We start from the raw sequence: 57,513 nt of genomic DNA, 5'->3' as shown, positions 1-57,513 counted from the left end.
AGGGTACTCAACGGCGTATGGAAGTAATCGGCCAGCGTGACCCCTTTCAGTTCACGGGTCAGCTCGGCCAGGCACAGGTGCCGGGCCTGTGCCAGCCGTGCGCGGCCCACGTCGGTGAGCAGGTCGGCGATACGGGGGTCAGCCTGGATCAGCCCGTTGATCAGATAGGTCAGGTAGGCAGTACCCCCGGCGCCGAGTTGTTGGGTCGAGCCCGGTCCCAGGCCGCGGGTGGTCAGGTTGACCCAGGCCGGGGTGCCGGTGCCCACCGCGCCGCGGAAGTCCAGCGCCGGCCCGCCGAGCTCGGTGGCCACGCTGGCCGCATATACCGCCGCGCCCGCGCCCTGCGAATACCCCACCGAGACCCAACGTGGCGCCAGGTGGCGGGTCACCGGCAACGCGGCATTGAGCTGCTGGCTCGCCTTGACCATGTCCACGATGTTGTGGGCCACGCTGGGGCCGTGCAGGTAGGCATGTTCGCCTGGCGAGCCCAGCCCCTGGAAATCCGAGGCGACGATCGCATAGCCCTGCTGGAGGAACAGGTCCAGGTAAGCGGCGTCGCGCGCCGGTTGGGTCGGACCACTTGCCGAGGGCGCGCATCGGTCGCCCGTGCCCTGGGTGCCGTGCGCCCAGGACACCACCGGCCAGCCGCCGGCCGGGGCCGGGCCCGACGGGAGCATCACCAGCCCGGTCGCCAGCGCAGGACGCTGGTGCAGGTCGGTGGTTGCGTAGGTGAGCTTGTAGGTCTGGTCGGCATGCCCGGGCAGCCAGTCGGCCTGGAAGCGGTCGCTGGAGATCAGCTGGCCGGCGTCCTGGGCCAGGGAGGCGAGCGGGGACAGGGCCAGCACGGCGCAGAACAGGGTGCTGGCGCGGCGTCGGTGACGTTGAAGCTGGGTCATGGAAGCTCCCAGCAGGCCGGGATGGCCTGCTTCGAGCGCGGCAGTCTGCGTGGGGAGCCCGCCTCGACGCTGGGATGGCGGTCGCAACTCACCCTGTATCAGCCGATTCCTAGGCAGGGCGCGACCGCTCGACCCACAACGCAAAAGGGCCCCTTGCGGGGCCCTTTGGGGATTACGACGGCACACCTACTTGCGGTTCATCGTCGCATTGCGCTGACCGGTGCTGGCGGACTTCTCGCCGGCGAAGGGGTTCAGCTTGCGCACCATCCACGGATACTTCGGCCAGTTGCCCTGCAGCCAGGGGTGGTCGGGCTGGTTCAGCTCCAGCACGCGGCGGGCGTCGTCGGCCAGGGTCTTGTTGCCCAAGCGGGTGTAGGCCTCGCCCAGGGTGGCCACGGCGTCGTACTGGAAGGCGCTCTGCGGGTAGGTTTCCAGCAGGTAGTTGGCGCGGCCCGCGGCCGACACCCAGGCCTGGCGGCGCAGGTAGTACAGGGCGTTGTCCAGCTCGTGCTGGGCGAACACGTCGCGCAGCTCGAGCATGCGCTGGCGCGCGTCGGCGGCGTAACGGCTGTTCGGGTAGCGATCGACGACGATGTTGAAGTCGGCGTAGGCCTGGTGCGGGGTGGACAGATCGCGGCGGCTCGGGTCCAGCGACCACACGCGACGCAGGAACACCGTATTGCGGTTGCCGTTGGACAGGCCGCGCAGGTAGTACATGTAGGCGATGTTGCGGTGGGTCGGGTAGGTCCGGATGAAGCGGTCGATGCTGGACACCGCGTCATCGTGCTTGCCGGCCTTGTACTGCGCGTAGGCGGTTTCGATCATCGCCTGCTCGGTGTACGGGCCATACGGGTACTGGGCGATCAGGCGGCGGAAGTTGGCTTCGGCCCCGCTCCAGTTGCCGCCTTCCATCAGGCGGTGGCTCTTCTCGTAGATCTGTTCGACCGGCAGGCCTTCGTCCGGATTGTCCCCCTTGGTGCCGCGGTGGCAGCCAGTGGCGACGAGGGCCAGGACCAGCAGCAGGGCGGCGGTGCGGACGGGCGCGGACAGCAAAGAAGAGCGTCGGATCATGGGGTCAGGGCGGGACGCGGCTGGAATACGAAGGGTCGATGATAGCCTAGTGGCCTGTCCTGCGACTGAAAGTGGTCGCCCGGACCCCAAATTTGTCTCCCAGCGGTGCTTTCCCCATGTCCGATAACGCTTCCGAATCCGAATCCCCCCGCCAGGCCGTGGTGCCCGACACCGCCGCAGGGCGGCGCTTCGACGCCGTCCTGGCCGAGCTGTTCCCCGAATTCTCCCGGTCCAAGCTGACCGAGTGGATCAAGTCCGGCGACGTCCTGCTGGACGGCCAGGCCGTGCGCGGGCGCGACCCGGTGCGGGGCGGCGAGGTGGCCAGCCTGCATGTCGTGCTTGACACCCAGACTCACGCCGAGCCGGAAGACATCCCGCTGGAGGTGCTGTACGAGGACGAGCACGTGTTCGTCATCAACAAGCCGGTCGGGCTGGTGGTCCACCCCGGCGCGGGCAACCCCACCGGTACGCTGGTCAACGCCCTGCTGTTCCGCGACCCGTCGCTGTCGGTGCTGCCGCGCGCGGGCATCGTGCACCGCCTGGACAAGGACACCAGCGGGGTGATGGTGATCGCCCGCACGATCCAGGCGCAGACCGCGCTGGTCGAGCAGCTGTCGGCGCGCGAAGTGCACCGCCAGTACCTGGCCATCGTGGTGGGCGCGCTGGTGTCCGGCGGCACCGCCGATGCGGCCATCGACCGACATCCGCGCGACCGCGTGCGCATGGCCGTGCGTGAAGACGGCAAGGACGCGATCACCCATTACCGCCTGCGCGAGCGCTTCCGTGCGCACACCGCGCTGGAATGCCGCCTGGAAACCGGCCGCACCCACCAGATCCGCGTGCACATGGCGCACCTGCGCCACCCGATCATCGGCGACCAGCTGTACGGTGGCGCGCTCAAGCTGCCCAAGGGTGCCAGCGACGAACTGGTTGCACAGCTGCGCGGCTTCAAGCGCCAGGCGCTGCACGCCGAAACGCTGGAGTTCGTGCACCCCATCACCGGTGAGACCATCACCAACAGCGCGCCGCCGCCGGCGGACATGCTGGCCCTGATGCAGGCGCTGCGCGAAGACAGCAAGCGCTTCGCCGAGCTGGAACGCGGGCGTCGCTGATGTCGGCGCCGGTACCGCTGCTGGTGGCCGACTGGCCTGCGCCCCCCGGGGTGCAGGCCGGTACCACCCTGCGCTACGGCGCGGGTGGGTCGGTGCCGCCGTTCGACCAGTTCAACATGGGCAACCGCTACGCCGCCGAGGGTGACGACCCGGCCCAGGTGCAGCGCAACCGTGACCTGCTGCAGGCCGGGTTGGCACTGCCCTCGGCGCCGCACTGGCTGCGCCAGGTGCACGGCACCACGGTGCTGCGGTTCGACGCTGCGCCCACCGCGCAGGGCGTGGAGACCGAGCCGACCGCCGATGCGGCGGTGACCTCGGTGCCGGGCGTGGTGTTGGCCATTCTCACTGCCGACTGCCTGCCGGTGGTGCTGGCCGCCCGCGATGGCAGCGAGATCGGCGCGGCCCATGCCGGCTGGCGCGGGCTGGCCGACGGCATGCTGGAGGCCACCGTGGCCGCCATGCGCACCCCCGCGGCCCAGCTGCAGGCGTGGCTGGGGCCGGCCGCCGGCCCGGTCCATTACGAGGTGGGCGAGGACGTGTTCGCGGCCTTCGTCGAACGCGACGCAGGCGCCGAAGCGGCGTTCGCGGCCACCCGCCCGGGGCATTGGAAGGTGGACCTGTACGCGCTGGCCCGGCGCCGCCTGCACAGTGTCGGAATTGACCTGGCGCAGATCAGCGGCGGCCAGCTGTGCAGCATCGATGACCCGCAACGGTTCTACTCGCACCGCCGTGACCGCCGAACCGGGCGCATGGCGACCCTGGTCTGGATGGCGCGCTGAGCCCATGGACCGCATCCCCGCCAACGCTGACCGTGGTGCTGATCACGCGGTGATCGTATTCGATGGGGTCTGCGCGCTGTGCAGCCGCTGGGTGCGGTTCCTGCTGCGCTTCGACCGGCAGGGGCGCTATCGGTTCGCAGCGATGCAGGGCAGCCACGGCCGCGCACTGCTGCAGCAGCACGGATTGGACCCGGACGATCCGCTGTCGTTCCTGTTGCTGGAGAACGGCCAGGCATGGACGGACACCGACGCGATCCTGCGGGTGCTGGCCGGGCTTGGCGGTGCCTGGCGGCTGACGGCCGTGGCGCGCCTGGTGCCTTCGGCCTGGCGCGACCGCGCCTACCGCGCGGTCGCGCGAAACCGCTACCGGTGGTTCGGGCGGCACGACCGCTGTTACCTGCCGGCGCCCGGACAGGCCGGGCGATTTCTCGACTGAGCCAGCGTCACCGGTCCTGCCAGGCCACGACGTCGTCGGTCACTGCATCACGCTCGGGCGCACGCACTGTGTAGGTGATCCGTCGATTGCGTGCGCGCCCGGCCTCGTCGCGGTTGTCGGCGATCGGGTACTGCTGGCCGTGGCCGGTGGCGACCAGCCTCGAGGCAGGTACACCACGTTCCCGCAGGGCCTGCACCACTGTCGCGGCACGCTGCTGGCTGAGCAGCAGGTTCGCGTCGGCACCACCGTTGCTGTCGGTGTGCGCTTCCACATCGATGCGCGTGTCCGGCAGCAGCGTCAGTGCGGCCGCCACGGCGTCTACCGTGTCGGCACTGTCGCCGGTCAGCACCGCCGAGCCCGGGCGGAATTTCAAGGTGGTCTGGTTCAGTGCCTCGACGACCTTCGTGGCCTCGGCCTGCACGGGCAGGGCAGCCAGCGCAGCCAGCCCCGGGCCCCATAGCCCGGTGGTCTGCAGGTCGGCGAAGTGGCGGCGGAGCAGCCGCGATACTTCCAGGCGCTGCTCGGCCTCCATCGCCGACGTATCCACCCGCAACGCATCGCCGTTGAAGTCCAGCAGCAGTCCGTCGCCCTCCAGCTGCGCAATGCGGGCAGTCAGCCGGTCGAGCCAGCGTGGGGGGCGGGTGGCAGGATCCAGCGCGATCCCGCCGCGCACGTTGTCGCGCCCATGCAGGGCGGTGAGCGCATTCCAGGCCTGGCGGCGGGCCGCTTCGCTGGGCAGGCGGCCCTGCACCACGATGCGGTCGCCGTACTGGTGCAGTGACAGCCGCGCATCGCGTTGTTCGGTGATCACGGGGGCCACCCAGTGTGGCCCGCGGATGTTCAGGTGCAGCCAGGTGGTGAAGCAGATCAGCGCGACGCCCGCCAGCACCCACAACATGCCGCGCAGGGCCAGGCCGTGAACCGTTCGTGCTGACGCGACCGGGATGCCCCGCGGACGGCGCAGTCCTGCCGACTGGAAGGGAGCGACGCGCACAGGGCGGGCCGCGCTGGCCAGCGCGACCAGGCCGGGCAGCAGCTCACAGGCAATCACGCGAAACGTGCCGGGTGGAAAGCCGGTACGGCGCGCCATCGTGACCAGTGCATGCGGGCCGATGGCCCGCTCCAGTTCGCTGGCCAGCACCGGGCGTGAGGGTTCGGCCGGTCGCTGCCAACTGCGGAACTGGGCACCCAGCCCCGCCTGCTCGAACTGTTGCGCCAGGCCGTCCAGGCCCAGCGGGTGCGACGCGATCCAGCCGGCCAGTACATTCACCACGCTGCGGGCGCGGTAGCCGAGCTCCAGTCGTGCGGCGGCATCATCGATGAAACGGTCAAGCGCTGACATGCAATCCATCCCCTTGAATGAACCGTGCACGCGACGGTGCACGAACCGGCCCATGCGATATGGATGGGCTCTTGGGGGCGTCACTTTCGTCAGGAACCGTCAATGCGAAATGAAATTTCGCCGGTGCTTTCGCTTGTGCGCGCTGTAGTGGGGTCGCGATAAATGAGGTCTATTGCTGCAACGCCTTGTGCAGCCGACGATTACGCGTTGAGGCGCGTTGATTGCGACACCCGGCGGGGCGATGGCCACGCGCCGGGCGATGCGTTTCATCTGCAACCAATTCGTGCGGAAAGCGTCACCGGCCGCGCGGCGCATCCCTCCACGCGCGCTGCTGCACGATCACCCCTCCAACGCCTGCAGGTAGGTCTGCCGCCAATGGTTGATGTCGTAGGTGCGCAGGTGCTCCATCATGGCCTGCCAACGCTCGGTGCGTTTGCGCAGGGGCATGGTGGCGGCGGTGGCGATCGCATCGGCCACGCCGTCCAGGTCATGCGGATTGACCAGCAGCGCCTGCTTGAGTTCGTCGGCGGCGCCGGCCAGCAGCGACAGTACCAGCACGCCGGGGTTCTCCGGGTCCTGCGAGGCCACGTATTCCTTGGCGACCAGGTTCATGCCATCGCGCAGCGGGGTGACCAGGCCCACGGACGCTGCCCGGTAGAAACCGGTCAGGGTGGCGTGGGTGAAGTTCTGGTTGACGTAGCGCAACGGGGTCCAGTCCGGCGCGGCATGGCCACCGTTGATGTGCCCGGCGATCTGTTCCAGCTGGCCGCGCAACTGGCGGTACTCGGTGACATCGCCGCGCGACACCGGTGCGATCTGCAGGTAGGTGAGGCTGCCGCGCTGGTCGGGGTGGCGCTCCAGGTAGCGCTCGAAACCCTGGAAGCGCTCCGGCAGGCCCTTGGAATAGTCAAGCCGGTCCACGCCGATGGCCAGCTGGCGGTCGCGCAGGCTGTTGCGCAGGTCGCGCACCGCCGGCTTGTTGGCACCGGCCTTGGCCTGGCGCTCGATGTGCGCGGTATCGATGCCGATCGGGAAGGCGGCGGCACGGAAGCGTCGGCCACCGGGCGCTTCCAGTTCGCCATCGGCCAGCACCCGGCCGCCACCGAACAGGCGCACGTAGGACTGGAAACGGTCGGTGTCGCGCTGGGTCTGGAAGCCCACCAGGTCGTAGGCGTACAGGCTGGAAAACAGCCGCAGGTGGTCGGGCATGGCCTGAAGCAGGTCGGCCGAGGGCATCGGCACGTGCAGGAAGAACCCGATGCGGCAGCCGATACCACGCTCGCGCAGCAGCGAAGCCAGCGGAATCAGGTGGTAGTCGTGGATCCACACGATGTCGTCTTCGCGCAGCAGCGGCGCCAGCTTCTCGGCGAACAGCGCATTGACCCGGCGGTAGGTTTCGCGGGTGGCGCGGTCGTAGTCCACCAGGTCCAGGCGGAAGTGCAGCAGCGGCCACAGCGTGCGGTTGGCGAAGCCGTTGTAGTAGCCGTCGACGTCGCGCTTGTTGAGGTCCATGGTGACGTAGCGGATGTCGCCGTCCACCTGCTCATGCATCTCGCCGCTGGTGTCGCGCACGGACTTGCCGCTCCAGCCGAACCACACCCCGCCGCGTTCCTTGAGCGCGGCCAGCAGGCCGACCGCCAGGCCACCGGCGCGGGATTCACCGGGGACCGCGACCCGGTTGGACACCACGACCAGCCGGCTCATGATGCTTCCTGCCAGCTGCGCGACAGCCGCATCGCCGCGGTGATCAGGCCCACGTGCGAATAGGTCTGCGGGAAGTTGCCCCACGCTTCGCCGCTGTCGAAGGCCAGGTCTTCGGAGAGCAGGCCCAGGTGGTTGCGGCGCTCAAGCAGGGTCTCGAACATGTCGCGCGCTTCGTCCATGCGGCCGATCGCGGCCAGCGCGTCGATGTACCAGAAGGTGCAGATGGTGAAGCTGGTTTCGGGCTCGCCGAAGTCATCGGGCGCGACGTAGCGGTACAGCGCATTGCCATGCTTGAGGTCGCGGCCGATCGCCTCGACGGTGGCGATGAAGCGTGCATCGTGCGCTTCGATGAAGCCGATGTCGGCCAGCAACAGCAGGGAGGCATCCAGGCGGTGGCCACCGAAGGTATCGGTGAAACGGCCCAGCTCATCGCTCCATGCTTCTTTCAGGATGCGCGCGTGGATGGTGTTGGCGCGGTCGCGCCAGTAGTCGGCGCGGTCGTCCAGCTTGAGCCGGATGGCGATCTTGCACAGGCGGTCGCACGCGGCCCAGCACATGGCGCTGGTGTAGGTGTGCACTTCGGTGCGGCCGCGGAATTCCCACAGCCCCGCATCGGGCACGTCGTGCAGGGCGAAGGCCTGCTCGCCCAGCGGTTCCAGCCGCGCGAAGGTGTGCGCGTCGCCCGGGTCCTGCAGGCGCTGGTCGAAGAACAGCTGGGTGGACGCCAGTACCACGCTGCCGTACACGTCGTGCTGGCGCTGTACCCAGGCCAGGTTGCCGCGCCGCACCGGGCCCATGCCACGGTAGCCGTCCAGCGAGGCCACTTCGGTCTCCTCCAGCTTGGCCTCGAAACCGATGCCATACAGCGGCTGCAGGCTGCCATCGGCGGTAGCCAGGTTGAAGATGTAGCCCAGGAACTGTTCCATGGTGCGGGTTGCACCCAGGCGGTTGAGCGTGCGCACCACGAAGGCGGCATCGCGCAGCCAGCAGTAGCGGTAATCCCAGTTGCGGATGCTGCCCGGCGCTTCGGGAATGGAGGTGGTCATCGCGGCGATGATCGCGCCGCTGTCTTCGTACTGGCACAGCTTCAGGGTGATCGCGCTGCGGATCACCGCGTCCTGCCATTCCAGCGGAATGGACAGATAGCGTACCCATTCGCGCCAGTAGTCGCGGGTGCGCTGGAAGGACTCCTGCACATAGCCGCTGAGCGAGCGGTTCAACGACTCGTCCACGCCCAGCACCAGGTTGACCGGGTGGCTGAGCACGAAGGGCAGGCCGTCGCGCACGAAGCGCAGCGGCACGTCGGTGGTCAGCCGCAGCACGTGGTCGGGCAGCTCCCAGCGGATGTGATTGCTGCCCCACGTGGAGGCCGGCACGCGCGCGCCCCAGTCGGCGAGCGGGCGGGCACGCACGATGATGCGCGGATTGCCGGCCAGCGGACGCACCTGGCGGATCAGGCTGACCGGGCGGTAGAAGCGGTCGTTCTGGCGCCAGCGCGGCGCGAAATCGATGATTTCCAGCGCGCCGCCGTGCTTGTCGTGCAGCACGGTGCGCAGGATCGCGGTGTTGGTCAGGTAGCTCTGCTCGGTGCGGACCAGGTCTTCGAGCTCGATCGCGAAATCGCCGCCCTCGTTCTGGTTGGGGCTGAGCAGGGCGCAGAAGGTCGGGTCGCCATCGAACGTGGGCAGGCAACTCCAGACCACGCGCGCCTGCTGGTCGATCAGGGCGCCGAAGCTGCCATTGCCGACCACGCCAAGATTCAGATCAGGTTGTTTCATGGGCACTGCAATCTCGCTCAAGGCAGGCCGCTGCACGCAAAGCCAGCGGCACGTTGGGTGGGGCGCCCACGCGCGATGTGGCGCGGGCGGGAAGGAGTCAGTAGGCGTTTTCCTGCAGCCAGGCGTGCACGCTGCGGATGTGCGGCAGCGCGAACACGGCCGCGCTGGGGCTGCGAGCGCCCACCAGGACGCTCCAGCCATGCTGCGCATTGGCCGCGTCGAAGCCGAATTCGTCGGTGAGGTCGTCGCCCAGGAATACCGGCAGGCGGCCACGGAACGGGGGGTGCTGCATCAGCTGCTGCAGGGCGCGGCCCTTGTCGCTGCCTTCCGGCACAAACTCCACGACGTGGTCGCCCGGCTGCAGGCGGTAGGCGGCATTGCCGCGGATATGCCGCTCGGCGAACGCCCGCACGTCGCTGGCGGCGTGCGGCGCACCGCGCCAGTGCAGGGCCAGGCTGCGGCCCTTGTCTTCGACCAGCACACCGGGATGGCCGTGCGCGAAACGCATGGCCTGCTGGTGCACGGCGTGCAGCCATTCACTGGTGTCGGTGTTTTCGATGGGGCTGTCGAGACGGCCATCGGCACTGCGCAGCTCGTGGCCGTGCAGGCCGGCGGCGGGCAGATGCAGCGGCGCGAACAGATCGTCGAGCTGACCAAGCGGTCGCCCGCTGATCAGCGCAACCGCGCCTTCCAGGCGATCACTGATGCGACCGATCGCATCACGCACTTCCGGCAGCAGCGTGACCGCTTCGGGATCGCGTTCAAATTCAATCAGGGTGCCATCCACGTCGAGGAACAACGCGCAGGCATCGTCCAGCAACGGCGGCGGCGGACGTGGGGGGAAGTCGTTGGCCATGGTCGCCAACATGCCAGCGTGGGTGTGATTGCCAGGTCATGGCATCACGCCGCGCGTCCCTGGCCGGTAAAGCCGACCGTTGGTCGGCTCTACCATTCAGACGCGTCATGTCCATGTACCGCAGCCGGGATCCGCGCCGCCGACCAACGGTCGGCGCTACGTGTTCCGCATTCACCGCCCGTTCCGCGATCGACCGCCCGGCGCAACCGTTGGTCGATCGACGCACCCGGTAGAGCTGACCGTTGGTCAGCTGCACGATCCCGGTAGAGCCGACCGTTGGTCAGCTGCACGATCCCGGTAGAGCCGACCGTTGGTCGGCTGCACACCCATCAGAACGTATACCGCACACGCCCGTAGTAATACGCCCCGTTGCTGCCCACCGGCGACAACACGTCATACGGCAGGTTTCCGTAGTAGTAGATGTCGTCGTTGGACAGGTCCGAGTAGTTGTCGGTCAGGTTCTGCCCACCCACCGCCACGCTCCACTGCGGGGTGATCTTGAACTCCACTTCGGCATCCAGCTGCCACTCGGCGCCGTAGGTCTGGCGCGGAATGAAGCCGTCGCCGAAGTTGAACACGCGGGTGACGCTGCCGTAGCGGTTCACCCGGCTGCTCAGCGACCAGCGGTCGTTGCTCCAGCTGGCCGCCACCGAGCCGCGGGTGCGCGGGGTGGCATCGGTGAGGGTGTTGGTTTCCTCCACGCCGAACAGCACGTAGTCCGGGTCCAGCGCGAGCAGGCTGGACGGCGTGGCCAGCACGTTCTTCAGCGTGGTCTTGGTGTACGCATAGGTGCCGGTCAGCACCAGCTCACCGTTGCCCAGCGACTGGCGCCAGTTGCTCACCAGCTCGGCACCGCGGGTACGGGTGTCGGCGGCGTTGACGAAGAAGCTGGCGCTCTGCAGGCCGGCCACGCCGAACTGCTGCTGCACGTAGTCGGTGAGCGCATCGCCGGTGATGCTTTCCGACAGCGCGATGCGGTCGTCGATGTCGATCTGGAAGAAGTCCAGCGAGACATCGAAGTGGTCGCCGATGCGACTGGTGAAGCCCAGACTCGTGTTGACCGACTTCTCCGGCTTCAGGTCGGTGGCGCCCAGGCCGCGCGCGATCGGGTTGTTCACCGACAGCACCCGGCCCTGCACCAGCTGCCCGGCCGCGTTGTAGCCGGTGGAGGTGGACTCGTAGCCGATCTGTGCCAGCGACGGGGCGCGGAAATTGTTGGAGATCGCACCGCGCAGCGCGAACGCCGGGGCGAACTCGTAACGCAGGCCGAGCTTGCCGGTGAGCTCGCCACCGAAGTCGTCGCTGTGCTCGTAACGCGCGGCCAGGTCGCTGGAGAAGTGCTCGCCGAACTGGCTGGAGAGGCTGACGTAGGCGCTGGCCACGTCGCGCGACAGCGTAGTGGCGTCCTGCGGGGTCAGGCCGCCGCCGGCCTGCGAGCCGGTCGGGCGGTCGGTGAACGGGCCGGCGGCATAGCTGCTCGGGTCGCCCGGGCGGGTCTGGTAGTGGTCGCGCCGTGCTTCCACACCCAGGCCAAGGCTGTGGGTGATGTTCTCGCCTTGGCTGAACACCCGGCCGAGGTCGAGGTTGGCCACGGTCAGTTCGTTGCGGTAATCGCCGGTCTTGAAGCGGGTCGGGCTGGTCGGGCCCAGCGAGGCATTGAGCGAGTTGCGCAGGCGGTAGGTGAAGCTGTTGGTGCCATAGTCCAGGCTGGCGTCGTAGTTCCACTCGCCCCATTGGCCCTTCGCACCGGCCACGGCCTGCACGTCGCGGTTTTCACCTTCGGAAATCGGCCGGTAGCCGTTCGGGTAGACCTGCGCCCAGTTGGCGTCGCTGTCGGGGTAGCGGAAGTAGTTGGCGCCTTCGCTGTCGCGCTGGTTGAAGGTGCTGAAGAAGTAGAACTTGGAGGTCTCACCGAACGGCAGTTCGCTGTTGATCCACGCGTTCAGATCCTTGGTCTTGCCGTCGCCCAGCACGTAGTTGCGCTTGCCCTGCAGGGCAAGGTTGGTGTCGCTCTGGTCCCACGGCGGGATCTGGTCGAAGCCGGCGCGGTTGGTGCCTTCGTGGTTCTTCAGCTCCAGGCCCACGCGCAGGAAGCCGCCCTCATCGCCCAGCCGGGTGCCGACCTTGGCACTGGCGTAGCTGGTCTGGCCGTCGGTGATGGTGCGGTCGATCGGCTTGAGGTCGGTGTGGTTGGCACCGAAGCTGGCCTCGAATGCGCCGCCTTCCGGAGCGTCGTCGAGGATCACGTTGATCACCCCGGCCACTGCATCGGAGCCGTACAGCGCGCCGGCGCCGTCGCGCAGCACTTCGATGCGCTTGATCGCGCTGATCGGGATGGCGTTGAAGTCCACCGGCGTGGTGCCCTTGCCGATCTTGCTGTCGGTGTTGACCAGCGCGCTGCTGTGGCGGCGCTTGCCGTTCACCAGCACCAGCACCTGGTCCGGCGACAGGCCCCGCAGCTGGGCGGCGCGGATGTGGTCGGCGCCGCCGGAGTTGGACTGGCGCGGGAAGTTGAACGACGGCAGCAGCGCCTGCAGCGCGCTGCCCAGCTCGCCGTTGACCACACCGGCCTTGCGGATGTCTTCGGCAGTCAGCACGTCCACCGGCGAGGTGGATTCGAGTACGGTGCGGTCCACTGCACGGGTGCCGGTGACGATCACAGTGTCCAGGGTGGTGGCCGAGCCGGGCGCGTCCTGCGCAGTTGCATCCTGGGCGAGCAGGGGGGAAGAGAGGACCAGCGCAATGGCAAGGCCAAGGCGCGACGCGGACGGACGGGACATGCGGACTCCAGCGGGACGACGAGGGGGAGGGGAGGGGAAGGTGCTGGCGGTGCCGAAAAATGACCGGCACTACCAATCCATCCGGATGAAGCGATATATTATCTTGGCGTGATGGCTCATGTGATGCAAGTCCCATCGCGAGCCGGCATCAGCTGATAGCCGCTGGTGATCTGCCAGGGAACCGGATGTCCCGCACCCTTGTCCCCCTCTGCACGTCTGCTTTCCTGGAGTGATGTCGATGAAGTCCCATGCCCTTCTGTTTGCCCTGGTGCTGGCCGCCAGCGGCTGCGCCACCGCCGCGCCTGCCGCCAAGCCGGTGCCGCCGGCCCCCGCCACGGCCACCGCAACCCTGCAGGGCGATGCCGCCCGCCCCGATGCCGCCGCTGGCTGGGTGCGCAGCGAGTTGTACTTCGGCGTGGGCGAGGAGAGCGGTGCTTCCGAGCGCAAGCAGACCGATGCCATCACCGAGGCGCAGTGGCGCGCGTTCCTGGACAAGCAGGTCACCCCGCGCTTCCCGGACGGCCTGACCGTGTTCGATGCCTACGGCCAGTGGCTGTTCCGCGGCGCGGCCGAGCCCAACCGCCTGCGCACCAAGGTGCTGGTGGTGCTGCACGAGAACACCCCGCAGCGCCGTGCCGACATCGAGGCGATCCGCCTGGCGTGGAAGCAGGCCACCGGCCATCAGTCGGTGCTGTGGGCGCAGCAGGCGGTTGAAGTATCGTTCTGATCCCGGGCGCCAGCGTGGCGCGGCAGGATGCAGCAATGAACACGATCAAGGGCGGGCGACATGCGGTGCTGGGCGCCGCGCTGCTGTGGATGGGCGTGACGGCGGCCGGGGCGGCCGCCGATGACCCGGTGCTGCGCATGGAGTTGGGGCAGGGACAGGTGGCGACCGCGCGGGTGGAAGCGCAGGGCACCCTGGCGCTGCTGCTGCCGTCGGGCCGCCAGCAGCGGCTGGACGGCGTGGCCGATGCCGATGGCGGTGTGCGGCTGAGCCAGCTGGACGTCGATTTCGATGGCCGTCCCGAGCTGGTGGCGCGCGCCTCGGTCGGGCAGGTCAACGAAGCGGTGGCGGTCTACCGGTTCGACACCCGGCAGGCGCGGTTCGTGCCACTGGCACTGCCTGCCAGTTCGCACGAGCAATGCGGCGGCCTGATGGGCCTGGATGTGGACACCGCCAACCGCACCCTGAGCAGCAGTTGCCGCAGCGGCGCGATGTGGTACGTGGACCTGTACCGCTACCACGACGGGCGGCTGTATCTGTACCGCGCCGAGCGCACCTTGATGCTGGGCGACGCGCTGGAGGCGACGATCTTCGTCAAGCAGACCGCCGAGAGTGGCCCGATGGCGGTCTGGAGCACGTTTGATCCTGCCGGCAAGGTGCTGGAAACGGCCATCTCCGACGGGCTGGTGGCGCCGCGCAATGACGGGCCGCTGCTCGCCTTCAGCGGCCAGGTGGTGCCGGCACGGCTGCCGTTGTATGCCCGGCCCGGCGACACCGCCACCCGGCGCTATCTGGTGCGCGATGACCGGGTGGAACTGCTGGATGAAAAGGACGGCTGGGTGAAGGTGCGCTACGCCAACCCGACCCGGGGCGACATTCTCGGCTGGGTCAACGCCACCCCCTGAGCGTTGCTCAGTCCCCCTCGCACTGGATGTGCAGCCCGTGGCGCTGCGCCTGGTCGAACAGCAGGATCAGGCGCAGGCCGACCTCGGCCAGCGGCCCTTCCGCGCCATCGGGCTCGTCCAGCAGCCGGCCGATCACTTCCTGCACCAGCGCGGCGGCCTGCCCGGGCGAGATCCGCGGCGCGCCGTAGAATTCATTCACCAGCCGCGCGAGCTGCGGGTAGCGGCTGCCGTCGGGGCTGAGAATGGCCTCTTCGTGGGTGTCGATCCACGCATGCCGCATGCGCGGGCCCGCGTCGTCCAGATACAGGTCAAATGCCATGCATGCCTCCCGGGCTCAACGGTGCTGCCAGCTCACCGGCTGGCCGTGGCGCTGGCCGGTGGCCAGCAACAGCAGGAGCCGCAGGCCGCTGCGGCGGATGATCGGATCGGTGGGATCCTGCAGGGCCAGGCAGGCCAGCAGTTCGTCCATTGCCGTCGGCAGCTCGCCGGGCGCGATTCCACCGCGCGGCATACGCAGCAGTTGCGCCAGCCACGGATGCGCCGCCGGGTCGATGCCATGCAGCCACTGCTGCTCATGGAAGGACAGGAACTGCTGCGCGGTGGCACAGCGCAGAACGATCTGCATGGGCCTGAAGGCCAGTGAACGGGCCGGCCAATGTATAGGCATTTCACGCCCCGTGCCTACAGGGAGATCACCTGCGGCTGGCTAGGCTGGGGTCCCCCGTCCAAGGCTGTTCCCCCATGAGCAAGCGCGTTGCCGAGATCGTGGTTGAAACTCTCCAGGCTGCCGGTGTCCGCCATTGTTACGGCATCGTCGGCGATACCCTCAACTACGTCACCGATGCCATCCACCACAGCGATATCGAGTGGGTGCACATGCGCCATGAGGAAGTGGCCGCGTTCGCCGCCGGCGCCGAATCGTTGATCAGCGGGCAGCTCACCGCCTGCGCCGGTTCGTGCGGGCCGGGTGGGCTGCACTTCATCAACGGCGTGTTCGAAACCAACCGCAACCGCGCGCCGATGGTGCTGATCGCCAGCCAGGTGGTAACCGCCGAGCTGGGCATGGAGTTTCCGCAGGAGGTCGATTTCAAGGCGGTGTATGCCAGCTGCAGCGTGTTCTGCGAGCAGGTGCACAGCCCCGAACAGGCGCGCCGCGTGGTGGCGCTGGCCTGCCAGGCAGCCATCAGCCGGCGCGGCGTGGCGGTGGTGATCCTGCCGGCCGACATCAGCGAAGCGGTGGTCAAGCACGATGTGCCGTTCTCGGTGCACTACACCCAGCCGGTGCTGCGTCCCAGCGACGAGGAACTGCAGCGCATTGCCGCGCTGATCGGCGAGGGCAAGCGCGTGGGCATCTACGCCGGGGCCGGCTGCGAGCATGCGCACGACGCGCTGGTGGCGCTGGGCGAGCGGCTGCAGGCGCCGATCGCGCACACCTCGCGGGCCAAGGATTTCGTCGAGCATGACAACCCGTACAACATGGGCATGACCGGCATCTTCGGGATCGAATCGGGCTACCACACGCTGATGGCCTGCGACACGCTGCTGCTGCTCGGCGCCGATTTCGCGTGGGGCCAGTACTACCCGGACAAGGCCACGCTGATCCAGGTGGATCGCGATGGCAGCCACCTCGGTCGGCGCCATCCGGTGACGCTGGGCGTGGTGGGCGACATCGGCCCGACGCTGGAGGCCCTGCTGCCGATGCTGCCGCCGCGACAGGACCGCAGCTTCCTGGACGAGTGCATCGAACACCGCGACAAGGCACTGGCCACGCGCGAGAAGGAAGAGCAGCCGGGCGAGGGCGAACTGATCCATCCGCAGCACCTCACCGCGTTGATCAACCGCCACGCCGCCGACGATGCGTTGTTCACCGCCGACGGTGGCTCGCCGATGGTGTGGATTCTGCGCCACATCCGCACCAACGGCCGCCGCCGCACCCTGACCAGCCTGCTGCATGGCACGATGGCCAATGCGATGCCGCAGGCGCTGGGCCTGCAGAAGGCGTACCCGGGCCGGCAGGTGATTTCGCTGTCGGGCGATGGCGGCATTGCGATGCTGCTGGGTGACCTGCTTACCGCCGTGCAGGAAAACCTGCCGATCAAGGTGGTGGTCTACAACAACAGCTCGCTGAACTTCGTGGAGCTGGAGCAGAAGGTGGAAGGGCTGCTGGACAACTACACCGACCTGAAGAACCCCGATTTCGGCCGCCTGGCCGAGGTGATCGGGTTCTACGGACGCACCGTGACCCGCTCGGAGGACCTGGAGCAGGCGGTGAAGGATTTCCTGGCGCATCCAGGCCCGGCGCTGCTGGACGTGCATACCAGCCCGACCGAGCTGGTGATGCCGCCGCAGGTGGAAGCCAAGCAGGTGGCCGGCACTGCGTTGTATGCGGCCAAGGCATTGCTGAGCGGGCGGGTGGGCGACGTGCGCGACCTGCTGGCCAACAATTTCCTCAACAAGCCCTGAGCCGGTCCAGCGCCAGACGCCCCAGGTAGTGCCGGCCGCTGGCCGGCTCCCGACACCGCCAGACGCCCCAGGTAGTGCCGGCCGCTGGCCGGCTCCCGACAACGCCGGACGCATGCTGGGGAGCCGGCCAGCGGCCGGCACTACCGGGTGCAACGTCTCTCTCAGATCCGGGTAGCGGCCGGCACGACGTTGATGCGGTGGCTCCCGGCCAGGGCCGGCAGCGCGTAGGCGCTGACGCGTACACCCCGGCGTTCCACCCATGTGCCTGTTACTGGCGGCGGTGAGGCCCTACCATCGGCTACCCCCTCCCCACGGCAGTGCCGCGCATGTCCGCCCCCGCTCCCGTCCGCTCCGGACCCCCCCGCTGGTTCGTTGCCGGCGATTTCAATGGTTTCTTTGGCCTGGTGGTCGACAACCTGTCGATCCTGGGCTTCATCGCGATGGCGCTGGTCGGCATCTTCCAGTTCCCGGCCGACGTGGTGTTTGGCCGCATGTTCCCCGGCACCGCCTTCGGCGTGCTGGTCGGCAACGTGCTCTATACGTGGATGGCGCGTCGGCTGGCCACGCGCACCGGCCGTGATGATGTCACCGCGATGCCGCTCGGGTTGGACGCACCCACCAGCATCGGCATGGCGCTGCTGGTGCTGGGCCCGGCCTTCATCGCCTTCAAGGCGCAGGGCCTGGCGCCGCACGACGCGGCGATCGCCACCTGGCAGCTGGGCATGGCTTCGCTGGTGATCATGGGCGTGCTGAAGGTGATCCTGTCGTTCTTCGGCGAAGCGGTCACCCGCGCGCTGCCGCGCGCCTCGCTGCTGGGCTCCATCGCCGGCATCGCCATCGTGCTGATGGGTTTCCTGCCGCTGCTGGAAACGCTGCGCTCGCCGGTCGTCGGCTTCGTCACCCTGGGCCTGCTGCTGTACGTGCTGATCGCCAAGCGCAAGCTGCCGATCCGCGCGCCGGGCGTGCTGGTTGCCTTCGTGTTCGGCACCTTCCTGTACTACGGGCTGGGGCTGGCCGGGCTGGGTGCGCCCGGTTTCCACGTGCCCGACTGGACGCCGCCGCAGGTGGTGCTGCCGTGGCCCACGCTGGGCTTCATCGACGGGCTGCCCACGGCGATGACGTACCTGCCGCTGCTGCTGCCGTTCGGCCTGCTGATGGTGGTGGGCGGTATCAACGTGTCCGAGAGCGCCCGCGCAGCCGGCGACGATTACCGCACCCGCGACATCCTGCTGGTGGAAGCGGTGGCCACGCTGGTGGCCGGGCTGTGCGGCGGCGTGGCGCAGACCACCCCGTACATCGGCCAGCCGGCCTACAAGCACATGGGCGCACGTAGCGGCTACACGCTGCTGACCGGCCTGTTCGTCGGTATCGGCGGCATGCTTGGGGTGATCTCCGGATTGGTGCAGTGGCTGCCGCTGGCGGTGCTGGCACCGATCATCGTGTACGTGGCCATCGACATCACCACCCAGGCCTTCCAGGCCACCCCGCGCGAACATGCCGGGGCGATGGTGCTGGGCTTCCTGCCCTCGGTGGCCTACCTGCTGGCGATCAAGGCCCCGGGCTGGATCGCACCGGAGCAGCTGGCCGCGATGACCACCACGCTGGACGGGCACGGCCTGCCGGAACTGGCGGTGATCTTCACCCTGGGCAACGGCTTCATCATCACGTCGATGCTGTGGATTGCCGCCGTGGTGGCGATGATCGACGGTCGGCTGCTGCGCTCCTCGGGGTTCCTGCTGGTGGCGGCGGTGCTGACACTGTTCGGCCTGATCCATTCGGTCGACCCGCGCGGCGGCATCTACCTGCCGTGGCAGCTGGTCGGATTGCCGAAGCTCATCATGTGGCAGTTCGCCGGGGCCTACGTGGCGTTGGCCGGGCTGCTGGCACTGCTGTCGCTGCAGAAGCAGCCGCGCGTGGATCACGACCCACGGTCGTGATCTACCGGTCGCCGTCCAGTTCCGGGTAATGGCGGAAGATGCCGTTGGTGTTGAACGCCAAACGGCGGTCGGAGGCCAGGTAGGCGGCGATGTTCGGTCGCCGCTCCACCCGGTCCTTGAGCGCGCGCAGCAACGGCAGGGTGGGCCACAGTGCCTGCATGCGCCGCGGGAACATGTAGCCCAGCCCGCTCAGCAGCTGGAACAGCGACAGGTCCACGTACGAATGCTCGCGCAGCGGATGACGCTCCCCGTTGTCCTTCAGCACAGCCTCGAAGTACGCCAGGAATTTCGGTAGCCGCTCGGCACGCATCGCCTCCGCACGTGCCTTCGCTTCGTGCTTCTGGTCGTCGTAGTACTTCGATGCGGCAATCGGGTGGTGGGTGTCGTGCACTTCGGCGACCAGGTCGGCGATGGTCAACTGCAGCTGCAACGCCTGCTGCCGGCGTGAGGCTGCCTCGGGCACCAGGCCCAGTTCCGGTGCGAGGTGATCAAGGATCGCGCCCACCTGGGCAATCACCTGCCGGCCACTTTTCAGGAACGGCGGTGCGAAGGGGCGCAGGCCTTCTTCCTTGCCCTGCAGGAACGGCTGCATCACCGCGTCGCCATGCACGCGCGCCATGTCGGTGTAGGCCGCCCCCGCATCTTCCAGCGCCAGCCGGATGAACTCGCCACGGCCCTGGATGCCGGTCCAGTAGTACAGCTCGTAATGCATCACGGTGCTCCACAAGAACAGTGAACAGCATCGGCGCGCGCATGCAAAGCGGGCGTGAGCGTGGAGTGGTTGGCGTGGCAGCGGTTCATCGCGGCTGCGGGATGATGCGGTGTCAACGCGCATGCTGCGGCTTTGCAGGTGCGCGGCGGAACCCCGTCCGCTGGCGGGGGTCATACGGTGTCCAGGCACGTGAAGCGCGAGGTACGGCAACATGCAGAAGAGCGGAAAGGCGATCTGGCCGTGGGTGTTGGGTGTGGTGGTGATTGGCGGGGCGGGCACGTGGTTGTTCAGCGATACCCTGCGCGGTCTTGTCGATGACGTACAGGTGCCGGTGCAAGCGCCCGCGGCGCAGGGTGCGGGCACGAAGATACCGCCCGTTCCTGCATACCCTGCGGCCCCTGCCCCACCTTCCATCCAGCACCCGGTCGATCCCCGTGATGCGGCCGATCCGGCACTGCCCGCGCTGGCCGACAGCGATGGGCCGGTGTTCGACGCACTGGCTGCGCTGTTCAACGGCGACGGCGCACTGGCGCTGCTGCTGCGCGACCACCTGGTCCAGCGCGTGGTGACCCATATCGACAACCTGGACAAGCCCAGCGTGCGAACGCCCGCGATGGCAGTGCGTGCGCTGCCCGGTAGCCTGCAGGTCGACAGCGTGGAGGGCACCACGCACATCGCCGCATCCAACGCCGCGCGCTACGCCCCCTACGTGACGGCGTTCACCGCGTTGGACGCGGCTGCGGCGGGCAAGGCCTATGTGCGCGTCTACCCGTTGCTCCAGCAGGCGTATGCAGAGCTGGGACAGCCCGACGCGTACTTCAATGACCGCGTAGTGGCGGTGATAGACCACCTGCTAGAGACGCCGGAGCCGCCGCGGCCGTTGGCGGTGATACGCGACGAGCGCGGTCGCTATCGCTTCGTCGATCCTGCGTTGCAGTCACGCTCGGTGGGGCAGAAGCTGCTGCTGCGCATGGATGCCGCGCAGGCGCGCGCGGTGAAGCAACAGCTGCGGGCACTCCGCGCGGTGCTCAGTCGCGGTTGATGGCGGCTACAGGGCGCGCAGGAACGCTTCCAGATCCTGCAGCTCCTGGCGGCTGAGTCCGCGCGGGCGCAGCAGCGGGTCCGGTTGCGGGAACGGCGGCGCGTCGGCAGCAGGCACGGCCGGCGCGCGTGGCTTGCCGCCGCCCACGTTGTAGAACGCCAGCACGCCGTCCAGCCGCGGCAACAGGCCGTTGTGCATGTAAGGCGCGGTGTTGGCCACCCCGCGCAACGAGGGCGTGCGGAAGCGGCTGCTGTCGGCCGGGTGTCCGGTCACCTCATAGCGACCCAGGTCCTGGCGCGCGCGCCCGTGGAAGTGCAGGCCCAGGTTGTGGAAGCCGTTGTCGGTCAGCGCCGGTCCGCTATGGCAGTTCATGCACCCGGCGCGCGTGCGGAACAGGTGCAGGCCGCGCAGCTGCGCGTCGTCCAGCGCGTTGGGCTGGCCGCCGAGGAAGCGGTCGAAACGGGTGCGGGTGGGCGCCAGGCTGCGTTCGAATGCGGCGATGGCCTGGGCCAGTTGGTGGGTATCCACGCGGTCGTCGCCGAACACGGCGGCAAACGCCGTGCGGTAGTCGGCATCGGCGCGCACGCGTGCGGCCGCGTCCTCGGCACTGAAGGCCATTTCCTTCGGGTCGGCGATCGGCGCCAGCGCCTGGTCTTCCAGCGTGGCTGCGCGACCGTCCCAGAACAGGGTGTGCGCGTAACCGGCCATCGCCACGCCAGGGGCATTGCGGCGACCGGGCTGGCGGTCGTGTCCGAATGACACGCGCCGGCCATCGGCGAAGCCGAGGTCGCGTTCGTGGCAGGTGGCGCAGGCGATCTGCCCCGAACGCGACAGGCGAGGATCGTTGAACAGGCGCTGGCCCAGGGCCACCTTGGCCGGGGTGGTCGGGTTGTCGCGCGGTTGCGGTGGTGGCCCCAGCGGGGCCAGTTCCTGCCACACCACACCCGGCGCCACCTCCGGTGCCGGCCAGCCTGCACTGGGACCGCTGTAGAGCGCACGCAGGCACGCCGGGTCCGGGCGCGCCGGCAGCACGGCCGGGCAGGGGGTGTCGCGCGCGGGCAACGGCATGCCCGCGCCGCCCAGAAGCAGGGCGGCGACAAGCAGGATCAGGCGTGCAGGGCGGTGACGTGGCATCAGCTGGATGGACCGCCGCAGGCCGCGACGGGCATGCCCTCAGAATGAATAGCCCAGCTCCAGCCAGAAGCTGCGACCGGGTTCATAGAAGATACTGCCCGCCGCGGCGGTTGCGGCCGTGCCCACGTTGGCGCGATTGAGCACGTTCTGGACCTCCACCCGCGCATACGCTTCCTGCTGTTGCGGCAGCGCCAGGCGGTATTCCAGAGTGGCATCCCAGCTCCAGGTGCCGGAGAACGTACGGCTGGTCAGGGTGGGCGCTGTAACGCCGTCGATGGTCTGTGCCGGACCGGTGGTGAACCCCTCGAACCCCGCGCGGTAGCGGAAGAAGTTGGTCCAGCTCAGGCCCAGCGCGGGGATCTCGGTGCGCGTGCTCAGGCGCGCGCTCCATGGCCGCAGGAACTGCGAGGCAGGCAGTTCATGCCGATACATGAGCGTGCCGTCCAGGCGCACCAGCTCGAACATGTCCAGGGCATCTTCGTAGCTGTTGTAGTTGCGCTTGACGTCGGTGCGGTCGGCCGAGAGCTGGACGCTGTTGCGCGTGCCCATCACCTCCCAGGGCTGCTGCGACGCGATGGATGCGGTCCAGATCTCAGCGTCGCTGCGGCCGCCATTGGTGAACTCGTAGGTGTTGAGGTTGTAGAGGGCGCGGTCGGGGTCGTCGACCTTGCGCCGCAGGATGTCCTTGCGGGTCGCACGATTGACGTACTTCAGGTTGAACACCAGGCCGGCAGCCCGCTGGTCGATACCGAGCGTCCACTCGTCGGTGTACGGTGAGTCGATATCACGCAGGCGGTTGGTGGCCACATTCCAGGTGCGGGTGGCATCGTCCCACGACGTACGCGCGCTGCGGCGAACCAGGGTCTCACGCAGGCGGTCGCGGCCGTCGCGCAGCAGGTAGCTGTAGAAGCTGCGGCCGTAATACCGGTTGATGCCGGCATTGAGCACCGTGCGCTGGTCACCCCTTACGTCCCAGGCCGCTGCCAGACGCGGCGACAGTGTGGTCTGGCTCCAAATGGTGTTGCGGTCCAGGCGCAGGCCGGGACGGAGGCTCCAGTTTCCCACCCGGATGTCGTCCTGCAGCCAGGCTTCGTACTCTTCTCCGCTGACCTCGAAGCGCCCGGCGTGGTAGCGCTGCTGTTGGGTGAAGTATTGGCCGGCCGCACCGCTGCGCAGCGGCGACAGCGAGCAGCTGAAGGTATCCACGGTGCCATCGGCCAGGGTGCAGCTGCTCGTCACGCCGGTGGACAGATACACCGAATGATCGTTCAAACGTTCGTAGCTGCCGTCCCGGCGCTGCACGCCCAGGCCCAGCTGCACGCGGTGCTCGGTGGTGCCGATCGAGAAGATCTCGCGATCCACCACCATGCGGTAGCCGATGCGGCGGTCCCGCTGGTCGATGTTGCCGTAGCTGCCTTCGGAACTGATGCCGGTGGGGCTCCAGTTGAATGCGTCGGAGCTGGCCCAGTTGCGCATGTAGTCCAGGTCGCTGCGCCGCGAGCTTTCCACGTCGCTGTAGTTCAACGTAGAGCGCAAGGTCCACGGGCCGTGGGACCAGTTGGCGCGCAGGCTGGCCGTAGGGCCGCCGGACCGGATGTCAAACCACGAATCACGCCCGTTCATGATGTAGTAGCGGTCATCGGTGGGCGCGTAGGACACGTTGGCAGCCAGCTCCAGGCCGTCATCGTTGTTCCAGTCCAGAGCAATGCTGGCGCTGGTGTTCTGCCGGGTCTGGGTCTTCTGGTTGACGTCATCGCCCGTGGAATCGCGGCCGCCGGAATAGGCGCGCAGCGGAATGTCCGAGTGGCTCCGGGTAACCGTGCCGATGATGCCCAGCCCGAACGACGTGCGCCCTTCCAGGCGCGCGCCCACGCGGTATTTGTCGTACTTCGGCTGGTAGGCGAACGTGGCCGATTCTTCGTAGCTGTCCTGCTGGGCATCATTTGCGATGATCTGGTCCCACGCTGAGCGCGCCATGCGCATCCACACCTTGCCGTGCAGGGCATCGCGGGCCTTGCGGCTGCGTGCATCGACCACGCCGCCGGTGAAACCGCCGTAGCTGGCCGGGACGTTGGCGTCATACACCGTCAGCGATTCCAGCAGGTCCACTTCGACGGCGATGCCTTGGCTTGCGCTGGGCACGTCCACGGCGTTGTTGACGTTGCCGGGGCTGTCTGCGTTGACCGCCGGATCGATGTCGTTGTTGATCGTCGCGCCATCGAGCAGGAACAGGTTCTGGTAATAGGGCGCGCCGTTGATGGAGAAATCGTCCGGGCGGATCTCGCCCATGTTGCGGCTGCTGCGGCCGGTGTCGTTGAACTGCACGGCCGGGTTGCTGCGCAATGCGGTTGCGATGTCGCCGTTGCCTTTCACCTGGGCCTGCAGCGCGTCGGCATCCAAGGTCATGCCCTGGCCATAGGGCAGGGGCTGCGGCAGATAGGTGCCCGGGGCGGAGGTGCCCACGCGCAGCGGCGCGGTCACGCGCGGTCCGGCCACTTGATGCACGGTGTAGCTGCCGTCGTCCCGACGCTCGGCGCGCAGTCCGGTCCCCTGCAGCAGGGCGGCAAAGCCGGCTTCCACGCCAAGGCCGTCGGCGACGAGCGGCGCCAGGCGCCCCTGGGTCAGGGCAGGGTCGAAGGACAAGGCCACGCCGTGGCGCGCGGCGAAGGTGCCCAGCGCGGCGCCCAGCGGCGTGCTACCGCGCAGCACCGTGGTTTCGGTCACGGGGGCGGTCTGGGCGAAGGCCGGGCTGGCCACCAGCGCCACGGCCAGCAGGCTGAGGCGGAAACGGGTTCGGATCACAGGCATGGGAGAGGCCGACGGAAAAGGGATTCATCTCCTCTGCCACCCGACATCGAAAAAAGTGTCATTCGCGCTTTTCCGCGGCGCGCAGACGGATGGCCAGGCCGTGTTCCACCTGCACCGGACAGGTGTCCGCCAGCATCGACAGGCTGCGGTCCAGGTCATCCAGCGGGAAGGCACCGGAAACCGGAAGCGCGGCAATCGCGGGATCCACCCGCAGCCAGCGGTAGTGGTAGCGCCCCAACTCGGCCAGCAGTGCCTGCAGGGGCAGGCTGTCGGCCACCAGCATGCCCTGCGTCCAGGCGTCGCTGCCGGCGGGGGCGGGCAGCGGCTCCGGCAACCCCGTGGCGTGCCAGCGCACCTGCTGCCCCGCTTCCACGCGTCGATTGGCGGTGTCGGCTGTGAGCTGCACGGCCCCCTCCTGCACGATCAGAAGGGCATCCCGGTCGAACAGCCGCACGCTGAAGCGCGTGCCCAGCGCCCGCAGCATTCCCTGCGGCGTGGCCACCCGGAAGGGGCGCGCCGGCCGCTGCGGATCGACAGCGGTGTCGATGTGGATCTCGCCCCGGCGCAGGCGCACCAGGCGTTGTTGCCCATCGAAAGCCACGTCCACCGCGCTGGCGGTGGCCAGGTGCAGCACGCTGCCATCGTCCAGTACCACGCGCCGCCGCTCGCCGACGGCGGTCCGCACGCTGGCGTCCCATGCGGCCTGGTCCCACAGCCGCCACGCCAGCAGACCGCCCAGTGGTGCCCCCAGCAGCACCCCTACCACGCTGCGCAGCACTGCGCGGCGGCCGCGGGAGGCCGGTGCCTGTAACGCACGCTGGGCAAGCGGGGCAGGCACCTGCGCGGTCAGCGTCATCAGCTGTTCGGCGCGCTGCCAGGCACGGGTGTGGTCGGGGTGGGCGTCGTGCCAGTGCCGCCACTGCTGATGGGTGGCGACGCTGGCGTCTTCGTGCAGGCGCATCATCCACTCGGCCGCCTGCTCCAGCACCGCAGGCGACAGCGCAGCAGGCTGGACCGGCTCAGGGTGCATGCAGCAGGCAGCCCAGCAGGGCGCGTTTCATATGCCGCTTGACGGTGGACAGGGACAGGCCCAACCGGTCGCTGATGGCGTCGTAACGCAGGCCGTCGAACTGAGCCAGCACGAACACGCGGCGCGCCATCGCCGGCAGGCCGTCCAGCATGGCGTCGATCTGCTGAAGCGCTTCGCGCACCAGCGCCTGTTCTTCCAGGGAGGGCAGGACGGCCTCGGGGAACTGGGCCAGATACTCCAGGTACGCACGCTCCAGCGCCTGGCGCCGGAACCAGTTGGCCGCCAGCCCGCGCGCCACCGTGGTCAGGAACGCGCGGGGCTCGCGCAGGGCCGACAGGTCACGGTCCTGCAACAGGCGCGCGAAGGTGTCCTGGGTGAGATCGGCAGCGGTTTCCCGGCAGCCCACGCGACCGCTCAGCCAGCCGTGCAGCCAACTGCGGTGGTCCCGGTAAAGGGCGCCCAGGTGCTCGCGTTGTGCCTGCATGGGATGCCTTGGGAATGCGGACGCCACGCCGCGTCCGAGTCGATGGGAATGAGAATGATTCGCAATTATGGCAATACGGAGGCTGTATTGCCAGTGCCGGTTTGTCTTGAATCACTGCGCGACAACCGCATATCCGTTACATCTGCCAGCCACGCTGGCCATGACATGAAAGAGGAATTCCCCATGCGGATGGACAAGCTCACCTCGCGTTTCCAGCAGGCGCTGGCAGACGCCCAGTCGCTGGCCGTGGGCCGCGACCACAACATCATCGAACCGGTGCACGTCTTCACCGCGCTGCTGGACCAGCAGGGCGGCAGCACGCGCCCGCTGCTGTCCCAGGCCGGGGTCAACGTGCCGGTGCTGCGCGAGCGCCTCAACGAGGCGATGGAAGCGCTGCCCAAGGTATCCGGGCAGGAAGGCAACCTGTCGATCGGCAATGACCTCAACCGGTTGCTCAACACCACCGACAAGCTGGCCCAGCAGCACGGCGATGCCTTCATTGCCAGCGAATGGTTCGTGCTGGCGGCGCTGGACGACAGCGGCACGCTGGGCATGGCGCTGCGCGCTGCCGGTGCCGACAAGACCCGCATCGACGCGGCGATCGACAAGATCCGCGGCGGTGAAAGTGTGCAGTCGGAGAATGCCGAAGACCAGCGCCAGGCGCTGGAAAAGTACACCATCGACCTGACCGCGCGTGCCGAGAGCGGCAAGCTGGACCCGGTGATCGGGCGCGACGAGGAAATCCGCCGCACCATCCAGGTGCTGCAGCGCCGGACCAAGAACAACCCGGTGCTGATCGGCGAACCCGGCGTGGGCAAGACCGCGATCGTGGAAGGCCTGGCCCAGCGCATCATCAACGACGAAGTGCCCGAAGGCCTGCGCGGCAAGCGCGTGCTGTCGCTGGACATGGGCGCGTTGATTGCCGGTGCCAAGTTCCGCGGCGAATTCGAAGAACGCCTCAAGGGCGTGCTCAACGACCTGGCCAAGAGCGAAGGGCAGGTGATCCTGTTCATCGACGAGCTGCACACCATGGTGGGCGCGGGCAAGGCCGATGGCGCGATGGATGCCGGCAACATGCTCAAGCCGGCGCTCGCGCGCGGCGAACTGCATTGCGTGGGCGCCACCACACTGGACGAGTACCGCAAGTACATCGAGAAGGACGCCGCGCTGGAGCGCCGCTTCCAGAAGGTGCTGGTGGGTGAGCCCAGCGTGGAAGACACCATCGCCATCCTGCGCGGGCTCAAGGAAAAATACGCCGTGCATCACGGCGTGGAAATCACCGACCCGGCCATCGTCGCGGCGGCCACGCTGTCGCACCGCTACATCGCCGACCGGCAGCTGCCCGACAAGGCCATCGACCTGATGGACGAGGCCGCCTCGCGCATCCGCATGGAGATCGACTCCAAGCCCGAAGAGCTGGACCGTCTCGAGCGGCGTCTGATCCAGCTGAAGATCCAGCGCGAAATGCTCAAGAAGGAAAAGGACGAGGCCTCGCGCCAGCGCCTGGCCGACCTGGAAAGCGACATCGATGCGCTGGAGCGCGAGTTCTCCGACCTCAATGAAATCTGGAAGTCGGAGAAGGCCACGCTGCAGGGCGCCACCAGGATCAAGGAGCAGATCGAGCACGCCAAGCTCGAGCTGGAGTCTGCCCAGCGCCGCCAGGATTTCGGCCGCATGAGCGAAATCCAGTACGGCCAGTTGCCGCAGCTGGAAAAGCAGCTGGCCGCGGCGCAGGAAGTGGAGACCACCGAGTTCAAGCTGGTGCAGGACCGGGTCACGGCCGAGGAAATCGCCGAGGTGGTGTCGCGCTGGACCGGCATTCCGGTCAACCGGATGCTGGAAGGCGAGCGCGACAAACTGCTGCGCATGGAGCAGATGCTGCATGAGCGGGTGGTGGGCCAGGAGGAAGCGATCAAGGTCGTGTCCGACGCGGTGCGGCGTTCGCGTGCCGGGCTGTCCGATCCGGACCGTCCCAGCGGTTCGTTCCTGTTCCTCGGCCCGACCGGCGTGGGCAAGACCGAGCTGTGCAAGGCGCTGGCCGAGTTCCTGTTCGACAGCACCGACGCGATGATCCGCATCGACATGAGCGAGTTCATGGAGAAGCACAGCGTTGCCCGTCTGATCGGTGCACCGCCGGGGTATGTGGGCTACGAAGAAGGCGGCTACCTCACCGAGGCCGTGCGTCGCCGTCCGTATTCGCTGATCCTGCTGGATGAGGTGGAGAAGGCGCACCCGGATGTGTTCAACATCCTGTTGCAGGTGCTCGACGACGGCCGCCTCACCGACGGCCAGGGCCGCACGGTGGACTTCCGCAACACGGTCATCGTGATGACCTCCAACCTGGGCTCGCACCAGATCCAGGACATGAGTGGCGACGACACGCCGGAGGCCTACACGCAGATGAAGGCCGCGGTGATGGGCGTGGTGCAGGCGCACTTCCGCCCGGAGTTCATCAACCGCCTGGACGACATCGTGGTGTTCCATCCGCTGGACAAGGTGCAGATCAAGCAGATCGCCCGCATCCAGATGCAGGGCCTGGAAAAGCGCCTGGCCGAACGCGGGCTGCGCATCGAGGTCAGCGACGCGGCTTTCCAGCTGCTGGGCAACGTCGGCTTCGATCCGGTCTACGGCGCGCGGCCGCTCAAGCGTGCGATCCAGTCGCAGCTGGAAAATCCGCTGGCGCAGAAGATCCTGTCCGGCGCGTTCGTCAGTGGCGAGGTGATCCAGGTCGATGCGGCCGAGGGCAAGCTGGTCTTCAACAAGGGCTGAGCCCGTATCTCGCAGCCACCCAAGGGTCCGGTGACACGCGTCACCGGACCCTTTTTTTTGTGGTCGGCGACGCCCGACGCGGCTTACCAGCGGTACTGGTAGCCGCTCATCGCCCCCAGCTGGGTCTTGCGCTGCACGATCGGGCTGTCGGCGGCATCGCCCAGCAGGCGGTTGCCTTCCACGCCAATGAACCAGCTGCTGCTGACCGAGAGCGGGCGCACCCATTTCAGGCCGACTCCGGCGCTGGTCAGGCCGGCCGAGGGGGTGTACCGGGCGAAGCCGCTACGTGCCGACTGCGCCGCGCTCACGCCGTACCATGTCTGCACATAGCCGGCGTCACCGTATGCGGTGGAGGCACGAACGCTGAGACTGCCACCGGCGACATCGAACAATGGCACCTCCAGCGACAGCTGGACCTGCCGGGTGGCCAGCCCGTTGTCACCGCGATCCTTGTCCCTGGGGGCGTGCTGCACGCTGGCACTCAGCAGGGTCGGCCCGATCGAGAGACTGCCATCCACGCCCGCCAGCGCCCGTGTATGGATCTCACCCATGCCACGAAGGTAGTCCGAGCCGCCCAGCAGCGCGTCCTTGTCGCGCCGGCTGCCGCTGCCGCCGAGGTAGGCGCGGATGCTGCCGCGCTCGCCCAGCGTGGTGCCCCAGCCCAACCCGCTGCTACCGAGAAACCAGCCACCCGGCGCGCTGACCTCAAACCCAAGCTGCGGCACGGCGATGTATTCGTCGCTGCCGCTGTAGCGCGGCGCCACGCCGGCACCGGCCATCACCTCGAACCCCCAGCGGTCCGGGGTGGGGGTGGCGGCCTTGGCCGAGGTGAGGGTCATCAGGCTTACGGGCGCCAGGGCCAGGATCAGGCAAATGGAATTCATGCTTACTCTCTGCAGGGGAATGGACGCTGCAGTGGGAGGCCGGTGCGATCAAGCGCGGTCCGGATGCGACTGCAGGGCTGGCATCTTGGCGATGCCGGCGCGGCCGTTCTTTCCCGATTTGTAGGAGAGTTGTAAGCAGATGTAACCGGAGCAGGGCGCGGTTCAGGCTTTCGGCATCGGCCAGCGGATGTCCAGCCGCGCGCCGCCCAGCGAAGCCCGCGCAACCCGCACCTCGCCCCCGTGGCGTTCGGCGATACGGCGCACGATCGCCAGCCCCAGGCCGAAGCCGCCGGTGTCCCGGCTGCGGCTGTCATCCAGGCGGGTGAAGGGCTGCAGCACGCGTTGCCAGTCGGCTTCGGCGATGCCTTCACCGTCGTCCTCCACGCGCAGTGCCCAGCCGCCATCGCCTTCCAGCAGGCTGACCTCCACGCGGGTACGGGCGTGGCGCAGCGCGTTGCACACCAGGTTGCTCAGTGCCAGCTGCATCAGGCGCGTCTCCATGCCCACCTGGTCGGGGCGGCAGCTGACCACGTGGAGCGCAATGCCCGTGGCGTCGGCCTCGCGCTGCGGGTCGGCCAAGGCCTGTTCCAGCCACGGGCGCGCATGCACCTGCTGCCACGGGCGATGATCGCCGCGGTGTTCCAGCCGTTCATAGGCCAGCAGTTCGCTCACCAGGCGATTGAGTTCGGCCAGGTCGCTGCGCATGCCGTCGAGCAGGGCCGGGCGTTGCGCGTCGCCGGCCTCCTCGACCAGGTCAAGCCCGAAGGCCAGGCGGGCGACCGGCGTGCGCAGTTCGTGCGAGATGGCGTGCGTAAGATCGCGCTGACCCTGCACCAGCTGGGCCACCTTGGCGGCCATCCGGTTGGAATGCTCCACCACTACGCGGATCTGCGAGCGCGGTGATACCTGCGCGCGGGCATGCAGCTCGCCGGCCCCGATACGGTCGGCATGCCCGCGCAGGATGTCCAGGTCGCGCCAGAGCAGGCGCACCCACAGGTAAATGCTGGCCCCCAGTAGCGACAGGATGCCAATGTAGGCCAGCACCGTGCTGTGCAGGGTCATGGTGACCTCGCCGGGCAGGTGCAGGCCCAGCCAGCGGCCCTGGGGGCCGTCGATCGGCAGCAGCACGGTCTGGAACCGGTCGCGGACCACGAAGCCCTGCGCACGCACGGCCGCCTGCTCCTGCGCGTCCAGGGGCGGAGCAGCGTCAAGCAGGGCCAGGTCGATCCCATAGTGTGGTTGCCAGCGGGCCAGTTGGGCGTGTTGCGCCTCCACGCTGCGCCCGGCCAGGCCCTCCCGCAGGGTATGGACCTGGCCGCGCATCTGCTGCGCGAAGGTCGCTTCGGCCAGCGGCGAGTAGATCCGGTCCAGGAGCATGTTGAGTGCAAGCACCGACAGCACGAAGCAGGCCCCGGTGATCAGCCACAGCCGCAGGAACAGGCGGATCATCGGCTTACCATCCGGCCGGGCTGAACTGGTAGCCGCGCCCCCAGATGGTCTTGATCCGGCGCGGCTCGCGTGGGTCGTCACCGAGCTTGCGGCGCAGCTTGCCGATGCAGACGTCCACGCTGCGGTCCAGCCCATCGAAGCCGATGCCGCGTACTGCCAGCAGGATCTGGTCGCGCGACAGGATCTGCCCGGGCTGGCTGGCCAGCACCCACAGAATCTCGAACTCGGTGGTGCTCAGGTCGATGCGCTGTTGGGCGTGGGTGACTTCGCGCTGCGCGCGGTCGATGCACAGGCTGCCGAAGCTGGCCTTGCTGCGGGTGGCGCCGCCGGGCTGCTGGCGGCGCAGCAGTGCGCGCAGGCGGGCCAGCAGCAGGCGCGGCTCGACCGGCTTGAGCACATAGTCGTCCGCGCCCGATTCCAGCCCCAGCACCTGGTCCACGTCGTCTTCGCAGGCGGTCAGGATCAGGATCGGCACATCGGAAAACGCGCGGATCTGGCGGCACACTTCGATCCCGCCCATGCCGGGCAGCATCAGGTCCAGCACCACCACCTGCGGCGACAACCGGTGGCAGGCCTCCACGGCCAGATCACCACGATGCACCGGCACCACCGCGAATCCATGCTCGCCCAGGTAACGCTGCACCAGCTCGCCAAGGCGACGGTCGTCTTCCACCAGCAGAACCTGCGGCACCGTGGGCGGCAGGCTGTCGGGCATCCATTGCACTGCGGACATCGTCCGGGGTTCCTTGCCGGTAATGGGCGGCGGGTGTCGCCCTTGGGCGGCGCAGCCTAGCAATGGCCTGCCCCTGATCGCTGAACCTCGGGCAACGGTTACCATGCGCAGGCGTGCGGTGGCGGCATCGATGCAGATCACGACCGCCTCTAAGCCCATGCGCAATGGGCATGAGCGGGCGCGTGCAGACGCGCGCTGCTCGGGTATCGTCGGCGTTCAACCGGAGGAGGCGCGATGTCAGAGCACGGCAGTCCCGAGCAGGCCCCAACGCCGCCGCAGTGGCGTGCGGAAACCATTGCCGTGCACGGCGGCTACAAACCCGACCCCACCACGCGCGCGGTGGCGGTGCCGATCTACCAGACCGTGGCCTACGCCTTCGACGACACCCAGCATGGCGCGGACCTGTTCGACCTGAAGGTGCCGGGCAACATCTACACCCGCATCATGAACCCCACCACCGACGTGCTGGAGCGGCGCATTGCCGCGCTCGAGGGGGGAATCGGCGCGCTGGCGCTGGCCTCCGGGCAGGCGGCCATTACCTACGCCATCCAGACCATCGCCGAGGCCGGCGACAACATCGTCTCCTCCAGTGCGCTGTATGGCGGCACCTACAATCTGTTCGCGCACACGCTGCCGCAGTTCGGCATCCAGACCCGGTTTGCCGACTACAACGACCCTGACGCGTTCGCGGCGCTGATCGACGACCGTACCAAGGCCGTCTTCGTCGAGTCGATCGGCAACCCGCGCGGCAACATCACCGATATCGAAGCGGTGGCGAAGATCGCCCACGCGCACGGCGTGCCGGTGATCGTGGACAACACCGTGGCCACCCCGTACCTGCAGCGCTCGTTCGATTTCGGCGCGGACATCGTGGTGCATTCGCTGACCAAGTACCTGGGTGGCCACGGCACCAGCCTGGGCGGCGCCATCGTCGATTCGGGCCGCTTCCCGTGGGCCGAGCACAAGCAGCGCTTCCGGCGCTTGAACGAGCCGGACGTGAGCTACCACGGGGTGGTCTATACCGACGCCCTGGGACCAGCGGCCTACATCGGCCGCGCGCGCGTGGTGCCATTGCGCAATACCGGCGCGGCAATTTCGCCGTTCAATTCCTTCCTGATCCTGCAGGGCATCGAGACCCTGGCGCTGCGCCTGGACCGGATCAACGCCAACGCACTGGCGGTGGCCACGTTCCTGCGCGACCACGCCAAGGTCGACTGGGTGAACTATGCCGCGCTGCCGGACCATCCCGAGCATGCGCTGGTGCAGAAGTACCTGCGTGGCCACGGCTCGGGTGTGCTCACCTTCGGCCTGCCCGGCGGTCGTGCGGCTGGCGCGCGCTTCCTGGATGCGTTGCAGCTGTTCACCCGGCTGGTGAACCTGGGCGATGCGAAGTCACTGGCCACCCATCCGGCCTCGACCACCCATCGACAGCTGGATGCGGCCGAGCTGGCGAAGGCCGGGGTCAGCGAGGACACCGTGCGGCTGTCGATCGGCATCGAACATATCGACGACCTGCTTGCCGACCTGCAGCAGGCGTTGGCGAAGGCGTAGAGGTGGGGCCCACGGCGACCGGTGCGGGCCGGTCGTCGTGGGGTTGTTCCGGCAGAACCACGTTCTGCCTGGAGGGGCGCTACCATCCGGGTGACGGCCCTCCAACTGCGCAAGATCGGCCACGCGCCGTGGCGGGCACCGACGCATGCTGGACGTCACCCCGACACGGAGCCCGTCATGAGCCGCATTGCCCAGCTACGCCAACACCACGGCATCGACCGTGTGATTGCCCACCTGCAGCAGTGCCTGCGTAGCGGCGAGCCCTTGCCCGACCTGGATGCGCTGGCCGCCATCGCGCACCAGTCGCCCTTCCATTTCCATCGCCTGTACCGCGCGCTGACCGGCGAAACCCCGGGGCGCACCGTGGCCCGCTTGCGCCTGCTGCGCGCGCTGCAACTGCTGGCCCACGCCGACAGCCGGGTAACCGAGGTTGCGCTGGCGGTGGGCTTTGAAAGCCCGCAGGCGTTGGCGCGCGCGTGTCGGCAGGCGCTCAATGCCACGCCCAGCGCGCTGCGCGACGATGCGGCGCTGCGGGCGCAGTGGCAGCAACGGTTGTCGTTGCCGGCCGGTGACGGTGCCGACGACAGTACGCCGCTGCAGGTGCAGGTGACCGCGCTGGCGCCGTTCGACGTTGTGGTTTTGCGCACGCGGGGTGCCTTCGACGACCTCGACCAGGCCTTCGGGCGGGTGTATGCCTGGGCCGCGGAACAGGGCCTGGCCGACCATCTGCAGGCGCTGGTGGGCATCGCGCTGAACGACCATCGCGATGTGCCGGCCAACGCGTGCGAGTTCGAGTGCGGCATGGGCTTTGGCCGCGCCCTGGCCGACATCCCGGCGCCCTTGCGCGCGCTGACCCTGGGCGGTGGTGCGTATGCCGTGCTGCGCCATGTGGGCCCCTATGCCGGGTTGGAAGCGGCCACCGACGCACTGCTGCGCCACTGGCTGCCCGACAGCGGCCACGCACTGCGCGACGCGCCGCTGTACTACCACTACCTGGACGATCCTGAGAACGTGCCCGAGGCCATCCTGCGCGCCGACATCTGCGTGCCGCTGCGCTGACCGCACACAAGGGCGGTACGTGGGACCGGGATGAAACGCAGCCACCCATGGGGTGGCTCTACCGGTGATGCGTCACTGCGGCGGTATGTTGTGCATCGACGCGGCGATGCCTGCTGCAAAGACGTACCGGAGGTAGAGCCACCCCATGGGTGGCTGCACGGGATGCCGGAACCCGCATGTGATGCGTCAATGCGCCGGTGTGTGGTGCATCGACGCGGCGATGCGTGGCGCACCGGCGCATCGACGCGGCGGTATCCGGTGATACGTCAATGCGGCGGTGTGTGGTGGATCGACGTGGCCATGCGTGGCGCACCGGCGCATCGGCGCGACCGTATCCGGTGATACGTCAATGCGCCGGTGTGTGGTGCATCGACGTGGCCATGCGTGGCGCACGGGCGCATCGGCGCGGCGGTATCCGGTGATACGTCAATGCGGCGGTGTGTGGTGGATCGACGTGGCGATGCGTGGCGCACCGGCGCATCGGCGCGACCGTATCCGGTGATACGTCAATGCGGCGATGTGTGGCGTATCGACGCGGCGGTGCATGCTGCATCGGCGCGCCGGGGGTAGAGCCACCCCATGGGTGGCTGCACGCGATGCCTGAACCCGCATGGCGGGGCGTTACACCACCGGGATGCTGTGCTTGCCCATGGTGCGGTACGGCGGGGTGGCCATGACCATTTCGGCCAGCGAATAGGCCAGCTCGCGCTCGGCCATCACCGTGCCGTCGGCGCCGTGCTCCAGCAGGTGCTTCACTTCGGCATCGCTGTGCGCGCGCGCCAGCAGGGTCAGGCCCGGGTTGAGCGCGCGCAGCTTGGCCAGGGTTTCGCCGGCCTCCAGCGGCTGCGGGATGGCCAGCACCGCGATCTTCGCGCGCTCGGGGTGGGCCTCGGCCAGTACCTTGTCCGAGGCGGCGCTGCCGCGGATGCCGGGCAGGCCAGCCGCGTGCGCTTCGGCCACGTGGTCCTTGTTGTCGTCGATCACCAGCACCGGCACGCCGCGGTCGCGCAGCACCTGCGCCAGCGCGCTGCCGACGCGGCCGTAGCCGATCACGATGGCATGGTCGTGCAGGTCCAGCGACGGGCCGGGCGGCAGGTCGGTTTCCACCGCCGTCGGGGTGGTTTCCTGGTGCTTGAGCAGCCAGCGATCAAGCAGGCCGAACACCACCGGGTTGAGCATGATCGAGATCAGCGCGCCGGCCAGCACCAGGGCTTGCCCGGTGGGCGGCAGAATCTTCAGCGTCACGCCGAGGCCGGCGATGATGAAGGCGAACTCACCGATCTGCGCCAGGCTGGCCGAGATGGTCAGCGCGGTGCCGGTGGGGTGGCCGAAGGCGCGCACGATCACGAACGCGGCGGCGGACTTGCCGAACATGATGATCGCCGCGGTGGCCAGCACCTGCCAAGGATGCTCGATCAGGATGGCCGGGTTGAACAGCATGCCCACCGAGACGAAGAACAGCACTGCGAACGCATCGCGCAGCGGCAGCGAATCGTTGGCGGCCTTGTGGCTCAACTCCGATTCGTTGAGCAGCATGCCGGCGAAGAACGCGCCCAGCGCGAAGGACACGCCGAACAGCATTGCCGAGCCGAACGCCACGCCCAGCGCGATGGCCAGCACCGCCAGGGTGAACAGCTCGCGCGAGCCGGTGCTGGCGATACGCTCCAGGATCCACGGAATGACCCGGCGACCGACCACCAGCATCACCGCCACGAACAGCCCCAGCTGCACGAACGTCCAGCCGATGCTGGCCAGCACGCTGCCGAGGGTGTGGGTTTCATTGGCCGAGTCCGGCCCGAATACACCGGCCAGGACCGGCATCATCACCAGTGCCAGGACGCAGGCGAGGTCCTCGACGATCAGCCAGCCCACCGCGATCTTGCCGCGCTGGGTTTCCAGCAGGCGGCGCTCTTCCATCGCGCGCAGCAGCACCACGGTACTGGCGGTGGCCAACGCGAAGCCGAACACCACGCCGTGGATGACCGGCCAGCCCATCAGCGCCGCCAGGCCCCAGCCCAGCAGGGTAGCCACCAGGATCTGCCCGATCGCGCCGGGAATGGCGATCGCCTTCACCGCCATCAGGTCTTTCAGCGAGAAATGCAGGCCCACCCCGAACATCAGCAGCATCACGCCGATTTCGGCCAACTGGTTGGCCAGGGCCTGGTCGGCGACGAAGCCGGGGGTGAACGGTCCTACGCAGATGCCCGCAACCAGATAACCGACCAAGGGAGACAAACGCAGCTTGTTGGCCAGCGCGCCGAGAATGAAGGCGAGCCCAAGGCCAACGGCAACGATGTTGATCAGGTCGGTGTCATGGTGCATCGGGGCTCGCAGAAATAGGGGATGTCCCGATTTTCACCGATGCGGCCGATCCGGGCAAACATCGCGTGCTGCATTGCTGGTATGTCCCCGTGGTCAGGTGATGTGCTGTCCGGGACAGGCGCGCATGACAGGCATGAATGCGCGGAATCGCGCTGGTGCGAGGCCAAAACGCACATGCCCCGGGGGACCGGGGCATGGGAAAACCGGTGTTGCCGGCCAGCGGCCGGCAACCACGCGATGCCCTATTACCACTTGTAGGTGATGCGACCGTACACGTAGGCGCCGTTGAAGCCGTACGGCGAGTAGTTGCTGTACGGCAGCATGCCCCAGGTGGAGTTCTGCAGGTCCACGGTGCGGTCGGGGTATTCGTCCAGCAGGTTGTCCGCGCCCAGGGTGAGGGCCCAGTTCTCGCTGGGCTTATAGCTCACCGACGCATCCAGCACCCACGAGCCGTCGTAGGTCTGGTCGCGCAGGGCAGTGGCCGAGTTGCGCACGGTGAAGCTGCCGTAGCGCGTGGCGGCCAGGTTCAGGTCCCAATGATCGCTGCGCCAGGTACCGCTGAGGATGGTCTTGTTGCGCGGGTAGCTGTCTTCGATGCGGCCGATTTCGTCGCGGCCGATCAGCGACTGGGTGATGCCCAGCGTGCCGAACACCGGCGGCGAGGCGATGAACTTCTTCACCTCGGTGTCGTTGTAGCTGTAGGCCGCGGTCAGTTCCAGCGTGCTGGCGCTGAACGGGATCGAATAGCTGGACACGGCATCGATGCCGCGGGTGCGCGTGTCCACGCCGTTGGTGAAGTAGGAGAACGCGGTGACCCCGGGCAGCCCCAGGCCGGCCAGCAGCGAATTGGCGGCGGCATTGGTGGTGATGTTGGTGGACAACACGATGCGGTCGTCGATGTCGATCTGGTACGCATCCACCGTCAGGTACAGGCGATCGATCGGCTGCAGCACCAGGCCCAGGCTGTAGGAGGTGGAGCTTTCGGCCTTCAGCGGGCTGGCGCCCAGCGCCTGTGCCGCGGCACTGGTGGTGGGGAAGGTGCCGCGCTCGACGAAGGCACCGTTGATGATCGTGCTGGTGACCGCCTGGTAGCTCTGCTGGGCCAGGGACGGGGCGCGGAAGCCGGACGAGGCGGTGGCGCGCAGCGCGACCTTGTCGGTGAACGCATAGCGTGCCGACAGCTTGCCGGAGAACTTGTCGCCGAAGTCCGAGTAGTCTTCGTAGCGTCCGGTCACGCCGGCCGAGAACTTGTCGGTGAGGTCGGCTTCCAGCCCGGCATACACCGCGTAGTTGTGGCGGTCGGCGTCCACCGCGTTGAGCGGGGTGAAGCCGCCGAAGCCCTGCGCGCCGCTGCCAAAGTAAGCGTTCGCTTCACCGGCGGACTGCTCCCAGTTCTCGCGGCGGTACTCGCCGCCGAAGGACAGCGTGACCGGGTAGGCCAGGCCCCAGTCCAGCGACTTGGTCAGGTCGGCGTTGAAGATGTCCTGGGTGTACTTCAGCGCACCGTCGTAGAACGAACGCGGGCTGGTCAGGCCGAGGCTGTAGTTGATGCTGTTGCGGGTGTGGAAATCGATGGTGTTCTCGCCGTGGTTGGCGCTCACGTCCCAGGTCCAGCCGCTGTCGGTGTTGCCCTTGACCCCGGCCACCAGCGAGCGGTCCTTGGAGTACTGGTTGATCTGCGGCACGAAGCCGTCCGGGTAGGTCTGCGCCAGCAACGGGCCCTGGCCGCTGTTGGTGCGCGAGCGGTAGAACGCGAACGAGGTGATGTCGCGGTTGCTGGCCATCGCCGTGGCGTAGGCCGACACATGGTCGCTGAACTGGAAGCTGGCGTTGACCGAGGCGGCGGTGGCGTCCACCCGCGGGTCGCCGACCACGAAGGTGGTCTGGCCGATGTCGGGGAAATTGCCGGTGTTGGGCGTGGTGCCCTGGTACGGGCCGGCACGGTTGCTCTCGTCCTGCTGCAGGATCTGCCCGGCCACGTGCACACTGCCGCGACCGTCGGCAAAGCCGATCCCGGCATCGCCGGAGAGCTGGTACTTGTTGCCGTCGCCGGCCGAGTACTGGCCCGCGTCCACGGCCAGGCTGCCGCCGGCGGACGACCCCTTCAGCACGATGTTGACCACGCCGGCGATCGCGTCCGAGCCGTACTGGGCCGAGGCGCCATCACGCAGCACTTCCACCCGCTCGATCGCCGAGATCGGGATCGCGTTGATGTCCACCGCCGACGAGCCGCGGCCGATGCTGCCGTTGACGTTGATCTGCGCCGAGGTATGCCGGCGCTTGCCGTTGACCAGCACCAGTACCTGGTCCGGCGACAGCCCGCGCAGCTGCGCCGGGCGGATGCCGCTGGTGCCGTCGGTGAGGGCCGGGCGCGGGAAGTTCAGCGAGGGCAGGGCGCGCGACAGCGCGGTGGCCAGCTCGGTGGTACCGGTGGACTGCAGCGCTTCGGGGGTGATGATGTCGATTGGCGACTGCGATTCGGCCACGGTGCGGTCGGCGACCCGGGTGCCGGTGACGATGATGGTGTCCAGCGTGTTGGCGGCGGTGCGCGCAGGGGTGTCCTGGGCGCTGGCGGCGAAGCTGGAGGCACCGAGCACGACAGCTACGGCGGCGGCGAGCGTACTGGTCTTGCGGTTCATCTGGGCGTGGCTCCGGTAGGGACGATGCGGCACCGGAACGACATCTCGACGGCATGAAGCGGGTCGGCGAAGGCGGGTGTTGCGGTGCGCAATAAATGAATTAACGGGATATTCATCGCTTGTCAAATAACCGCCATGTCGACAAAAAACGTTGCAGAAGCAACCATTTACGTGAACTGGCGGGCCCGACATCAGGGTCCCGGGGAAGCGCAGGCAGGGTCGTGGGAGAGAGGAACGAGGCCTGCTGCGCATCCCGGGGCCCGTCAAGTATTCGTTAACGTTAGAATTACGTCGCAGGAAGGGTGCTCACCAGCACATTCCATTCCGTTATATGGACCCCCCAAGATGATTTCCCTTCGTAACTTCGCCTTGCGCCGTGGCGAGCGGCTGCTGTTGTCCAATGTCGACCTGACCCTGCACGCGGGGTACCGCGTTGGCGTGGTGGGCCGCAACGGTGCCGGCAAGTCCAGCCTGTTTGCCGCCGTCAAGGGCGAGCTGGAGGCGGACAAGGGCGATGTCGACCTGCCCGGCAAGGTCCGCATTGCCAGCGTGGCCCAGGAAACCCCCTCGCTGCCCGACCCGGCGCTGCAGTTCGTGCTGGAGGGCGACACCGAGGTGGCCGCGGTCATGCGCGAAGAGGCCGACGCCGCCGCGCGCGAAGACTGGGAGGCGGTGGCCACCGCGCACCAGAAGATGGCCGAGATCGGCGCGTACGACGCCGAGGCCCGTGCAGGCAAGCTGCTGCACGGCCTGGGCTTCCCGGCCGAGACCCACTCGCGGGCGGTGTCCTCGTTCTCCGGCGGCTGGCGCGTGCGCCTGAACCTGGCGCGCGCGCTGATGATGCCCAGCGACCTGCTGCTGCTCGACGAACCGACCAACCACCTGGATCTGGACGCGGTGTTCTGGCTGGAACAGTGGCTGCTGAAGTATCCGGGCACGCTGCTGCTGATCTCGCATGACCGCGAGTTCCTGGACAACGTGGCCACCCACACCCTGCACCTGCATGGCGGTGGCGCCAAGCTGTACCCGGGCGGCTACACCGATTTCGAGCGCCAGCGTGCCGAGCAGCTGCGCCAGCAGCAGATCGCGCACGAGAAGGAACAGGCCGAGCGCGCGCACCTGCAGAGCTTCATCGACCGCTTCAAGGCGCAGGCCAGCAAGGCCGCCCAGGCGCAGAGCCGCATGAAGCGCCTGGCCAAGCTGGCCGGCACCGAGGCGGTGCGTGCCGAGCGCGAGTTCCGCATCGAGTTCTCGCCGCCGGCCAAGCTGCCGTTCTCGCTGATCCGGCTCAACCATGTCGACGCCGGGTACGGCGCCGATTCGGTGATCCTGCACAACGTAGGCTTCGGCCTGGAAGCCGGCCAGCGCATCGGCCTGCTGGGTCCCAACGGCGCGGGCAAGACCACGCTGGTGAAGACCCTGGTGGGCGAGCTGGCCCCGCTGACCGGTGAGCGCGCCGCGCACCCGGACCTGCGCATCGGCTACTTCGCCCAGCACACGGTGGAGTCGCTGCATGAAGGGCAGTCGCCGATGGAGCACTTCCGCGATCTGGACCGCGATGCGCCCAACCAGGTGTTCCGCGACTTCCTCGGCAAGTGGAACTTCGCCGGCGATCGTGCCTTCGAACCGGTGGATGGTTTCTCCGGTGGCGAGCGCGCGCGTCTGGCACTGGCCCTGATCGCCTTCCAGCAGCCCAACGTGCTGCTGCTCGACGAACCGACCAACCACCTTGACCTGGAAATGCGCGAAGCGCTGGCCGAGGCGCTGGCCGACTTCGAGGGCGCGATCGTGATGGTGTCCCATGACCGCCACCTGATCGGCCTGGTCTGCGATACCTTCTGGCGCGTGGCCGATGGCGTGGTGGAGCCGTTTGATGGCGACCTGGACGCGTACGCGGCGTGGCTGCGCTCGCGTCCCGCCGCGCAGGGCACCAAGCAGAAGATGGCCGCCGCCGCGCCGGAACCGGTGCCGCCGACCCCGCCGCTGCCGCCGAAGAAGCCGGTCAACCCGCACAAGCTGGCCGCCGCTGAAGCCAAGGTGGGCGAACTGGAAGCGCTGCTGGCCGACCTGGACCGGCAGCTGGCCGATCCGTCCAACTACGCCGACAGCACCCGCATGGCCGTGCTCGGTCGCGACCGCGAAGCCACCGCCACGCTGCTCAGCAAGGCCGAGCAGACCTGGATGGAACTGCTGGACGCGTAAGCGGCATGCCGACCAACGGTCGGCATCTACCGGGCAAGCGGTGCCGGCGGGCAAGCGCGTAGCGCCGGGCTCTGCCCGGCTGCTTCCCCAGCACGCACAAACGCGGCGCCGGTGGGTGTGCCCCTCCGTCAGACAAGCCGTAGCGCCGGGCTCTGCCCGGCTGCCTCACCGCGACGCACAAACGCGGTGCCGGTGGGCGTGCCCCTCCGTTAGCCAAGCCGTAGCGCCGGGCTCTGCCCGGCTGCTTCCCCGGGACACACAAACGCGGCGCCGCTGGATGTGCCGCTCCGTCAGCCAGGCCGCGTAGCGCCGGGCTCTGCCCGGCTGCCTCACCGCGACGCACAAACGCGGTGCCGGTGGGTGTGCCCCTCCGTTAGACAAGCCGGGCAGAGCCCGGCGCTACGGGGGCCGGATTCATGCCGCGCCGTCCTGCGCCTCCAACCATTCCCGGAATCGCCGCGCCGCATCGCTTTCGGCGCGCGAGCGCAGGCGCGTCAACCAATACCGCCCCAGGTCCAGAGTTTTTGCGAACGGCTGCACCAGCCGTCCCTGCGCCAGGTCCTGCTCGAACATCTTCAACGGCAGCAGCGCCACGCCCGCACCGGCGGCGGCTGCACTGGCCAGCGTCAGCGACGAATCGAACACCGGGCCGCGCGCTTCCAGCTCCGCCACCCCGGCCGCCTGCAGCCAGCGCGGCCATTCGTCACTGCGGTACGAACGCAGCAACGCCACGTTGGCCAGGTCGCGCGGGTCGCGCAGTGCGCGCGCCAGCGCGGGCGCGCACAGCGGGGCGAACGGGGCATCCAGCACCGGCGTGCTCACCTGGCCCTGCCAGTCGCCATCGCCGAACCGGATCGCCAGGTCCAGGCCTTCGCCGGCCAGGTCGATGCGGTTGTTGTGGGTCTGCACGCGCAGCTCGATATCGGCATGGCGCGCGGAAAAATCGGCCAGCCGCGGCAGCAGCCAGCCGGTGGCGAACGTGCCCACCACGCCCACCCCGAGCACGTCGCGGAAATGTCCCCCGACGAACCGGTCCAGGCTCACCGCGATGCGGTCGAAGGCCTCGTTGAGTACGGGATACAGCCGCGCGCCCTCATCGGTAAGCGCCACCCCACGCGGCAGGCGGTTGAACAGCGACACCCCGAGCCGGTCTTCCAGCGCCCGGATCTGGTGGCTGAGTGCGGCCTGGCTGACGCACAGCTCCAGCGCGGCCCGGGTGAAGTTCTGGTGGCGGGCGGCGGCCTCAAAGGCGCGCAGGGCATTGAGCGGCAACTGGGGGCGGAGCATGCGGGGGAGCCGTGAGCTGGAGTGATGGAATCATCGCATTCCTATGGCGAGTGTGCCGCGTTGCATGAAGATCCATCTGGTTTTTCAGTGACGTCGCTTTTTGTCGCATCTGACACACATTAGGTCACGTTATGGTTTCCGCTGAAAATGGTTGCTGGTGAGCCGGCCGGGGCGCTGGCAATACTCTGCCTTTGCCACGGAGGATCCGCATGCTCGATCGACGTCATTTCCTGCAATGGACCGGCGCTGCCGCCGTCTCGGCGATCGCCGCCAGCGCGTTTGCAAACACCCCCGACGTGGCGGCCACGCCCCGGCCGACGGCCCGCGACTTTGCTCAGCTTGAAGCGGCCAGTGGCGGCCGCCTGGGCGTCACGCTGCTGCACACCGGCAGCGGCCAGCGTTTCGGCCATCGCCAGGACGAGCGCTTCCCGATGTGCAGCACCTTCAAGTTCGCGTTGTGCGCGACCGTGCTGCAGTTGGCGGACCAGGGAAAACTCTCGCTGGACCGGCGCCTGGCGATAACCACGCAGGACCTGCTCTCGCATGCACCCGTGACCGCGCGCCACGTGGGCAAGGACGTCACCGTGCGTGACCTGTGCCGGGCCACCCTGGTCACCAGCGACAACCCGGCCGCCAACCTGCTCCTGCGCGTCGTGGGTGGCCCGGCCGGCGTGACCGCGTTCCTACGGGCCAGCGGCGATGCCGTGACCCGCAACGACCGTTACGAGCCGGACATGAACCGGTTCGCCGCCGGCGACCCGCGCGATACCACCAGCCCGGCGGCGATGGCCGCCAGCCTGCAGCGGCTGGTGCTGGGCGAGGTGCTGCAGCCGGCGTCGCGCCAGCAACTGGCCGACTGGCTGATCGACAACGAAACCGGCGATGCACGCCTCCGTGCCGGGCTGTCCAAGGCGTGGCGGGTGGGTGACAAAACCGGCAGCAACGGCGAAGACACCACCAACGACATCGCCATCCTGTGGCCACTGGCCGGCGGCGCGCCGTGGGTACTGACCAGCTACCTGCAGGGCGCCCGCGTGGATGATGCCGCTCGCAACGATGTGCTGCGCCAGGTGGCGGTCATCGCCGAGCAGCACATCCGCGCAGCGTAACCTCACCCCGCGGTAGAGCCGACCGTTGGTCGGCTGCATCCCCACGGTAGAGCCGACCGTGGGTCGGCTCCACGCCATGCCCGATCCAATGGCAGCCGGGCAGAGCCCGGCGCTACGTCAGCCGCGCACCGCCTCCAGGAACTCGCGTCCCCAGCGGTCCACGTCGTAATACTCCACGCTCCCAAACAGCTGCCGCATGCGCCCGGTGGCTTCTTCCTCCGGCATCGACAACGCCTGCAGCAGCCCGGCAGTCAGGTCCGCCGGATCGTGCGGGTTGGTCAGCACCGCGCCCTTCAACTCCGCTGCCGCACCGGCGAACTCGCTGAGCACCAGTACGCCGCTGCTGCCTTCGATGCCGTGGGTGGCCACGAACTCCTTGGCCACCAGGTTCAGGCCGTCGCGCAACGGGGTGATCCACATCACCTGCGCCGCCGCGTAGTGCGCCACCACCTCCTCGAACGGCAGTGCCTGTGCGAAGAACCGCACCGGCGTCCAGTCCAGCCGCGAGAAGCGGCCGTTGATGCGGCCCACCGCCTGCTCGATCTGGTTCTGCAGCGTGCGGTACACGGTCATCTCGCGCGCGGCCGGCACGCACACCATCAGCAGGGTCACCTTGCCCTGGCGGTCGGGATGCTGTTCCAGCAGGCGTTCGAAGGCCTCCAGCTTGGCCAGCGTGCCCTTGGTGTAGTCCAGCCGTTCCACCGACAGCACCAGCTTGCGCGCGCCGATCTCGCGGCGCAGCTTGAAGATGTCATTGCGCACGTCGCTGCGTGCCAGCACGTTATGGATGCGGCGCAGGTCGGTGCCCACCGGGTGCGCGCCCAGGGCGATCTCGCGGTCGCCCACGCGCAGGCGCGTGGTCATGGTGTCCAGCCCCACCGCGCAGCCATAGGTGAGGAAGCGCGGGGCACAGCTTTCCCACGCCAGGCGCTCGGCCGGCACGGCGCCGCGCACCACGTCCACGAAGTTCTCCACCTGGCGCGGAATATGGAAGCCGATGTAGTCGCACGACAGCAGGCTGCCGATGATCTCGCGCCGCCACGGCACCACATTGAACACGTCCGCCGACGGGAAGTAGGTGTGGTGGAAAAAGGCGATCTTCAGGTCCGGGCGCAGTTCGCGCAGCGTGGCCGGCACCATCCACAGGTTGTAATCATGGATCCACACCGTCGCCCCGTGCGCGGCTTCGGCGGCGGTGGCCTCGGCGAACTTGCGGTTGACCGTCAGGAACACCTGCCAGTCGTCCTCGCGGAACTTCGCGCGTTCCCAGAACACATGCAGCATCGGCCAGAACGCTTCCTTGGAGAAGCGCTTGTAGAAGATGTCCACTTCCTGCCGGCTCAGCGGCACCCGCGCAGCGGTAAGGGTGGGGTAGCGCTCGGCGTCCACTGCCAGGTGGGTCTGGAACGGCCCACGCTTGGGGTCGTCGATGCCCCATGCCACCCACGAACCCTTCTGGCCACCTTCGAAGAAGCTCAGCAGCGAGGGAATGATGCCGTTGGGCGAGCGCGGTGGGCGCTGCACCAGCACGCCGTTCTCCATCACTTCGTCGAAGGGCAGGCGGTGGTAGACCATCACCAGGTCGGCGCCGGCGGCGCGGGCCTGCTTGGGTGGGTACAGGTAGCGGTCATCGTCGGCGAGCAGTGCGAAGTGCTCGATCGCCTCCAGGATGCCGCCGCACCCCGGTGCCTGCGCATGGAACGTGTTGGCCAGCGTGGCGGTCGCTTCGGTCAGCGCCGGCTCGGAATCGCCCACGCACACGCCGCGGAAGCCGGCGGTGTACATCGACAGGTCATTGAGGGTGTCGCCGGCCACCAGGATGCGCTCGCGCGGCAGGTCGAGCAGGCGCGCAAGCGCGGCCAGGGTGCGGCCCTTGTCGGTGTCCGGCGGCAGGATGTCCAGGTAGCGGTCTGCCGAATACAGCACGTCGCAGCCCAGCGCCTGGGCGGCAGCCTGGATCTGCGCGCGCAGCGGCGCCAGCGTCTGGGGATCGCAGAAATACGAGCAGCGCCGTTCCTGCGGCACGTCCTGGCGCTGCAGCGCGGTGAACGGGCGCATCGCCGCGGCCACCACGTGTTCGCCGGGCCAGTGCGCATCGATCATCGATTGCAGCGGTTGCAGGGGCTGCAGCGTCTGGCCATCCACCACGGTCGCGCCGACATCGCAGACCACGTAGTCCGGGCGCGGAATGGCCGGGTCGGAAAGCAGCGGCATCACCGCTTCCAGGCCGCGGCCGGTGATGAAGATCAGGGCGATGCCCGGGTGCTGGTCAACCAGCCGGTACAGCCGGTGGCGCGCGGCGGCATCGCCGGCGAGGAAGGTGCCATCCAGATCGGTGGCCAGAATCAGTTGCGGAGCCGGCGTGGCCGGCGATGTACGGGTCGGAGTGGAAAGGGCGGGTGTCGATACAGTCAATGGGCTTCCTTATCGGAACGGGTGGAATGGGGGGTATCCGGCGGCGCCTCGAGGTCGGTTTCGGGCATCAGCTCCAGCGCCGACGGCGTGGTGCGCAGCATCAGCCGGAACCCGACCGGATGCGTGCGCACCCGCTGGAACCGCAGCAGGCGCGCGCCGGTAAACAGCGCCAGCAGCATCAGCACAACGGCGAAGTACAAAGGCAGCGCGGCAGGGCCGAAGCGCTGCATGGCCGCGCCGGCCAGCGCCGGACCCAGCGCCGCGCCCACGCCGTGCACCAGCAGCAGGCTGGAACAGCCCGACAGCAGGTGTTGGCGCGGCAGGTAGTCGAGCATGTGGGCCACGGCGAACGGATACAGCGCGAAGGCCAGCCCGCCGTAGCAGAAGAACAACCCGAACAGCAGGTGGGTCTGCAGCTGGATCATCGGCAGCGATGCCACCACCGCGATGCCGGCGGCGGCCAGGCTCAGCGCGACCAGCCCACTGCGGCGGTCGTGGCCGTTGCTGATATGGCCCAGCGGCCACTGCAGCAGCGCACCGCCGAGGATGGCGGTCAGCATGAACAGCGCCACGCCATTGCCATCCAGGCCCACCGCGCCGGCATACACCGGCAGCAGGCCCCAGAAGGCGCCCATCGCCAGCCCCGACAGGCCCGCGGCCACGGTGGCCACCGGCGCCATCGCATACAGCCGGCTCAGGGTGAGCCGCGACACGACCGGCACGTCCGGTTGGCGCAGGCGGGTGGCGGTGACCGGCAACACTGCCGCGCAGATCAGGATCGCGGTCAGCATGAACATCGCCATCGCACTGGCATCGCCCAGCATCAGCAGCACCTGGCCCAGCGCCAGCGCAGAAAGATTGACCACCATGTACAGCGAGAACGCGCGGCTGCGCCGGGCAGGATCGGGCTCGGCGTTGAGCCAGCTCTCGATCACCGTATACAGCCCGACCAGCGCGATGCCGGTGGCGATGCGCAGCACGCCCCAGGCGACGGGGTGCAGCCACAGCGGATGCAGCAGTACGGCGATCGCCGCGAGCGCGGCGAAGAAGGCGAATGCACGGATATGCCCGATGCGGCCGATCAGCGAGGGCGCGAAAAAGGTGCCGATGAAGAAGCCGGCGAAATAGCCGGACATCACCAGCCCCAGCGTGCCGGCACCGAAGCCGGCCTGGCCGCCGCGCACCGCCAGCAAGGTGCCCAGAAGTCCGCTGCCGGTGAGCAGCAGCGCGACACCGGTGAGCAGGGCGGTCAGCCGCAACATGCGCGCGGCCTGGGTGGGAAGGCAATAAACAACACCTGATCTACCGTAGCACAGCCACGATGAAGCCCCGGTGGCAGCCACGCCGATGCGTTTGCACTGCCTGTGCATGCAGGCTAGGGTAGGGCGATGAATGTTCCCAACGTTGTTGCACCGCTCGCCATTGCGTTGTTGCTTGCCGCCTGCGGTGGGCGGCAGGACAGCGTGGCTCACGACGTGGCCAATGCACCGGCTGACGCGTTCCTTGCCGCAGTGGCGGCCCATTGCGGCAAGGCGTACGAAGGCAAGGTGATTGCCAACGAGCCGCGCACCGACGCACCTGATCCGTTCGACGGCAAGCGCTTGGTGATGCATGTGCGCGGGTGCGACGACCCTGCACACGGGCTGCGCATTCCGTTCCATGTCGGCGACGATCACTCACGTACCTGGGTGATCAGCCGCACCGAGACCGGCCTGCGCCTGAAGCACGATCATCGCCACCAGGACGGCAGCCCCGATGCGGTGACGATGTACGGCGGCGACAGCAAGCCACCGGGTACCGCGCAGCGCCAGAGCTTCCCGGTGGATGCTGATTCGGTGGCGATGTTCCGCACCGCCGACATGCTGCCGTCCGTGCACAACACCTGGGCGATGGAGATCGAACCGGACCAGCGCTTCATCTATGAACTGACCCGCCCGGGCGGTCGCCGCTTCCAGGTCGAATTCAACCTGAGCAAGCCGGTCGCGCTACCGCCCGCGCCATGGGGCAGCCCGGCCCCGTAGAGCGGGGCTCTGCCCCGCTGCCGTTCGTAGAGCGGGGCTCTGCCCCGCTGTTGTTTGCCTGCCATGGGGTTCAGGAGGTTGCCGGCCAGCGGCCGGCACTACCCGTATCTGGTTCAGGAGGTTGCCGGCCAGCGGCCGGCACTACCCGTATCTGGCTCAGGAGGTTGCCGGCCAGCGGCCGGCACCCCGCGTCTTCCGGCGGTTACCGCACCCCGAACCGGGCACGGCAGCCGTTGCTGACCCACAGGCTGCTGTTGCTATAGCCCCAGCTGCGGCCTTCCACGCAGGCGCTGCCGGACAGCTGCTGCTGCAATACCGGGCGGCCCTGGCGGGCCTCCCAGGCGCAGGTTTCCCGACGATTGCTGTTGCTGCTGCAGGTCACGCTGTAATTGGCGTTGCCGCCGCCATTGCCGCCGCCCCAGCCGCCCCGGGCCTCGGCGAACTCGCCCCGGCAGCCGCGGTTGACCCACACCGCCCCGTTGCGCACGCCCCAGGTCTGGCCTTCCACGCAGGCCGAGCCGGAAATCTGCCGGACCAGGGTGGCGTTGCGCCAGCCGGTGTTGCAGCTGCGTTCGCGGTTGTCCTGGCTCTCGCAGCGGATGGTGCCGCCGGTGCTGCCGCCGCCACCGCCCCAGTTGCCGCCGTTGCCGCGCCCTTCGACGAACTCGGCGCGGCAGCCGCCGGTGACCCAGACCGTGCCGTTGCGCGAGCCCCAGGTGCGCCCTTCCTGGCAGGCCGAGCCGGAAATCTGCCGCGACAGCTGGGCACTGCGCCAGCCGGTGTTGCAGACCCGCTCGCGGTTGTTCTGGCTCTCGCAGCGCACCGTGCCGCCGTTGTTGTTGCCCCCACCGCCGCCGTTCCAGCCCCCGCCGCCGCCGCTGCCGCGCAACGAGGTCGCGATGTCCTGTTTGATCCGTGAGAAGCCCCAGCCCGAATTGACCTGGGCCAGGTAGAAGCGCAGCTGGTCGTCGGGAATGCGGCGGCCATTGGACTGGTCGGCATATTCCTGAGTGATCACCCGCGAGCGGTCGCTGGAGGACAGCTGCGACAGGTTTTCGGGGGCATAGGCGCGGGTGCTGATCTGGGCCTGGACGGCCGGGGCGCTACAGCCCAGGGCCAGGGCCAGGCAGACAACGGTGAGGCGACGGTTCATGGCGACATCCCCTTGCGGTCGTTGGTGCGCGGACTATAGGAACGGGCCGGGTTCACGCCGCGTGATGCCCGCCGGGCGGGCCACAGGCCCCGGCCGGGCAGGGGCGGGCAACGGCCCATTTGCCCCGGCGCAGGCTACGCCGCAGAATAAAGGGCTGTCCGGCGCAACCTGGTGCCGGCATTCTCCTGCGGAGCTTTACCCCCATGCGTACCCACTTCTGTGGCCTGGTCGATGAGACCCTGATTGGCCAAACCGTTACCCTCGCCGGCTGGACCGACGTTGCCCGCAACCAGGGCGGCGTGTGCTTCATCGATCTTCGCGATCATGAAGGCATCGTGCAGGTGACGGTGGAAGTCGACAACGCGGCCGTGTTCGCCGTGGCCGCCAGCCTGGGCTACGAGGACGTGCTGCAGGTGGAGGGCGTGGTGCGTGCGCGCCATGCGGTGAACGACAAGATCCGCACCGGCAAGGTGGAAGTGATCGCCACGGCCATCACCGTGCTCAACAAGGCCGAGCCGCTGCCGTTCCATGCCCACGAGAACCCGGGCGAGGAAACCCGCCTGAAGTACCGCTACCTGGACCTGCGCCGCCCGGAAATGCAGCGCATGCAGCGCACCCGCATCAAGCTGGTGCAGGCGCTGCGCCGCCACCTGGACGCCACCGGCTTCCAGGACATCGAAACCCCGATCCTGACCAAGGCCACCCCGGAAGGCGCCCGCGACTTCCTGGTGCCGGCGCGCATGCACCCGGGCGAGTTCTACGCCCTGCCGCAGAGCCCGCAGCTGTTCAAGCAGATCCTGATGGTGGCCGGCTTCGACCGCTACTACCAGATCGCGCGCTGCTTCCGCGACGAGGCCCTGCGTGCCGACCGCCAGCTGGAATTCACCCAGCTGGACATGGAGTTTGCCTTCGTGCGCGAGCGCGACGTGCAGGACTTCGTCGAAGACATGATCCGCGCCATCTTCAAGGAAGTGGTGGACGTCGAGCTGGACGCCAGCTTCCCGCGCCTGACCTGGGCCGAGGCGATGCGTCGCTTCGGGTCGGACAAGCCGGACCTGCGCATCGCGCTGGAGCTGGTGGACGTGGCCGAGCTGGTCAAGACCAGTGAGTTCCCGGTGTTCACCGCCGCCGCCAACGACGCCGACGGCCGCGTGGCCGCGCTGCGCATCCCCGGCGGTGCCACCCTGAGCCGCAAGCAGATCGACGAGTACGCCGCACATGCCGCCAAGTACGGCGCCAAGGGCCTGGCCTACATCAAGATCGGCGACACCGGCGAGATCAGCTCGCCGATCGCCAAGTTCTTCAGCGAAGAGGCCTTCGCCGCGCTGGTGGCCCACGTGGGTGCCGGCAACGGCGACATCGTGTTCTTCGGTGCCGGTGGTTACAACAAGGTGTCCGACTTCATGGGCGCGCTGCGCCTGAAGGCCGGCAAGGACTTCAACCTGGTCGCCGCCGGGTGGGCGCCGCTGTGGGTCACCGACTTCCCGATGTTCGAATACGACGACGAAGCCCAGCGCTACGTCGCCCTGCATCACCCCTTCACCGCCCCGGCGGTGGACGACATCGCCGACCTGCGCGCCAACGCCAAGACCGCCGTGTCGCGCGGCTATGACATGGTGCTCAACGGCAACGAGATCGGCGGCGGTTCGATCCGTATCCACCGCTCGGACATGCAGAGCACGGTGTTCGAGCTGCTGGGCATCGGTGCCGAAGAGGCCGAGGCCAAGTTCGGCTTCCTGCTCGACGCGCTGCGCTTCGGCGCGCCGCCGCACGGTGGCATCGCCTTCGGTATCGACCGCATCGCCGCGCTGATGGCCGGCACCGAGTCGATCCGCGACGTCATTCCGTTCCCGAAGACCACCGGCGCGCAGTGCCTGATGACTGGCGCCCCGTCGCCGATCCCGGACGAGCAGCTGGCCGAAGTGCACGTCCAGGTTCGCCCGCGCAAGGCCTGACCCCGCTAACGTAGTGCCGGGCGCTGCCCGGCAAGCCCCACCAAACCCCGGAGATCCTGCAATGAGCGAGTTCGCGTTTTCGTTGGAATGGGAAAAGCTGGGCAATGAAGGCGCCGACGCCACCCTGGTCACCGAACGCGCCCGCGTGTTTGGTGGCTGGCTGGTGCGCGTGGGCACCAACCCCGCCGCCATGGCGCTGACCTTCGTGCAGGACGGCGAAGGGCGCTGGGATGGCGAGGACTTCGGCGTGGAAGACTACGAAGAAGACGAAGACGACCTCGACGAGGAAGAAGACGAGGACGAGGACGAGGAAGAAGAAGGCGAAGACGACGAGGAAGAGGACGAGGACGAGGACGAGGAAGAGGGCGACGAGGAAGAAGACGCCCCCCACGGAGCGCAGGCCTGAGGCCTGCCCTGATACCCGCCATGTACGCCATCCGCCGTGCCACCGTTGAGGACGCACCGACCCTGTCGGTGCTGGCCACGCGTACCTTCGTGGAAACCTTCGGCCATCTCTATCCTGCGCAGGACCTGCAGGGTTTCCTGGACGAGGCCTATGCGGTCGACCGCCAGCGCACCATCCTGGCCCATCCGGACTATGCAGTGTGGCTGCTGGAACGGGACGGGGTGGCCGTTGGCCACGCCGCGGCCGGCCCCTGCGGCCTGCCGCACCCGGACGTGCAGCCGGGCGATCGCGAACTCAAGCGCCTGTACCTGATCAAGGACGAACAGAGCTGCGGCTGGGGCAGCCGGTTGCTGGAAACGGCGCTGGACTGGCTCGAACGCGACGGCCCGCACACGCTGTGGCTGGGCGTGTGGTCGGAAAACTTTGGCGCGCAGCGTTTTTACGCCCGCTACGGCTTCACCAAGGTGGGCACCTACGAGTTCCCGGTCGGCAGCGTACGCGACCTGGAGTTCATCCTGCGCCGACCGGCCGGCCCGGCGCGCTGAGCACCCGTCCCGTTTCCTTCTCCATCGCAATGGACCGCAACGGCTTCACCCGCCGTTGCACGGTCTATTCGTCTAATGGCCGTGTTTCCTTCCGCAGGTCCCAAGCCAACCGGCTAGGCTGAGTGCATGAATCCCCCTGTTTTACTGCTTCACGGCATCTGGAATGCGCGCGCGTGGGTGGGCCCGCTGGCCTGGCGGCTGCGCGCACGTGGCTTCAGCGTGGACACCTTCGGTTACTCCAGCGTTTTCGGCGGGCCCGACGTGGCCGTGCCGCAGCTGCTGGAACGGCTCAAGGACAGCGGCCCGGTGTCGCTGGTCGGACACAGCCTGGGCGGGCTGGTGGCGCTGGAAGCGTTGCGCCAGCAGCCCGACCTGCCGGTGTCGCGGGTGGTGTGCCTGGGCTCGCCGCTGCGCGGCAGCGGTACCGCCCGCTCGCTGGCCGACCATGGCTGGTCGCTGGCGCTCGGCCGCAGCAGCGAATTGCTGCTCGACGGCCTGCCGGCCTGGGAGGGCAGGGCGCAGGTGGGGTTGATCGCCGGCTCGGTCCCGCACGGGCTGGGCAGCCTGCTGGGCGCCATTGGCGAGGCCTCCGACGGCACCGTGGCGCTGGATGAGACCCACCTGCCGGGCCTGGCCGACCATTGCGTGGTCCCGGCCAGCCACAGCGGGCTGGTGTTTTCCCCCGAGGCGGCGCGCCAGACCGCCGCCTTCCTGCGCGATGGCCGCTTCCGGCCCGACCGCGCCGCCCACGCCGCCTGAGCCCGGGCGGCCCCCCGGCCACGACTAACACGGTCGCGGCAGGCGATCAGGTAGAATCCGCGCCCTGTTCCTCATGCAAGCACGGTAATACCCATGGGTAGAGGTCCCTCGATCGAGAACCGCAAAAACGCGTCCGACGCGAAGCGCGGCAAGATTTTCACCAAGATCATCCGCGAGATCGGCGTTGCCGCGCGCGGCGGTGGAGGAGACCCCAACAACAACCCGCGCCTGCGGGTTGCCATGGACAAGGGCCTGGCCTCGAACATGTCCAAGGACGTGATCGAGCGCGCCATCAAGAAGGCCACCGGCGAACTGGAAGGCGTGGAATACGAGGAGATCCGCTACGAGGGCTATGCCCCCGGTGGCGTGGCCGTGATCGTGGACTGCCTGACCGACAACCGCGTGCGCACCGTGGCCGATGTCCGCCACGCGTTCAGCAAGTGCGGCGGCAACATGGGCACCGAAGGCTCGGTGGCCTTCATGTTCAAGCGCGTGGGCGTGCTGCATTTCGCCGCCGGCGCCAATGAAGAGACCATCACCGAGGCGGCCATCGAGGCCGGCGCGGATGACATCGTGGTGTACCCGGAAGACGGCGCGATCGACGTGTTGACCGCTGCCGACAGCTATCACGCGGTCAAGGACGCCATGGAAGCGGCCAAGCTGACCCCGGACCACGCCGAACTGACCTTCCGCGCCGACAACGACATCAAGGTCGAAGGCGACACCGCCCTGCAGGTCAAGAAGCTGCTGGACATGCTGGAAGACCTGGACGACGTGCAGGACGTGTTCTCCAACGCCGACCTCGGCGCGGACGCCTACGCCTGACCGGACGCGCTGCCGGTCGCCTTTGGCGACCGGTGGGCGGACAATGCGGACCATGATGACTCCAGCCGTTCCCTGCCATCGCCGCCGCACTGTTCCGTTCCGGGTCCTGCCCGGCCGCGTGCGTGCCGCATGACCCGCATCCTCGGCATCGACCCCGGTTCGCAACGCACCGGGGTGGGCATCATTGATGTGGATGCCACCGGCAAGGTCGTGCACGTGCACCACCTGCCGCTGGTGTTGCTGGGCGCCGACGATTTCCCGCAGCGCATGAAGCTGCTGGTGCTGGGCCTGAACGCCCTGGTCGAGGAATACCGCCCCGACGAAGTGGCGATCGAAAAAGTGTTCATGGCGCGCAACCCCGACTCGGCCCTGAAACTGGGCCAGGCCCGCGGCGCGGCCATCTCGGCGGTGGTCATGCGCGACCTGCCGGTCAGCGAATACGCGGCCACCGAAATCAAGCTGGCCGTGGTCGGCCGCGGTGGCGCGGAAAAACAACAGGTCCAACACATGGTCGGGCTCATGCTCAACCTGAAAACCAAGCTGCAGGCCGACGCCGCCGATGCGTTGGCCGTGGCCATCACCCACGCCCACGTACGGGCAACGGCGCAGCGCCTGGGCGTCAATGCCCGCATGGCCTGGAGCCGCAAATGAGGAAAGCTGCATGATTGGTCGTCTGCGCGGGATCGTGGCCTACAAGGCGCCGCCGTGGCTGCTCATCGACGTCAATGGCGTCGGTTACGAGCTGGAGGCGCCGATGAGCACCTTCTACGACCTGCCCGAGCTGGGCCGCGAGGTCACCCTGTTCACCCACTACGCGCAGAAGGAAGACAGCGTGTCGCTGTACGGCTTCCTGCGCGAGGGCGAGCGCCGCCTGTTCCGCGACGTGCAGAAGGTCAGCGGAATCGGCGCCAAGATCGCGCTGGCGGTGTTGTCGGGGGTGAGCGTGGACGAGTTCGCGCGCATGCTGCAGGCCGGTGACATCACCGCGCTGACCCGCATTCCCGGCATCGGCAAGAAGACCGCCGAGCGCATGGTGCTGGAACTGCGCGACCGCGCGGCCAACTTCGGCGGGGGCGGCGCGCCCCTGGCCGGTGCCGCGCCGGCCACCGACCCGGTCTCCGAGGCCACCGTGGCCCTGCAGCAGCTGGGCTACAAGCCGGCCGAGGCCGCGCGCATGGCGCGCGATGCCAACGCCGAGGGCGACGATGTCGCCACCGTCATCCGCAAGGCCCTGCAGGCCGCGCTGCGCTGACCCGCGCGCTGCCTTTTTCCTGATACCGACCGCGTCCGCCCGGAGCACCATGTCCACCTCTTCCACCCAGCACGACAACGGCCACGCCGCGCACGGCCACGCGCCGGCGGCCGGCGGCATGGCCCTGATGATCGGCGCCATCGGCGTGGTATTCGGCGACATCGGCACCAGCCCGCTCTATACGTTGAAGGAAGCGTTCTCGCCGCATTACGGCCTCAACAGCGACCACGACACCGTACTGGGAGTGCTGTCACTGGCGTTCTGGGCGCTGAACATCGTCGTTACGCTCAAATACGTCACCATCATCATGCGCGCCGACAACGAGGGCGAGGGCGGCATCATGGCGCTGATGGCGCTGACCCAGCGCACCTTGCGGCACGGCTCGCGCTCGGCGTACGTGGTGGGCATCCTGGGCATCTTCGGGGCCTCGCTGTTCTTCGGCGACGGGGTGATCACCCCGGCCATCTCGGTGCTGGGTGCGGTCGAAGGCCTGGAGGTGGCCGCGCCCGGGCTGCATGCGTTCATCGTGCCGATCACGGTGGTGGTGCTGCTGGCGGTGTTCGCGGTGCAGCGCTTTGGCACCGAGAAGATCGGCAAGCTGTTCGGGCCGATCACCTCGATCTGGTTCATTTCGCTGGCCGCCATCGGCATCTGGAACATCGTCGACGCGCCGGAAGTGCTCAAGGCCTTCAACCCCATGTGGGCGCTGCGCTTCTTCATGGAGCACGGCTGGCACGGCATCTTCATCCTGGGCGCGGTGGTGCTGGCAGTCACCGGTGGCGAGGCGCTGTACGCGGACATGGGCCACTTCGGGGCCAAGCCGATCCGCCATGCGTGGTATTTCTTCGTGCTGCCGTGCCTGGTGCTGAACTACCTGGGGCAGGGCGCGCTGGTGCTCAACAACCCCGAGGCAGTGAAGAACCCGTTCTTCGAGGCCGTGCCCGACTGGGCGCTGTACCCGATGATCATCCTGGCCACCATGGCCGCGGTGATCGCCTCGCAGTCGGTGATCACCGGCGCCTTCTCGGTCTCGCGCCAGGCCATGCAGCTGGGCTACATCCCGCGCATGCGCATCACCCATACCTCGCACGACACCATCGGCCAGATCTACATCCCCGGCATCAACTGGGGCATCGCGGTCATGGTGATCGGGCTGGTGCTGGCCTTCCGCAGCTCGTCCAACCTGGCCGTGGCCTACGGCATCTCGGTGTCGGCGACGATGCTGATCGATACCCTGCTGCTGGCCCTGGTGGCCCGCGCGCTGTGGCCGACCTCGCGCTACTGGATCATCCCGCTGTGCGTGGTGTTCTTCATCATCGACCTGGGCTTTGTGATCGCCAACGGCGCCAAGCTGCTGCAGGGCGCCTGGTTCCCGGTGGTGCTGGGCATCGTGCTGTTCACGATGATGCGTACCTGGCGGCGCGGCCGCGAGCTGCTGCGTGACGAGATCCGCAAGGACGGCATCCGCATCGACACCTTCCTGCCCGGGCTGATGCTGGCCCCGCCGGTACGGGTGCCGGGCACCGCGGTGTTCCTCACCGCCGACCCCACCGTGGCCCCGCATGCGCTGATGCACAACCTCAAGCACAACAAGGTGCTGCATGAGCGCAACGTGTTCCTGCACGTGGTGACCCTGCCGGTGCCGTACGCGCCGGAGGGCCAGCGCCTGAAGATCGAGTCGGTGGGCGACGAGTTCTACCGCATCTACGTGCGCTTCGGCTTCATGGAAACCCCGGACGTGCCGCTGGCGCTGATGCGCTCCTGCGACCACGGCGGGATCTACTTCGACCCGATGGACACCACCTTCTTCGCCAGCCGCGAGACCATCGTGGCCACCGCCAACCGGGGCATGCCGATCTGGCGCGACAAGCTGTTCGCGCTGATGCACCGCAATGCAGCCCCGGCCACCGGGTTCTTCCGGATCCCGGGCAACCGGCTGGTGGAACTGGGGGCGCAGGTGGAGATCTGACGAAGTCAGATCGCCGCCTGCGGCCCAAGGTTTGCTGCGCAAACCTTGGGGCCCGGGCGCATTCCACCTTATCCCCGCACCTTCGATTCGTTCCCGGTAGTGGGGGGGGGGGGGGGGGGGGGGGGGCCGGGCCCGCCCCCCCCGGGGGGGGGGGGGGGCGCCCGGCCCGCCCCCCCCCCCCAACCCCCAACCCCCACCCCCCCCACCACCCCCAAA

Annotated in this window: 45 protein-coding genes (1 of these 45 only partly in view); 22 read left to right on the top strand and 23 right to left on the bottom strand. The window is 68.3% G+C overall.

Going from position 1 to position 57,513, the window contains the following annotated elements; genetic code table 11:
* Positions 1–896, bottom strand: the 5' portion of a protein-coding gene (locus ABIA71_RS17050; protein WP_354286751.1) for a lipase family protein. Its footprint begins 346 nt before the window's first position; 896 of the gene's 1,242 nt are visible here — the first part of the coding sequence; the start codon lies at positions 894–896; its stop codon lies off the left edge, out of view.
* Between the two features lie 186 nt (positions 897–1,082).
* Entirely contained in the window at positions 1,083–1,967 is an 885-nt protein-coding gene (locus ABIA71_RS17045) for an outer membrane protein assembly factor BamD (protein WP_354286749.1), read from the bottom strand.
* Between the two features lie 116 nt (positions 1,968–2,083).
* Here ABIA71_RS17045 and rluD point away from each other — a divergent pair, with 116 nt between their 5' ends.
* Genes rluD through ABIA71_RS17030 form a run of 3 tightly spaced genes read left to right on the top strand, consistent with a single transcriptional unit; the run spans position 2,084 to position 4,294 of the window.
* Complete coding sequence (gene rluD, locus ABIA71_RS17040) at positions 2,084–3,079, top strand: 23S rRNA pseudouridine(1911/1915/1917) synthase RluD (protein WP_354286747.1); 996 nt, start codon at positions 2,084–2,086, stop codon at positions 3,077–3,079.
* Positions 3,079–3,858 carry a peptidoglycan editing factor PgeF gene (gene pgeF / locus ABIA71_RS17035; protein ID WP_354286745.1) on the top strand — a complete coding sequence of 260 codons (780 nt, stop codon included), beginning with the start codon at positions 3,079–3,081 and terminating at the stop codon, positions 3,856–3,858. Before rluD ends, pgeF begins: the two co-directional genes overlap by 1 nt.
* Before the next feature lie 4 nt (positions 3,859–3,862).
* Positions 3,863–4,294, top strand: coding sequence for a thiol-disulfide oxidoreductase DCC family protein (locus tag ABIA71_RS17030; protein ID WP_354286743.1), 432 nt, complete (start codon positions 3,863–3,865; stop codon positions 4,292–4,294).
* A gap of 7 nt (positions 4,295–4,301) precedes the next feature.
* Here the strand turns inward: ABIA71_RS17030 and ABIA71_RS17025 are convergent, their stop codons facing one another.
* The 5 genes from ABIA71_RS17025 to ABIA71_RS17005 form a co-directional block, all read right to left on the bottom strand.
* On the bottom strand, positions 4,302–5,636 hold the full coding sequence (locus tag ABIA71_RS17025; RefSeq protein ID WP_354286741.1) for an OmpA family protein: 1,335 nt from the start codon (positions 5,634–5,636) through the stop codon (positions 4,302–4,304).
* A gap of 339 nt (positions 5,637–5,975) precedes the next feature.
* Positions 5,976–7,340, bottom strand: a complete 1,365-nt coding sequence (gene otsA, locus ABIA71_RS17020) for an alpha,alpha-trehalose-phosphate synthase (UDP-forming) (protein ID WP_354286739.1) — start codon at positions 7,338–7,340, stop codon at positions 5,976–5,978.
* The gene (locus tag ABIA71_RS17015) at positions 7,337–9,118 is read right to left on the bottom strand and encodes a glycoside hydrolase family 15 protein (protein ID WP_354286737.1); all 1,782 of its coding nucleotides are present in this window, start codon (positions 9,116–9,118) and stop codon (positions 7,337–7,339) included. Before ABIA71_RS17015 ends, otsA begins: the two co-directional genes overlap by 4 nt.
* A 97-nt stretch (positions 9,119–9,215) precedes the next feature.
* Entirely contained in the window at positions 9,216–9,974 is a 759-nt protein-coding gene (gene otsB, locus ABIA71_RS17010) for a trehalose-phosphatase (protein WP_354286735.1), read from the bottom strand.
* A gap of 329 nt (positions 9,975–10,303) precedes the next feature.
* Positions 10,304–12,754 (bottom strand): TonB-dependent receptor plug domain-containing protein, encoded by a 2,451-nt coding sequence (locus ABIA71_RS17005; RefSeq protein WP_128096678.1) that lies wholly within the window; start codon positions 12,752–12,754, stop codon positions 10,304–10,306.
* A gap of 238 nt (positions 12,755–12,992) precedes the next feature.
* Here ABIA71_RS17005 and ABIA71_RS17000 point away from each other — a divergent pair, with 238 nt between their 5' ends.
* Together ABIA71_RS17000 and ABIA71_RS16995 are read left to right on the top strand one after the other, a co-directional pair.
* Positions 12,993–13,481 carry a DUF3574 domain-containing protein gene (locus tag ABIA71_RS17000; RefSeq protein ID WP_159497668.1) on the top strand — a complete coding sequence of 163 codons (489 nt, stop codon included), beginning with the start codon at positions 12,993–12,995 and terminating at the stop codon, positions 13,479–13,481.
* A 35-nt stretch (positions 13,482–13,516) separates the two neighbouring features.
* Positions 13,517–14,383, top strand: a complete 867-nt coding sequence (locus tag ABIA71_RS16995; RefSeq protein ID WP_502961271.1) for an XAC2610-related protein — start codon at positions 13,517–13,519, stop codon at positions 14,381–14,383.
* A 7-nt stretch (positions 14,384–14,390) separates the two neighbouring features.
* On the opposite strand, the gene ABIA71_RS16990 is transcribed toward ABIA71_RS16995, so the two are convergent.
* The gene (locus ABIA71_RS16990; protein ID WP_354286732.1) at positions 14,391–14,702 is read right to left on the bottom strand and encodes a hypothetical protein; all 312 of its coding nucleotides are present in this window, start codon (positions 14,700–14,702) and stop codon (positions 14,391–14,393) included.
* A 15-nt stretch (positions 14,703–14,717) separates the two neighbouring features.
* The gene (locus ABIA71_RS16985) at positions 14,718–15,008 is read right to left on the bottom strand and encodes a hypothetical protein (protein ID WP_354286731.1); all 291 of its coding nucleotides are present in this window, start codon (positions 15,006–15,008) and stop codon (positions 14,718–14,720) included.
* Between the two features lie 116 nt (positions 15,009–15,124).
* Between ABIA71_RS16985 and ABIA71_RS16980 the strand changes: the two genes are divergently transcribed.
* Positions 15,125–16,846, top strand: a complete 1,722-nt coding sequence (locus tag ABIA71_RS16980) for a thiamine pyrophosphate-dependent enzyme (RefSeq protein ID WP_354286729.1) — start codon at positions 15,125–15,127, stop codon at positions 16,844–16,846.
* 326 nt (positions 16,847–17,172) lie between these two features.
* Positions 17,173–18,783 carry a SulP family inorganic anion transporter gene (locus tag ABIA71_RS16975; RefSeq protein WP_354286727.1) on the top strand — a complete coding sequence of 537 codons (1,611 nt, stop codon included), beginning with the start codon at positions 17,173–17,175 and terminating at the stop codon, positions 18,781–18,783.
* A 1-nt stretch (position 18,784) separates the two neighbouring features.
* Here ABIA71_RS16975 and ABIA71_RS16970 read toward each other — a convergent pair whose 3' ends face one another.
* Entirely contained in the window at positions 18,785–19,495 is a 711-nt protein-coding gene (locus ABIA71_RS16970; RefSeq protein WP_354286726.1) for a glutathione S-transferase, read from the bottom strand.
* A gap of 211 nt (positions 19,496–19,706) precedes the next feature.
* Between ABIA71_RS16970 and ABIA71_RS16965 the strand changes: the two genes are divergently transcribed.
* Positions 19,707–20,537 (top strand): DUF3014 domain-containing protein, encoded by an 831-nt coding sequence (locus ABIA71_RS16965; protein ID WP_354286724.1) that lies wholly within the window; start codon positions 19,707–19,709, stop codon positions 20,535–20,537.
* 6 nt (positions 20,538–20,543) lie between these two features.
* Here the strand turns inward: ABIA71_RS16965 and ABIA71_RS16960 are convergent, their stop codons facing one another.
* From ABIA71_RS16960 to ABIA71_RS16945, 4 genes are read right to left on the bottom strand one after another with little or no spacing between them, the layout of a single operon-like run.
* Positions 20,544–21,671, bottom strand: coding sequence for a cytochrome-c peroxidase (locus ABIA71_RS16960; protein ID WP_354286723.1), 1,128 nt, complete (start codon positions 21,669–21,671; stop codon positions 20,544–20,546).
* 39 nt (positions 21,672–21,710) lie between these two features.
* Entirely contained in the window at positions 21,711–24,479 is a 2,769-nt protein-coding gene (locus ABIA71_RS16955) for a TonB-dependent receptor (RefSeq protein WP_354286721.1), read from the bottom strand.
* 58 nt (positions 24,480–24,537) lie between these two features.
* On the bottom strand, positions 24,538–25,509 hold the full coding sequence (locus tag ABIA71_RS16950) for a FecR domain-containing protein (RefSeq protein ID WP_354286719.1): 972 nt from the start codon (positions 25,507–25,509) through the stop codon (positions 24,538–24,540).
* Positions 25,499–25,993, bottom strand: a complete 495-nt coding sequence (locus ABIA71_RS16945) for a sigma-70 family RNA polymerase sigma factor (protein WP_354286717.1) — start codon at positions 25,991–25,993, stop codon at positions 25,499–25,501. The genes ABIA71_RS16950 and ABIA71_RS16945 overlap by 11 nt, the downstream gene beginning before the upstream one ends.
* 183 nt (positions 25,994–26,176) lie before the next feature.
* Here ABIA71_RS16945 and clpB point away from each other — a divergent pair, with 183 nt between their 5' ends.
* Positions 26,177–28,762: an ATP-dependent chaperone ClpB gene (clpB, locus tag ABIA71_RS16940; RefSeq protein WP_128096627.1), complete on the top strand. Its 2,586-nt coding sequence runs from the start codon at positions 26,177–26,179 to the stop codon at positions 28,760–28,762.
* A gap of 83 nt (positions 28,763–28,845) precedes the next feature.
* On the opposite strand, the gene ABIA71_RS16935 is transcribed toward clpB, so the two are convergent.
* The 3 genes from ABIA71_RS16935 to ABIA71_RS16925 all read right to left on the bottom strand — a co-directional run bounded on the left by ABIA71_RS16935 (position 28,846) and on the right by ABIA71_RS16925 (position 31,828).
* Entirely contained in the window at positions 28,846–29,646 is an 801-nt protein-coding gene (locus tag ABIA71_RS16935) for a MipA/OmpV family protein (protein ID WP_354286715.1), read from the bottom strand.
* 162 nt (positions 29,647–29,808) lie between these two features.
* A complete protein-coding gene (locus ABIA71_RS16930) occupies positions 29,809–31,095 on the bottom strand; it encodes an ATP-binding protein (RefSeq protein WP_354286713.1) in 1,287 nt (428 codons plus the stop codon).
* A gap of 4 nt (positions 31,096–31,099) precedes the next feature.
* Positions 31,100–31,828, bottom strand: a complete 729-nt coding sequence (locus tag ABIA71_RS16925; protein WP_354286711.1) for a winged helix-turn-helix domain-containing protein — start codon at positions 31,826–31,828, stop codon at positions 31,100–31,102.
* A gap of 234 nt (positions 31,829–32,062) precedes the next feature.
* On the opposite strand from ABIA71_RS16925, the gene ABIA71_RS16920 reads away from it, so the two are divergent.
* Together ABIA71_RS16920 and ABIA71_RS16915 are read left to right on the top strand one after the other, a co-directional pair.
* The gene (locus ABIA71_RS16920; RefSeq protein ID WP_354286709.1) at positions 32,063–33,379 is read left to right on the top strand and encodes an O-acetylhomoserine aminocarboxypropyltransferase/cysteine synthase family protein; all 1,317 of its coding nucleotides are present in this window, start codon (positions 32,063–32,065) and stop codon (positions 33,377–33,379) included.
* Between the two features lie 177 nt (positions 33,380–33,556).
* Positions 33,557–34,438, top strand: coding sequence for an AraC family transcriptional regulator (locus ABIA71_RS16915; RefSeq protein ID WP_354286707.1), 882 nt, complete (start codon positions 33,557–33,559; stop codon positions 34,436–34,438).
* Positions 34,439–35,059: 621 nt separating this feature from the next.
* Here the strand turns inward: ABIA71_RS16915 and ybaL are convergent.
* Positions 35,060–36,760 carry a YbaL family putative K(+) efflux transporter gene (ybaL, locus tag ABIA71_RS16910; protein WP_354286705.1) on the bottom strand — a complete coding sequence of 567 codons (1,701 nt, stop codon included), beginning with the start codon at positions 36,758–36,760 and terminating at the stop codon, positions 35,060–35,062.
* 245 nt (positions 36,761–37,005) lie between these two features.
* Positions 37,006–39,399: a TonB-dependent receptor plug domain-containing protein gene (locus tag ABIA71_RS16905; RefSeq protein ID WP_354286703.1), complete on the bottom strand. Its 2,394-nt coding sequence runs from the start codon at positions 39,397–39,399 to the stop codon at positions 37,006–37,008.
* Positions 39,400–39,744: 345 nt separating this feature from the next.
* Here ABIA71_RS16905 and ABIA71_RS16900 point away from each other — a divergent pair, with 345 nt between their 5' ends.
* Positions 39,745–41,601 carry an ABC-F family ATP-binding cassette domain-containing protein gene (locus ABIA71_RS16900; RefSeq protein WP_354286701.1) on the top strand — a complete coding sequence of 619 codons (1,857 nt, stop codon included), beginning with the start codon at positions 39,745–39,747 and terminating at the stop codon, positions 41,599–41,601.
* A gap of 414 nt (positions 41,602–42,015) precedes the next feature.
* On the opposite strand, the gene ABIA71_RS16895 is transcribed toward ABIA71_RS16900, so the two are convergent.
* Entirely contained in the window at positions 42,016–42,888 is an 873-nt protein-coding gene (locus ABIA71_RS16895) for a LysR family transcriptional regulator (protein WP_354286699.1), read from the bottom strand.
* 209 nt (positions 42,889–43,097) lie between these two features.
* On the opposite strand from ABIA71_RS16895, the gene blaL2 reads away from it, so the two are divergent.
* A complete protein-coding gene (blaL2, locus tag ABIA71_RS16890; RefSeq protein ID WP_354286697.1) occupies positions 43,098–43,997 on the top strand; it encodes a L2 family extended-spectrum class A beta-lactamase in 900 nt (299 codons plus the stop codon).
* 117 nt (positions 43,998–44,114) lie between these two features.
* Here the strand turns inward: blaL2 and ggpS are convergent, their stop codons facing one another.
* Together ggpS and ABIA71_RS16880 are read right to left on the bottom strand one after the other, a co-directional pair.
* Positions 44,115–46,346, bottom strand: a complete 2,232-nt coding sequence (ggpS, locus tag ABIA71_RS16885) for a glucosylglycerol-phosphate synthase (RefSeq protein WP_354286807.1) — start codon at positions 46,344–46,346, stop codon at positions 44,115–44,117.
* A gap of 62 nt (positions 46,347–46,408) precedes the next feature.
* Positions 46,409–47,674, bottom strand: coding sequence for an MFS transporter (locus ABIA71_RS16880; RefSeq protein ID WP_354286695.1), 1,266 nt, complete (start codon positions 47,672–47,674; stop codon positions 46,409–46,411).
* A 126-nt stretch (positions 47,675–47,800) separates the two neighbouring features.
* On the opposite strand from ABIA71_RS16880, the gene ABIA71_RS16875 reads away from it, so the two are divergent.
* A complete protein-coding gene (locus ABIA71_RS16875; protein ID WP_354286693.1) occupies positions 47,801–48,433 on the top strand; it encodes a hypothetical protein in 633 nt (210 codons plus the stop codon).
* 202 nt (positions 48,434–48,635) lie between these two features.
* On the opposite strand, the gene ABIA71_RS16870 is transcribed toward ABIA71_RS16875, so the two are convergent.
* A complete protein-coding gene (locus ABIA71_RS16870; RefSeq protein ID WP_502961273.1) occupies positions 48,636–49,322 on the bottom strand; it encodes a DUF3011 domain-containing protein in 687 nt (228 codons plus the stop codon).
* Between the two features lie 467 nt (positions 49,323–49,789).
* Between ABIA71_RS16870 and aspS the strand changes: the two genes are divergently transcribed.
* The 8 genes from aspS (at position 49,790) to ABIA71_RS16830 (ending at position 57,297) form a co-directional block, all read left to right on the top strand.
* Positions 49,790–51,541: an aspartate--tRNA ligase gene (gene aspS, locus ABIA71_RS16865; protein ID WP_354286689.1), complete on the top strand. Its 1,752-nt coding sequence runs from the start codon at positions 49,790–49,792 to the stop codon at positions 51,539–51,541.
* 61 nt (positions 51,542–51,602) lie between these two features.
* A complete protein-coding gene (locus ABIA71_RS16860) occupies positions 51,603–51,947 on the top strand; it encodes a DNA primase (protein ID WP_354286687.1) in 345 nt (114 codons plus the stop codon).
* Positions 51,948–51,967: 20 nt separating this feature from the next.
* Entirely contained in the window at positions 51,968–52,492 is a 525-nt protein-coding gene (locus tag ABIA71_RS16855) for a GNAT family N-acetyltransferase (RefSeq protein ID WP_354286685.1), read from the top strand.
* Between the two features lie 126 nt (positions 52,493–52,618).
* Positions 52,619–53,251, top strand: a complete 633-nt coding sequence (locus tag ABIA71_RS16850) for an esterase/lipase family protein (protein ID WP_354286683.1) — start codon at positions 52,619–52,621, stop codon at positions 53,249–53,251.
* Between the two features lie 93 nt (positions 53,252–53,344).
* Positions 53,345–54,076: a YebC/PmpR family DNA-binding transcriptional regulator gene (locus tag ABIA71_RS16845; protein WP_128097646.1), complete on the top strand. Its 732-nt coding sequence runs from the start codon at positions 53,345–53,347 to the stop codon at positions 54,074–54,076.
* Positions 54,077–54,205: 129 nt separating this feature from the next.
* Complete coding sequence (gene ruvC, locus ABIA71_RS16840) at positions 54,206–54,727, top strand: crossover junction endodeoxyribonuclease RuvC (RefSeq protein WP_038686707.1); 522 nt, start codon at positions 54,206–54,208, stop codon at positions 54,725–54,727.
* A 10-nt stretch (positions 54,728–54,737) separates the two neighbouring features.
* Positions 54,738–55,328 (top strand): Holliday junction branch migration protein RuvA, encoded by a 591-nt coding sequence (ruvA, locus tag ABIA71_RS16835; protein WP_038686709.1) that lies wholly within the window; start codon positions 54,738–54,740, stop codon positions 55,326–55,328.
* Positions 55,329–55,377: 49 nt separating this feature from the next.
* Positions 55,378–57,297 (top strand): potassium transporter Kup, encoded by a 1,920-nt coding sequence (locus ABIA71_RS16830; protein WP_038686710.1) that lies wholly within the window; start codon positions 55,378–55,380, stop codon positions 57,295–57,297.
* Positions 57,298–57,513: the final 216 nt, after the last annotated feature.

It is taken from the genome of Stenotrophomonas sp. 2619, from assembly GCF_040548725.1.
Lineage (GTDB): Bacteria > Pseudomonadota > Gammaproteobacteria > Xanthomonadales > Xanthomonadaceae > Stenotrophomonas > Stenotrophomonas maltophilia_AP.
The sequence above is the reverse complement of the archived record's forward strand: the minus strand, read 5'-3'. Positions and strand labels throughout refer to the sequence as shown.

Excerpts from the sequence above, each read along its gene's own strand:
- ABIA71_RS16945 (WP_354286717.1), bottom strand. The coding sequence starts at position 25,993 with ATGCAGGCACAACGCGAGCACCTGGGCGCCCTTTACCGGGACCACCGC.
- ABIA71_RS16970 (WP_354286726.1), bottom strand. The coding sequence starts at position 19,495 with ATGCATTACGAGCTGTACTACTGGACCGGCATCCAGGGCCGTGGCGAG.
- ABIA71_RS16990 (WP_354286732.1), bottom strand. The coding sequence starts at position 14,702 with ATGGCATTTGACCTGTATCTGGACGACGCGGGCCCGCGCATGCGGCAT.
- ABIA71_RS16935 (WP_354286715.1), bottom strand. The coding sequence starts at position 29,646 with ATGAATTCCATTTGCCTGATCCTGGCCCTGGCGCCCGTAAGCCTGATG.
- ABIA71_RS16850 (WP_354286683.1), top strand. The coding sequence starts at position 52,619 with ATGAATCCCCCTGTTTTACTGCTTCACGGCATCTGGAATGCGCGCGCG.
- ABIA71_RS16905 (WP_354286703.1), bottom strand. The coding sequence starts at position 39,399 with ATGAACCGCAAGACCAGTACGCTCGCCGCCGCCGTAGCTGTCGTGCTC.
- ABIA71_RS17025 (WP_354286741.1), bottom strand. The coding sequence starts at position 5,636 with ATGTCAGCGCTTGACCGTTTCATCGATGATGCCGCCGCACGACTGGAG.
- ABIA71_RS16900 (WP_354286701.1), top strand. The coding sequence starts at position 39,745 with ATGATTTCCCTTCGTAACTTCGCCTTGCGCCGTGGCGAGCGGCTGCTG.
- ABIA71_RS17005 (WP_128096678.1), bottom strand. The coding sequence starts at position 12,754 with ATGTCCCGTCCGTCCGCGTCGCGCCTTGGCCTTGCCATTGCGCTGGTC.
- ABIA71_RS16895 (WP_354286699.1), bottom strand. The coding sequence starts at position 42,888 with ATGCTCCGCCCCCAGTTGCCGCTCAATGCCCTGCGCGCCTTTGAGGCC.
- pgeF (WP_354286745.1), top strand. The coding sequence starts at position 3,079 with ATGTCGGCGCCGGTACCGCTGCTGGTGGCCGACTGGCCTGCGCCCCCC.
- ABIA71_RS17015 (WP_354286737.1), bottom strand. The coding sequence starts at position 9,118 with ATGAAACAACCTGATCTGAATCTTGGCGTGGTCGGCAATGGCAGCTTC.
- ABIA71_RS16950 (WP_354286719.1), bottom strand. The coding sequence starts at position 25,509 with ATGCACCCTGAGCCGGTCCAGCCTGCTGCGCTGTCGCCTGCGGTGCTG.
- ABIA71_RS16855 (WP_354286685.1), top strand. The coding sequence starts at position 51,968 with ATGTACGCCATCCGCCGTGCCACCGTTGAGGACGCACCGACCCTGTCG.
- ABIA71_RS16930 (WP_354286713.1), bottom strand. The coding sequence starts at position 31,095 with ATGATCCGCCTGTTCCTGCGGCTGTGGCTGATCACCGGGGCCTGCTTC.
- ABIA71_RS16980 (WP_354286729.1), top strand. The coding sequence starts at position 15,125 with ATGAGCAAGCGCGTTGCCGAGATCGTGGTTGAAACTCTCCAGGCTGCC.
- ABIA71_RS16955 (WP_354286721.1), bottom strand. The coding sequence starts at position 24,479 with ATGCCTGTGATCCGAACCCGTTTCCGCCTCAGCCTGCTGGCCGTGGCG.
- aspS (WP_354286689.1), top strand. The coding sequence starts at position 49,790 with ATGCGTACCCACTTCTGTGGCCTGGTCGATGAGACCCTGATTGGCCAA.
- ABIA71_RS16875 (WP_354286693.1), top strand. The coding sequence starts at position 47,801 with ATGAATGTTCCCAACGTTGTTGCACCGCTCGCCATTGCGTTGTTGCTT.
- clpB (WP_128096627.1), top strand. The coding sequence starts at position 26,177 with ATGCGGATGGACAAGCTCACCTCGCGTTTCCAGCAGGCGCTGGCAGAC.
- ABIA71_RS16845 (WP_128097646.1), top strand. The coding sequence starts at position 53,345 with ATGGGTAGAGGTCCCTCGATCGAGAACCGCAAAAACGCGTCCGACGCG.
- ABIA71_RS16880 (WP_354286695.1), bottom strand. The coding sequence starts at position 47,674 with ATGTTGCGGCTGACCGCCCTGCTCACCGGTGTCGCGCTGCTGCTCACC.
- ABIA71_RS17000 (WP_159497668.1), top strand. The coding sequence starts at position 12,993 with ATGAAGTCCCATGCCCTTCTGTTTGCCCTGGTGCTGGCCGCCAGCGGC.
- rluD (WP_354286747.1), top strand. The coding sequence starts at position 2,084 with ATGTCCGATAACGCTTCCGAATCCGAATCCCCCCGCCAGGCCGTGGTG.
- ABIA71_RS16860 (WP_354286687.1), top strand. The coding sequence starts at position 51,603 with ATGAGCGAGTTCGCGTTTTCGTTGGAATGGGAAAAGCTGGGCAATGAA.
- ABIA71_RS17045 (WP_354286749.1), bottom strand. The coding sequence starts at position 1,967 with ATGATCCGACGCTCTTCTTTGCTGTCCGCGCCCGTCCGCACCGCCGCC.
- ABIA71_RS16975 (WP_354286727.1), top strand. The coding sequence starts at position 17,173 with ATGTCCGCCCCCGCTCCCGTCCGCTCCGGACCCCCCCGCTGGTTCGTT.
- otsB (WP_354286735.1), bottom strand. The coding sequence starts at position 9,974 with ATGGCCAACGACTTCCCCCCACGTCCGCCGCCGCCGTTGCTGGACGAT.
- blaL2 (WP_354286697.1), top strand. The coding sequence starts at position 43,098 with ATGCTCGATCGACGTCATTTCCTGCAATGGACCGGCGCTGCCGCCGTC.
- ABIA71_RS16995 (WP_502961271.1), top strand. The coding sequence starts at position 13,517 with ATGAACACGATCAAGGGCGGGCGACATGCGGTGCTGGGCGCCGCGCTG.
- ABIA71_RS16965 (WP_354286724.1), top strand. The coding sequence starts at position 19,707 with ATGCAGAAGAGCGGAAAGGCGATCTGGCCGTGGGTGTTGGGTGTGGTG.
- ruvA (WP_038686709.1), top strand. The coding sequence starts at position 54,738 with ATGATTGGTCGTCTGCGCGGGATCGTGGCCTACAAGGCGCCGCCGTGG.
- ruvC (WP_038686707.1), top strand. The coding sequence starts at position 54,206 with ATGACCCGCATCCTCGGCATCGACCCCGGTTCGCAACGCACCGGGGTG.
- ABIA71_RS16920 (WP_354286709.1), top strand. The coding sequence starts at position 32,063 with ATGTCAGAGCACGGCAGTCCCGAGCAGGCCCCAACGCCGCCGCAGTGG.
- otsA (WP_354286739.1), bottom strand. The coding sequence starts at position 7,340 with ATGAGCCGGCTGGTCGTGGTGTCCAACCGGGTCGCGGTCCCCGGTGAA.
- ABIA71_RS16830 (WP_038686710.1), top strand. The coding sequence starts at position 55,378 with ATGTCCACCTCTTCCACCCAGCACGACAACGGCCACGCCGCGCACGGC.
- ABIA71_RS16985 (WP_354286731.1), bottom strand. The coding sequence starts at position 15,008 with ATGCAGATCGTTCTGCGCTGTGCCACCGCGCAGCAGTTCCTGTCCTTC.
- ABIA71_RS16915 (WP_354286707.1), top strand. The coding sequence starts at position 33,557 with ATGAGCCGCATTGCCCAGCTACGCCAACACCACGGCATCGACCGTGTG.
- ABIA71_RS16960 (WP_354286723.1), bottom strand. The coding sequence starts at position 21,671 with ATGCCACGTCACCGCCCTGCACGCCTGATCCTGCTTGTCGCCGCCCTG.
- ABIA71_RS17030 (WP_354286743.1), top strand. The coding sequence starts at position 3,863 with ATGGACCGCATCCCCGCCAACGCTGACCGTGGTGCTGATCACGCGGTG.
- ABIA71_RS16925 (WP_354286711.1), bottom strand. The coding sequence starts at position 31,828 with ATGTCCGCAGTGCAATGGATGCCCGACAGCCTGCCGCCCACGGTGCCG.
- ybaL (WP_354286705.1), bottom strand. The coding sequence starts at position 36,760 with ATGCACCATGACACCGACCTGATCAACATCGTTGCCGTTGGCCTTGGG.